The following is a 56394-nucleotide window of genomic DNA, read 5'->3' as shown; positions in this document are numbered from 1 at the left end:
GCATCACCCACAACACCTCGAACCGAAAGTCTCGGAGATTATGTGCGAGTATTGGATTTTTTCTATACTCTCACATAATCTTGCATACATGGACCGTGAACGCTGAGCGGCGCAAGCGGACTTCGCGACTCCACCATCGCCAAAGGCCTGGTCTGGGCGCCCGAGCACGGCCGGATCGCATTCTCCGTCCCGGGCATGGCCGACTTCATCAGGCGCCAGCCGAAGGGCTGATCCCGGATCAGGTCAGCTGGGCGCGGACCAGCTCGGCGAAGGCGCGGACATCATCCTCGGTGGTGTCCCAGGCGCACATCCAGCGCACCTCGCCGCGGATCTCGTCCCAGAAGTAGAACGGGACCTGCTCCATCAGCACCTCGGCGGCGGCGTGCGGGAGCTCGGCGAACACGGCGTTGGACTGCACCGGCTGGGTGAGCCGCACGCCGTCGATCCCGCCCACCTGCTCGGCGAGCAGCCGGGCCATCGCGTTGGCGTGCCCGGCCACCCGGAGGTAGCGGTCACCGTCGAACAGGGCCAGGAACTGCGCGGCCAGGAAGCGCTGCTTGGACGCCAGCTGCATCGACAGCTTGCGCACGTACTCGGTGCCGCCGGCCCGCTCGGTGTTCAGAACCAGCACCAGCTCGGCGCCCAGGAGGCCGCTCTTGGTACCGCCGACGCTCACGATGTCGGCGCCGATGTCAGTGGTGATGGCGCGCAGCGGAACGCCGAGGCTCGCGGCGGCATTGGCGAGCCGGGAGCCGTCGATGTGCAGCAGCCAGTCGCGCTCGTGCGCGTAGTCGGCCAGGGCGCGCAGCTCGTCGGGGGTGTAGACGGTGCCGAGCTCGGTGGACTGCGCCACCGACAGCACGCGCGGCTGCGCCCAGTGCACGTCGCCCGCGCGGTCGGGGACGGCGGCGGTGATCGCCTCGGGCGTCACCTTCCCACCCGCGGTGGGGACGACGAACAGCTTGAGCCCCGCCACCTTCTCCGGGGCGCCGCCCTCGTCGACGTGGATGTGCCCCGAATCTGCGCACACCACGGCGGACCAGCGATCGCTCACCGCCGACAGCGCGACGACGTTCGCACCGGTGCCGTTGAACACCGGGAACGCCTGCGCGCCTGCGCCGAACAGCTCGACGATCCGCTCGCCGAGAGCAGCGGTGTACACGTCCGCGCCGTACGCGCCCTGGTGTCCCAGGTTGGCCTCGGCCACGGCCTCGAGCACCTCCGGCAGCACGCCGGCGTAGTTGTCGCTCGCGAAGCCCCGCTTCGCGGGGTCGTGCAGTCGCGTCATGCCTTCGCCTCCGGAACCAGGGTCTCGACGGTGCCGTTCGCCTCGGCCGGAGGGATGTCCCACAGCGCCACCAGAGCATCGGCGACATCGCCGATCGGCGTGTAGCGCGGGAACTTCCGCTCGGGCGCATCGGCCCTCATCTGCGGGGTGAGCAGCGCCATGACGCGCACGATCACCGCCGCGGCGGCGGTGCCGGTGAAGGCATCCGCGAGCGCCGAGGTCCACGCCTCGGACGCCGCCTTCGCGGCGGCGTACGCCGCGTTCTTCGCGGTCGGCTTGGCGACGGAGGTCGACGAGATGATCGCCACCCGCGCATCGGAACTCGCGATCAGCGCCGGGTACAGCGCCTGCGTGACGTTCTGCAGGCTCCGGATCAGCCCGGCCTCCAGGAAGTCCCAGTCCGCCGGGTCCGCCTCGTCGATCGGCACGCCGCCGCGCCAGCCGCCCACCAGGTGCAGCAGCCCGTCGACACCGGCGTGCGCCGCGCGGATCTCCTCCACCGCAGCGCGGACCGCCGCACGATCGGCGAGGTCCGCGCGGTACGCGGAAACACCCTCCAGGGAGGCGATCTCCGCGGCGGGCGCGCCCCGGGTGATCACGACGACCTTCGACCCGGCATTCACCAGCGCACGCACGACCTCCTGGCCGAGCGCACCGTTCGCGCCCGTCACCACGACGGTGCGTCCCGTCACGCCGCTCATGCCGGCACCTCGATCGGGGCCGATGCCGTGATGCCCCGAGCGCTCTCGATCACGGCGCTCATCTTACGGCGCAGGGCCTCGTAGAACACGTTGAGCGGGAACTCGTCCGGAAGCACCAGGTCCACCAGACCGCGCGGCTCACCGTCGAGCGGCAACGCCTCCGGGCCCTTCGCCCACACGGAACCCGGGCCGGGTGCCACGTAGGACGAGACGAACTGATAGCTCGCCAGCCACTGCCCCACCTTGGACCGGTCGATGCCGGTGCGGTAGAGCTCCTCGATCTCCTCCCCGAGGCGGATCACCTGGAGCGGCAGCTCCTTCCAGTCGAAGGAGAGGCGATTATCGCGCCAGCGCAGCGCGCCGTGGCGGTGCAGATAAGCGAACAGCAGCTGGCCGCCGAGGCCGTCGTAGTTGCGCACCCGGTCACCCGTGATCGGGAACCGGAAGAGCCGGTCGCACAGAATCGCCAACTGCACCGGCAATCCGTAGGGGTGCCCCTCCTGCTCGAGGCGGTACGCCTCACGGAAGGTGGTCAGGTCGCAGCGCAGCTCCTCGAGGGCGTACTGCCAGTACGGCATCCGCTGCTTGATCATGAACGGATCGAAGGGCAGATCACCGCGGCTGTGGGTGCGGTCGTGGATCAGGTCCCACATGGCGAAGGTCGACTGCGCCAGCGCCTGCGAGGCGACCAGACGCTCACCGTCGGGCGGCAGCTGCAGCGAGAGAAGCTCACCGGCGGCACTCGTGACGCGGCGGAACCGGGCGGCCTCGCGGTCGCAGAAGATGGCGCCCCAGTGGAACTCGGGCGTCTGCGCCACCGTCACGGTCTCCGGGAAGAGGACCGCGGAGTGGGTGTCGTAGCCCGGGGTGAAATCCTCGAAGGCGACGGACAGGAACTTCTCGTTCCCGTAGCGGCGCTCCACGTCGGCCAGCCACTCGGGCCAGACCACGCGCAGCAGCACGGCCTCGAAGACCTTGCCGGCGTTGCCGTTCTGCGTGTACATGGGGAAGACGACGAGGTGCTCCGCGCCGTCGGCGCGATCCAGGTCCGGCCGGAAAGCGGCAAGGGAATCGTCGAACTCCGGGCGGGCGAAACCGCTCTCGACCCACCGCCGGAAGTCACGCGGGAGAGCGGCGAGGTACTCCGCATCGTGCGCGAACAGCGGTGCGAGCGCGGCGATGCGGGCGACGATCTCGTCGACCAGCTCCCCGGCCCGCGCGTGGTCTGCGGGCTCGGCGACGGCACCGTCGGCGCCCTGGAGCCCCCGCAGGTCCTCGACGGCGGATTTGAGCGCGATCCAGTCGGCGCTGCGGGCGACGGCGGAGGAACCGTCGGCGGCGGCGTCCTCGTGCGTGCCCGCGGCCCAGGTGACCGTGTTGGCCCACAGCGTGCGCTGATCGAGGTCGTCGATGCAGTCGTCGCCGAACAGGTCCGAGTCCGAGAACACGACGACCCGACCGCGGCCCACCTGCAGCGCCGCCGCGAGGGGGCGATCCGCGGGCGAGGCGGTGGGGCTCGTGCGCGCGAGCACGACCGCGTCGGCGGGAACGTCGAGCACGCCGGTCCGGTAGAAGACCGCACCCTCGACCGCGGCGACGATGCCCTGACCGCCCAGCTCGGGGGCGATGTCCGAGCGCACCCACGTGGCGTTGCCGCCGTGCCGGCGGTCGCCGGCGGACTCCTGGACGACCACGGATTCGACGTGCACACCGAACCGGCCCAGCAGCTCGTCGAGGTTGTTGCCGGACGTGGCGGTGTCGCACTCGGCGAGCACGACGAGCCCGCCGCCGGCGCGCACGTACTGCTCGATCGCGTCGAGCTCGCCGGGGGCGTAGACGGGTGGCAGATCGCCGGTGGTCCGCTCGACGCCCTGCCGGGCGAGGTGCGGGATCACGTACACGTCCGTCTCACGAAGCGCCTCGACGGTGACCTGCGGGAACAGCCCGTCCGAGACGGACATCCCGCGGCGGCGCAGGGTCTGCACCGCCTGCGCGAGGCTGACATCGCCGGGGTTCACGGGTACCAGCTCGCGGGCGCGGTCCAGGGTGGTCGCCCAGGCGCAGCTGCGGGCCTGTTCGACCACCACGCGCGGGAACACGGAATTATCAGACATAACCGTTCCGATCATTTGCCTCTTACATCTCTTAACGCGATCTTAGCGGTCGGAGACCTTGATTTCGAGCGGAACGGCACAGGTCGTGGGGAGCGGACACACATGAGAACGGCCGACCGGGTGATGAACCCGGTCGGCCGTATGCGAGGGAACGATTCGGTCAGCCCACCCGGTCGGGATCGTGGTGCGCCGACGCAGCGGCGACCGGCGACAGGTCCGCGGCCGCGGGATCGACGGTCGGCGACCTCGTGACCAGCTTGTGCCCCCACCACAGGCCGAGGAACAGGATCAGCGCGGCGTAGGTGGTGAGCAACAGGCTGACACTGCCGCCCGTGTCGGAATCGTTGACAGCGACGTAGTACTGGCCCGCGACGACCGCGACGCACATGAGGAGCGCCACGATCGGCCCCGCAGGGTACAGCCAGGCCTTGTAGGGCAGGACGTCGAGCGAGCGCCCCTGCGCGTTCCACGCCTTGCGGAAGCGGTAGTGCGCCCACGCGATCCCGATCCAGGTCACGAACCCGGCCACCGACGATGCGGCGACCAGCACCGTGTACGCGGCACCGTCGCCCTTCGGGCCGGCGAGGAAGCACAGGCAGCCGATCACGGTGGTCGCCGCCGTGGCCGCGATGGGAACGCCGGCCTTGGTCACCTTGGCGAAGATCTTCGGCGCGTTGCCCTCCACCCCCAGGCCGTACAGCGCGCGCGTGGCGGCGAACAGGCTGGCGTTGCCGGCCGAGAGGATGGCGATGAGGATGACCGCGTTCATGATCGACGCCGCGGCATCGATCCCCGCGAGCTTGAACACCAGGGTGAACGGCGCCACCGCGACGTTCTCCGCGGAGGCGTCGAGCAACTCGGGGCTGGTGTACGGGATGAGGAAGGCGATGATCGTCAGCGTGCCGATGTAGAAGACCAGGATCCGGATGAACACGGTCCGCACAGCGCGCGGGATCGCGCTCTTGGGTTCGATCGCCTCCCCCGCGGCGACCGCGATCATCTCCGTGCCCTGGAAGGCGAAGCCGGCGATGAGGAACACCGAGAGCATGCCGAGCGGGAAGTCCACGAAGGGCGCGTCGCCGACGGTCCAGTTCTTCACGCCCGGAGCAGGTCCGTCACCGACCACGCCCACCACCATGAGCACGCCGACGATCAGGAAGACCACCACGGCGATCACCTTGATCGACGCGAACCAGAACTCGGCCTCACCGAACGCCTTCACCGCGAACAGGTTCAACGCCAACAGCCCGACGAGGAAGACGACCGACCAGACCCAGGTGGGGACGTCGGGCAGCCAGAACTTCATGATCAACCCGCCTGCGACCACCTCCGCGGCCAGCGTGATCGACCAGTTGAACCAGTAGTTCCATCCGGCGGCGAAGCCGAAGGACTTGCTGACGAACCGGGTGCCGTACTCCTCGAACGGGTTGCTGCACGGCAGGTACGCCGACATCTCGCCGAGGCTCTGCATGAGGAAGAAGACCATGACGCCCATGAGCGCGTAGGCGGCGAGGGCACCGCCGGGGCCGGCCTGGCTGATCGTGGCGCCGGACGCCACGAACAGGCCCGTGCCGATCGCGCCGCCGAGAGCGAGCATGCTGATGTGGCGGCTCTGCAGGCCCTTGCGCAGGGTCTCGTCAGGGGTGATTCCGAGGGGACTGGACACCCGATGAGAGTAGCGACCGCGACGCTGCACCGGATACCATTCGCAACGACATGTTCTCGTACGACACCCGTTCCGCTCTGGCCAGCGCCGCCGACCTGGTGAACACCGCCCCCGACGCGCGCACCGGCCGGTACGAACGACTCCGCGACGTCGCCGCACTGCGCTCCTTCGTCGAGCGCTGGGGCTGGACGGGGCCCATCCCGCTGCGCGAGGACGAGCTCGACCGGGTGCACGCCGTCCGCCGCGTCCTGCGCGGCCTGTGGGACCTCTCCGGTGACGAGGCCGGCACCGTCGACCTGGTGAACCGCATGCTGCGCGACGCGGCCGTACTGCCCCAGCTCGTCCGGCACGACGACTGGCCCTACCACCTGCACGGTTGGAACGACGGGACGCCGATCGCCGAACGATTCCTCGCCGAGCCCGCGATGGGCATGGTCGACGTGGTGCGCGCCGACGCGCTGGACCGCCTGCGGCACTGCGCCGCTCCCGACTGCGCCGGGGTGTTCGTGGACTTCTCCCGCAACTCCTCGCGCCGGTTCTGCGACGACGGCTGCAACAACCGCCTCAACGTGGCCGCGTACCGCGCGCGCCGCGCCTGACCTCTAGGATCAACGGCGTGGCGGAATCGACGGGTGCGGGCGGAACGATCAGGGGCGTTCCGGGGCCCGATCACCTGGTCGCCGGGCGGTACCGCCTGACCTCGAAGATCGGCGGCGGCGGCATGGGCGCCGTCTGGCTGGCCCGGGACGAGCGGCTCGAGCGCGACGTGGCCGCCAAGCAGGTGATCTCCACCGAGGGGCTCACCGAGGAACAGGCGGACGAGCTGCGCAAGCGGGCGCTGCACGAGGGCCGCCTCGCGGCGCGGCTGCAACACCGCAACGCCGTCGCGATGTACGACGTGGCCCTCGACCGCGGCGAACCCTGGCTGGTCATGGAGTACCTCCCGTCGCGGTCGCTCGCGCAGGTGCTGCACATGACGGGGACGATGCCCGAGCGTCAGGTCGCCCAGATCGGCGCACAGGTGGCCGACGCGCTGATCGAGGCGCACCAGTCGGGGATCATCCACCGCGACATCAAGCCCGGCAACATCCTCATCGCGAACCGCGGCCGCGCGTCGGGCACCGTCAAGCTCTCCGACTTCGGCATCGCGCGGGCCGAGGGCGACGAAGCCGGCCCGGCAGGCATCATCACCGGCACGCCCGCCTACTTCGCCCCCGAGGTGGCCCGCGGCACCGAACCGTCCGAGGCCTCGGACCTGTACTCGCTGGGCGCCACGCTGTACACCGCGCTGGAGGGGGCACCGCCCTTCGGCGTCGACGAGGACTCGATCCGGTTGCTGCACAAGGTCGCTCTGGGGCAGATCGATCCGCCCCAGCACGACGGCGCGCTGACCCGCGTGATCCTCGACATGCTGCAGCCGAGTCCCAAACGCCGCCCCTCGCTCACCGAGGCGCGGGACCGACTCGCCTCGGTGGCCGCGGCCGGCGGCAGCCCGTCGGCGATCCTCGCCGCGCCACTCCAGGCCGCGGAGGGCGCGCCGGCGGTCTGGCTGCGCCGCGCCGCGGGTGAACGCGCCGCCGGTGATCGAAGCGGTACGAGCCGTACGGCGTCGTCGGGACCCGTTGAACGCAAGCGGCCCGTCCCGCCAGCGCCGCGACCGAGCGCCTACGTCCCGCCGCCCGTGGCGCCGCCGTCGAAGATGTCGAACACGGTTCTCGCCGCGTGGATCATCGGCGGGTTCATCGTGCTCGCCGCGATCATCGCGGGGATCATCGTCGCCCTGGGCTGACGCGAGACCGGCAGCGCGCGGCCGGACCTCAGTCCGCCAGGTGGCGGGTGTGGGCCCAGCGGGTGAGCGCGTTCCGGTTGCTCTGCTGGGTCTTGCGGAGCACGTTCGAGGCGTGGGTCTCGACCGTCTTCACCGAGATGAACAGGTCCTCGGCGATCTCCTTGTAGGTGTAGCCGCGGGCGAGCAGGCGCAGCACCTCGAGCTCGCGCGGGGTGAGCGAATCCAGCTCCGGGTCGAGAGCGGGCTCCGGGACCGGGGAGCGGCCGGTGAACGAGTCGAGCACGAAACCGGCGAGCCGCGGCGAGAACACGGCGTCGCCCTCCGCGACGCGACGCACCGCATCGGCCAGCTCCTGCCCCGAAATCGTCTTCGTGACATAGCCGCGCGCGCCCGCGCGGATCGTGGCGATCACGTCCTCCGCGGCGTCGGAGACGCTCAGTGCCAGGAAGACCGGCATCGTCGCGAGCTTGGCGCGGGGGGCACCGTCGGCCACGCCCCGCAGAACGGCGACGCCGCCACCGTCGGGCATGTGGACGTCGAGGAGCACCACGTCCGGTGCGACGGAGAGGATCCCGGCCACGGACTCCGCGACCGTACCCGCCTCCCCCACCACCTCGATGGCGTCCTCGCGGGCCAGCTCGGCGCGCACGCCGGACCGGAACACCCCGTGATCGTCGACCAGGAACACCCGGTAGCTCACGCGTTCTCCTCCGCCTTCTCGTGTGCGATCTCGTCGCCGTCGGCGGGCCTGGTGATCGTCAGTCGCACCTCGGTGCCGCGGCCCGGGGTGGACCGGACCGCGACGGTGCCGCCGCGCCGCTCCACCCGCGACCGGATCGACTTCGCCAGACCCTGCCTGTCCGACGGTACCGTCTCCGGGTCGAATCCGACGCCGCGGTCCCGCACGAACACCGCCACCGAGTCCTCGTCGACCTCGGCGTACGTGTCGATACTCTCGCAGCCGGAGTGCTTGGCGGCGTTGACCATAGCCTCCTTCGCCGCACCGAGCAGCGCGGCGAACCGGTCGTCGACGCCCAGCTCCGGCCCCTCGACATCGCCGACCGTGATGACGTCCACTGCCACCGAATGCGCGTCCTCCACGTCCGCGGCCGCCGCCTTCAGCGCCGCGGCAAGGGACCGCGCGGGCGCCTCCGCCCCGCCGAACAGCCACTCGCGCAGCTCACGCTCCTGGCTGCGGGCGAGGCGCTTGACAGCGGCACCGTCGGCGGACTGCTTCTGGATGAGAGCGAGCGTCTGCAGCACCGAATCGTGCAGGTGCGAGGCGATCTCCTCCCGCTCGATGGTGCGCACCCGGGCCGCACGCTCGGCGCCGAGATCGCGCCACATCCGCACCCAGATCGGCACCGTCAGCAGTGCCACGCCCACCAGCGTCAGGACGACCGCGGCGAGCGCCGTCGGGATCGCCGCCACGTCCACGCGGCCGAGGAAGACCACCGCGAGACCGACGATCACGAGCGTGACGCCGCCCAGCATGCGCAGCCAGGTGATCAGGCGCGAGCCGCCCAGCGCGGTCGACGGGGTGCGCGCGGAATCGGCCTCGCGCCAGACCAGCGCGGCGCCGACGCCGATGACGATCACCGGCACCACGAATCCCGCGCTGGTGCTGCTCGCCACCGACGCGAGGGTCGCCGCACCGACGACACCGAGCACCGCCAGGGCCAGGCCCTGCCGGCGCTCGGCCGGATCCGGTCGCTCCGTGTCCGTGCCCGGGCGGCACATGAACCACAGCAGCGCGTACATCACCACACCCGCACCGAGGAGCGCGAGCAGGGTGAAGGCGATGCGGACCCTGGTGACGTCGACACCCAGGTGATCGGCGATGCCGCCGCACACCCCGCCGATCACCGCACCGCCACTGCGACGGTGCATCCGGGGGTACGACGGTGCCGGCGCCGGCCGCCCGGGCGGGGGCACGACCGCGGACGCCGGCGGGCGGACAGCGGCGGACGGCGCGGGGTGCCCGTTCTGCTGCCAGGCCTGCCAGGACTGGTGCCAGCCCTGCTGCCAGGCCTGCCTGCGGGCCTCCTGCCGCGCCCAGCGGCGCTGTGCTCGTCTGCTCATCGTGCCCTCGATAGTGGCACGAACGGTACTCGACGACTATCGGGGAAGCCCCTGAATTCCCGCGCACACCCCGACCTGTGGCGTGCGCGAATTCAGGGGCTTCCCCGATGGTGCCGCCGCGCCCCTACCCGCAGGATCGACAGCATGGACACGACAACCCTCTCCAGCCAGCTCCGGCAGATGTGGGAGACCAGGCCACTCCGGGCCCGGCAGGCGCCGATCGCCGGCGTCTGCACGGGTTTCGCCCGCCGCTACCAGGTGGACGTCGCGCTCGTGCGCGCCGCCTTCATCGGGGCGACGGTGCTCGGCGGACTCGGCTTCGTCGCCTACATCGTCGGGATCTTCTTCCTCCCCAAGGAATCCGAGTACGCGTACGGCACGCCCGTACAGCGCTCGGGGCCGCCCACCTTCGTCCTGATCATCGCGGCGGTCCTCGCCGTGACCTTCGGCAGCAACTTCAGCTCGTCGTGGCCCGGCGCCGGACTGATCAGCCTCGCCCTGCTGCTGGCCGGCTGGTACGCGCTGCACCAGCGTCTCCCCGTCCCCGCGCCCGGCACCGCCGTCACGACCCGGTTCGCTCCCGCCCCGGTCGGCGCCTGGCAGCCGCCCGCCGCGGCGTTCCCGTGGCAGCCGGTATGGACCCCACCCACCACCGGCCAGGCACCGTCGGAACCGGCCCGGCCCACCGACGCACCCGCGCCGGAGGCGGCGCCCGAACCGACCTCGGCACCGTCGGGCACGGCACCGTCGACCCCCGTGAACCTGCGCAAGGCACCCGAGGACGGCTCGCGGGTCCAGACGCACGCGACGGAGGAGATCCACCCGCCGCGCTGGGATCCGTTGGGCGCCGCTCCCTTCGCCTGGGACCTGCCCGAGCCCGCCGCCGCCGTGGCGCCGGTCCCGGTCGGCCCGAAGCGACGCACGCGCGTGACGCCGGTGACGCTCGGCATCGCCCTGTTGACGGCTGCGGCGATCGCCACCGTGAACCTCGTTCTCGGCGTGCCGATCTCACCCGTGGTCGGCGCCGCCATCGTACTGGCCGTGGTGGGCGGCGGCCTCGTCATCGGCGCGTTCCGGCGCTCCGGGTACGGGCTGCTCGCCGTCGCCATCCCACTCGCGGGATTCGTCGTGATCGGCACCATGGCGCAGAACGTGATGTCGGGCTACGCCGACGCCCCGCGCGGCGACCAGAACTTCACGGTCACCGACCCGAGCACACTCCAGGAGAAGTACACCGTGCAGGCGGGCTCCCTGAACCTCGACCTGCGCGGGCTCGCCCTCGACCAGGATCGCACGGTCTACACCAAGGTCGCGGTCGGCGAGACGCGGATCAGTGTGCCCGAGAAGATGAACGTGATCGTGCACTGCTCGGTGGGCGTGGGCGACACGCACTGTCCCGACGGGCTGGTCCGCGGCGCCGCGGCCGCCCCGGGCTCGCCGACCTTGACGATCGTGGCCCGCGGCAACGTCGGAGACGTGGAGGTGACCCGTGTCCGCTGACCGCACCAGCACGGAGAACGGCGCCGCACCGCGCCACGGTTTCTCGCCCGCACTGCTCATCGCCGGCATCGCCGCCGTCGTGATCGCCGTCTGGGGCGCCGTCGGCGGCCCGAACCTGATCAGCGCGGGCACCCTCGTCGGAGGCCTCGCCATCGCCGCCGTCGCGGCGGCCGGGGTGCTGCTGATCAGGCCCCGAACACGGCCCGATGCTCCGAAGCCCACTGCGCCAGACCCGTCGCCGGACGGCCACTGAGCTCTTCGACCAGCGAGTTCGCCTCCTGCCGGTACCAGCGGGAGGCGTCTTGCAGGTCCAGATACCAGCCGGCCATGTCGCCCATCTGCGCCGTGAGCGCGGCCTCGGCCTCCTCGCGGCTGATCTGCTCGAACCGCACCTCGCGGCCGATGCCCTCGGCGATCCGTGCGACGGCGTCGACGCGGGTGAGGAACTCGGGGCCGGTGAGGTCGTACATCCGCCCCACGTGCGGGCCGCGGTCCTCCGCGGCGAGCAGTGCCGCCGCGACGGCGGCGATGTCGGCCATCGCGATCGGCGCGCCGCCCGCATCCGGGTAGGGCTCCCGAACGACGCCGTCGGCCACCTGGCCCGCCCAGCCCGCGAAGTTCTCCAGGAACTCCCCCGGGCCGAGCTGGGTGACGTCGAGGCCCGCGGCGAAGACCTCGTCGGCCAACGCCTGCCAATGCGCCCCACCGGACAGCGCCACCACGTACTGCACGCCGGCCGCCTTCGCACGCCGCAGCACCTCGGCCGCCGTGGGCTCGTACGGCGCGAGGTACATCGCGGTCACGCCCTCGAAGGCACCGTCGAGCGTCTCCGGCTTCCCGATGAAGCCGCTGAAGGCGTGCACCCCGCTCGGCAGCGCCGCCTTCGCGGGGTTCGTGGTGAGCGCGCGGATGTCGGTGACACCCCGTCCCACCAGTTCGTCGACCACTTTCCGCCCGATGTTGCCCGTCGCACCCGTCACCAGAATCGTCATGGCATCGACGGTACCGAGGGCACCGGTCAGAAGCTGACCGCTACGTCACGCCCCTACTCCCACTCGATCGTCCCCGGCGGCTTGCTCGTCACGTCGAGCACCACCCGGTTGACGTCCTCCACCTCGTTGGTGATGCGGGTCGAGATGATCTCAAGGGTCTCATAGGGCACGCGCGTCCAGTCCGCGGTCATCGCGTCCTCGGAGCTGACCGGGCGCAGCACGATCGGGTGGCCGTAGGTGCGGCCGTCGCCCTGCACGCCCACGCTGCGGACGTCGGCGAGCAGCACCACGGGGCACTGCCAGATGGTGCCGTCGAGGCCCGCGGCGGTGAGCTCCTCGCGGGCGATCGCGTCGGCCTTGCGGAGCAGGTCCAGCCGGTCCTTGGTGACCTCGCCGACGATCCGGATCGCCAGGCCCGGCCCCGGGAAGGGCTGCCGGCCGACGATCTCCTCCGGCAGGCCGAGCTCGCGGCCCACGGCGCGGACCTCGTCCTTGAACAGCAGCCGGAGCGGCTCGACGAGGGTGAACTCCAGGTCCTCCGGGAGGCCGCCCACGTTGTGGTGGCTCTTGATGTTCGCGGTGCCCGCGCCGCCGCCGGACTCGACGACGTCCGGGTACAGCGTGCCCTGCACGAGGAAGTCGACCGTGGTGTCCGCGTTCCCCACGACCTCGCTGACCGCACCCTCGAACGAGCGGATGAACAACTCGCCGATGGTCTTGCGCTTGGTCTCCGGATCACTGACTCCGGCCAGACGATCCAGGAAGGTCTTCTCGGCGTCGACGGTGACCAGGCGCGCGCCCGTGGCGGCGACGAAGTCGGTCTGCACCTGCTCGCGCTCGCCCTGCCGCAGCAGGCCGTGGTCGACGAAGACACAGGTCAGACGATCGCCGATGGCCTTCTGCACCAGCGCCGCCGCGACGGCCGAGTCGACACCGCCGGACAGGCCGCAGATCGCGAGGCCGTTCTCCCCGACCTGTGCGCGCACGTCCTCGATCAGCTGCTCCGCGATGTTCGCGGCGGTCCAGGTGGGCTTCAGCCCGGCGACCTCGTACAGGAAGCGCGTGAGAACCTCCTGGCCGTGCGGGCTGTGCAGCACCTCCGGGTGGTACTGGACACCGGCCATCCGCTTCTCGACGTTCTCGAACGCGGCCACGGGCGCGCCGGGCGTGGAGGCCACCGTCGAGAAGCCCTCCGGGGCGACCTGCACGGCGTCGTTGTGGCTCATCCACACCGGCTGCTCGGCGGGCAGCCCGACGTGCAGCACACCGTCGCCCGTGGGCGTCAGGGTGGTCCGGCCGAACTCGCGCCCACCCGTGTTGGCGACGGTGCCGCCGAGGGTCCGGGCCATCATCTGGAAGCCGTAGCAGATGCCGAACACCGGGACGCCGAGATCGAAGACCGCGGGGTCGAGGTTCGGCGCGTCCTCCGCGTACACCGACGCGGGACCGCCGGACAGCACGATCGCGGCCGGGTTCTTCTCCCGCACCTCCTCGGCGGTGATGGTGTGCGGCACCACCTCCGAGTAGATCCGCGCCTCGCGGACACGGCGCGCGATCAACTGCGCGTACTGCGCGCCGAAGTCGACGACCAGAACCGGGTTGGGTGAGGAGTCCGTCACCCGCAACAGTCTAGTTGCCGCCCGCCTCCGGTCAGGACACCAGGGCGCGCACGATTCCCACCCGCCTGCCGCAGAATAGGAATGGACGGCGTCAGCCTTCGCGGCGCCGGACCATCTCGGTGATCCAGATCGGCGCGAAGGGCGAGACGCAGCCCTTCGAGACCGGGTAGTCCGCCAGCACCTGCAGGTCCTCCCCTATCGCCAGAGCGCGCGCCCGGCGGGACGGGTCCTCGATGCCGATGGTCGCGAGGGTCTCGTTCATCGCCCACTGCAGTTTCGACGGGGCGTCGCGCATCTCGCGTTCGATGGTGTCGAGCAGGGCGTCGCGGTCGAGGTCTGCCGTGGTCACAGCGTGCGTCGTGAGCGCCCAGCCCGCCGCCCGCACCTGCGGATCGGCATCGCCCCACCACCGGACCAGGAGCTCCCCGGCGTGCGGCGACTTCTTCACCAGGTAGTTCAGCAGCCAGTCGTGCGCCTTGTCGCTGCGGGCGGACCGGAGCATCGCGTCGAACTCGTCCGCGGTGTACTGCTTCGGCCGGCTGATCAGCAGCGCCACGAGCTGGCCCGCGACGTCATCCGCGTCCCACAGCTCGCCGGCGAGTTCCCGGTCCGTGCCGAGCGCCTTCGCCACCGCCCGCAGCTTCGTGAGGTTCACCCCGTGCGGATCGCCGTGCCGCTCGTTGACGGCACGGGCCTTCGGATCCTCCAGCGCCGCCAGCTCGGCCAGTACCTCCTCGACGCGTGTCATGGCACCGAGCGTAACGACGGCGGACCGTCAGGCCTGCGGGGCCTGCGCCTCCTGTGCCGGGCGAACCTTCGGCAGGGGCAGGAGCAGCTGGCCGGGCGCGCCGGCGGGCACGGCGGGCGCCTTCGGCGCGGTCGGAGCGATGCGCTGGTAGCCGGCACCCTGCGCGGGACGCGGGTCCTGCTCGCCCTTGTTCGGCCAGAGCGACGCGGCGCGCTCGGCCTGCGCGGCGATCGACAGCGACGGGTTGACGCCGAGGTTGGCCGAGATGGCGGCACCGTCGACGACGAACAGCGACGGGTAGCCGTGGATGCGGTGGTACGGGTCGATGACGCCCGTCTCCGCCGTCTCCGAAATCGCTGCGCCACCGAGGAAGTGGGCGGTCATCGGGACGTTGAAGATGTCACCCCAGGTACCGCCGGCCACGCCGTTCAGCTTCTCCGCGCCGATCCGCGCCGCCTCGTTGCCCTTCGGAATCCACGTGGGGTTCGGTGCACCGTGGCCCTGCTTGGAGACCATGCGGCGCTTGCTGCTGCCCGGGATCTTCTTGGTGTAGGTGGTGATCGAGTTGTCCAGGCTCTGCATCACGAGCAGGATCAACACGCGCTGGCCCCAGTCCTTCTGCGTGAGCAACAGTTTCAGATCGCTCGGCTTCTTCGCCAGGTCGCGGACGAATCCCTTGAGCCGGGTGCGGCCCGGGCCGCCGTCGACCAGGAGCGACTGCAGCAGTCCCATCGCGTTGCGGCCCGGCCCGTACCGCACGGGCTCGATGTGCGTGTCCGGCGTCGGGTAGAAGGAGCTGGTGATCGCGACGCCCTTGGAGAGATCCTCGGCCGGGTCGACGACGGTGCGCGCGGAGCCGAGGATCGATTCCGAGTTGGTCCGGGTCAGCACGCCCAGGCGGTCCGAGAGCTTCGGCAGCGCGCCCGTGTCCTTGAGCGAGTGCAGCAGCGTCTGCGTGCCCCAGGTGCCGGCGGCGAAGACCACGTTGTCGGCGGTGTACACGGTGCGGTTCTTGCGCACCTTCGAGCCCGTACGCCGGGTGTCGACCTCCCACACGCCCTTGCGGCCCTCTCGGAGCCCCGTCACCGTCGTCATCGGGATGAACCGCGCCCCACCGGCCTCGGCGAGGTGGATGTAGTTCTTCATCAGCGTGTTCTTCGCGCCGACCCGGCAGCCCGACATGCACTGGCCGCACTCGGTGCATCCGGTACGCGCGGGGCCCGCACCGCCGAAGAACGGGTCCGCGTCGGTGCGGCCCGGCTGGTTGAAGTACACGCCCACCGGGGTCTCGGTGTACGTGTCCGCGACGCCCATCTCCTCGGCGATCTGCTTGATCACCCGGTCCGACGGGGTCTCGTGCGGGTTCTTCACCACACCCAGCATCCGCCGGGCCTGGTCGTAGAACGGCGACAGCTCGTCGTCCCAGTCGGTGATGTGCTTCCACTGCGGGTCGTTGAAGAACGGCGCCGGAGGCTTGTACAGCGTGTTCGCGTAGTTCAGCGACCCACCGCCCACGCCGGCGCCGGCGAGGACCACGGCGTCGCTGAGCAGGTGGATGCGCTGGATGCCGTACAGGCCCATCGACGGCGCCCACACGAACTTCTTGAGGTTCCAGGTGCTCTCGGCGAAGTCCTCGTCCTCGAAGCGCCGGCCGGCCTCGAGCACACCGACGCGGTAGCCCTTCTCGGTCAGACGCAGCGCCGTGACGCTGCCACCGAACCCGGAGCCGATCACGAGCACGTCGAAATGATCGCCCGTGTTCTGCTTGACTGCCTTGGCCATCTGGCACCCCTCACCCGTCCGCGGAAGGACATGTGTCGTCACCGGGCCGCGGCTGAAACGGCCCTACTGACGGGTAACGGTACTACTAAACTCCACTCAATAACAGTGGTTCGTGCTCAGTACGCGACGTTGAGCCCGACCTTCTGGAACTCCTTGAGCTCGCTGTAGCCGGACTTGGCCATCGACCGGCGCAGACCGCCGACCAGGTTCAACTGGCCGTTCGGCTCCGTCGACGGGCCGTTGAGGATCGTCGCGAGCGACGGTGCGGCACCCACTGCCGCGTCGTCGCCGGCGTCCAGCCCGCCCAGCTGCGCGGGCGCGACCGCGCCGCGCGGGATCGACGGGTGAGCGGCCACCGACGGCCAGTACCAGCCCTTGCCGGGCGCCTCGGCCGCGAGGGCGAGCGGAGCGCCCAGCATGGTGGCGTCGGCGCCGCAGGCGATCGCCCGCGCGACATCGCCGGCGCTGTAGATGTCGCCGTCGGCGATCACGTGCACGTACCGGCCACCGGTCTCGTCCAGGTAATCCCGGCGGGCCGCAGCGGCGTCGGCGATGGCCGTGGCCATCGGGACGCCGATGCCGAGCACCTCACGGGTCGTGGTCGCGCCCTCCGCGGAGCCGTACCCGACGATGACGCCGGCCGCGCCGGTGCGCATCAGGTGCAACGCGGTGCGGTGATCGCTCACGCCGCCCGCGACCACCGGCACATCGAGATCGCCGATGAAGGTCTTGAGATTCAGCGCCGAGCCCTCGTTCGAGACGTGCTCCGCCGAGATGATCGTGCCGTGGATGACCAGCAGGTCGATCCCGGCCTTGACCAGGACCGGGGTCAGCTCCTGGGCGCGCTGCGGCGAGACGCGCACGGCCACCGTCACCCCCGCGTCGCGCACCCGGCCGACGGCCGCCGCGAGCAGCTCGGGATCCAGCGGCGCGGCGTGCAACTCCTGCAGGCGGCGGATCGCGGCGATGCCGGTGATGTCGGAGGCGGCGAGCGCCACGACCTCCTCGAGCTTCGCCTCCGCATCGCGGTGTCGCGAGTACAGACCCTCGGCGTTGAGCACGCCCAGGCCGCCCAGCCTGCCGAGCTCGATCGCGAACTCCGGCGAGCCGATCGCGTCCGTGGGGTGCGAGAGGATCGGGGTGTCGAAGCGGTACGCGTCGAGCTGCCAGGCGGTGGACACCTCCTTCGAGGAACGCGTGCGGCGCGACGGGACGATGTTCACGTCCTGCAGCTCGTAGGTGCGTCGGGCCGTGCGGCCCATGCCGATCTCAACCATGTCGCGCAACGCGCTCAGTCCTTTCCGGACGGGAGCGGGGCATCGTCGGCCCCGGGGAACGTGTGAGGACTGCCGGACTACCGCGTGGTGTAGTTCGGCGCCTCGACCGTCATCGTGATGTCGTGCGGGTGCGATTCTTTCAGACCGGCCGCCGTGATCTGCACGAACTGGGCGCGCTGCAGGTCCTCGATGGTCTGGCTGCCGGTGTACCCCATCGCCGCGCGGAGGCCGCCGGTGAGCTGGTGGATCACCGAGCTCAGCGGGCCGCGGAAGGGCACCCGGCCCTCGATGCCCTCGGGCACCAGCTTGTCCTCGGAGAGCACGTCGTCCTGGAAGTAGCGGTCCTTGGAGTAGGACTTCCCCTGGCCGCGGCCCTGCATGGCGCCGAGGCTGCCCATGCCGCGGTAGCTCTTGAACTGCTTGCCGCCCACGAGGATCAGCTCGCCCGGCGACTCCCCCGTGCCCGCGAGCAGCGAACCGAGCATCGCCGTGGACGCGCCGGCCGCGAGGGCCTTCGCCACGTCACCGGAGAACTGCAGGCCGCCGTCGGCGATGACGGGGACGCCCGCGGGCGCGCACGCGGCATTGGCCTCGAGGATCGCGGTGATCTGTGGTGCACCGACGCCGGCGACGACGCGGGTGGTGCAGATCGAGCCGGGGCCCACGCCGACCTTCACGCCGTCGACGCCGGCAGCGACCAACGCCGCCGCGCCGCTGCGGGTGGCCACGTTGCCGCCGATGATCTGCACGTCGTCACCGAGCTCGTGCTTGAGCTTCTCGATCATGTTGAGCACGCCGCTCGAGTGGCCGTGCGCCGAGTCCACCACCAGCACGTCGACACCGGCGTCGCGCAGCGCCATGGCCCGCTCCCACGCCTCGTCGCCCGCGCCGACGGCCGCACCGACCAGCAGCCGACCGTCCGAGTCCTTGGTCGCGTTGGGGTGCTGCTCGGTCTTGACGAAATCCTTGACGGTGATCAGGCCGGTGAGCCGGCCACTGCCGTCCACGATGGGCAGCTTCTCGATCTTGTGCCGGCGCAGCAGGCCCAGCGCCGCCTCGGCGGTCACGCCCTCCTGCGCGGTGATCAGCGGCGCCTTGGTCATGACCTCGGCGACGGGACGGTCGAAGTCGACCTCGAAACGCATGTCGCGGTTGGTGATGATCCCGACCAGCGTGCCCTTCTCGTCCGTCACCGGTAGGCCGGAGATGCGGAACCGGGCGCACATCTCGTCGACCTCGCGGAGCGTGTTCGACGGGCTGCACGTGACCGGGTTGGTGACCATGCCGGCCTCGGACCGCTTGACGGTCTCGACCTGCCCCGCCTGCGCCTCGATCGACAGGTTGCGATGCAGCACGCCCATGCCGCCGTTGCGGGCCATGGCGATGGCCATCCGCGCCTCGGTGACGGTGTCCATCGCGGAGCTGATCAGCGGGACCCGCAGCGTGATCTCGCGCGTGAGCCTGGTGGAGATGTCCACCCCCGACGGAATCACATCGGAGGCGGCGGGAACGAGGAGCACATCGTCGAAGGTGAGGCCGAGCATGGCGACCTTGGACGGATCGTCACCACCGATGCGAACAGAGCCGGGAGCGGGCGCGGAAGAGGCGGAACGCGTCATGTATCCATGGTACGCGGCGGATACTTCTGCTCGTGCAGCGCGTGTGACTGGCCAGAACAGGGCATTTCTGCGTACCGTGGGGGCGTGCGCAACAATCTTCCCCCCGGCCTTCCGCCGGACCCGTTCGCCGACGATCCGAGCGACCCCACGGCCGCTCTGGACTCGCTCGACCCCGGCCAGCCCCTCGATCCCGCCGAGCGGCTCGCCGTCGAGGAGGACCTGGCCGACCTGTCCGTCTACGAGGCGCTCCTGGCCCATCGCGGTGTCCGCGGCCTGGTGATCTGCTGCGACGACTGCCAGGAGGATCATTACCACGACTGGGACATGCTGCGCGCGAACCTGCTGCAACTGCTGGTGGACGGCACCGTCCGGCCCCACGAGCCCGCGTACGATCCGGCGCCCGACGCGTACGTCACCTGGGACTACTGCCGCGGCTACGCCGACGCCGCGATGAACCTCGCGAACGAGGAATAGGCGCCCGAATCCACGAAGGCCCCCACCGACGGTGGGGGCCTTCGTGGTCGTCACGGCTACCGCGGGAACAGCTCCGGCGGGAGCACCGTGGTCGTCTCGGTCGCCGCGGCCGTCGACGTGCTGGTGGTCCTCGGCGGTGGCGTGGTGGTGGTCGTCGCCGGCGGTGTCGTGGTGCTCACCGTCGTGGCCGTCGTCGTCGGTGCCGTGGTCGTCGGTTCGATGGTCGTCGGCTCGGTCGTCGTCGGGCGCGTCGTCGTCGGTGTCGGCCGCGGAGTGGTCGGACGCGTGGTCGGCACCGGCGTATCGAGGATCGTCGGGTACGGCACCGTCGTCGGCGGCCTGGTCGGCACCGTCGAGGGCGAGGTCGGTGACGTCGGCGGCGCCGAGGGCGTCGACGGTGCGGACGTGGGCAGGTCGGTCGACCCGACCGGCAGCCCGGCACGCGCCTCCGCGGCCCGGATCCGCTCCTCGAGCGCGGCGCGGTCCTTCGCGTTCTTCACCTTCGCGGCCTGCTGCCGGGCACTCACGAGCGCCGTCTGCGCCGCCGCCTGATTGCTGCCGCTGATCTCCTCGTCGGCCTTCGCGATCTGCGCCTTCGCCTCCGACGTGGCGACCGTCTGCGAGGCGGCGTCCGAGAACACGACCTCCTTGACGCTCCACAGAGCCCCGTCACCCGGGTCGGCGGAGTTCACGAGTACGCCACCGCCGCCGATGATCGCCACGGCGGCCGCGGCCGAACCGGCGATCAGGCCGAACCGGCGACCCCGCCGCGAGGGCGCGTTCGCGATGTCGGTCACGTCACCGTCGGCCGACGGTGCGTCCGGCGTCCCGCCCACGAGCGGCGCCGGGGGCGGTGCCACGGGACGGGCGGGCCGCAGGCCCCGGCCCCGTCGGCCACCACCGGTGGCGGCGACGATCTCGTCGATCGACGGACCCGAGGGCACCGGCGTGGTGACGATCTCGTCCCGCCAATCGGCGAGCAGCGATGCGAGGGTGAACTCCGTCTGATCCGCGGTGGTGACGGCGCCGCCGGCGGCGAGCGCCTCGATCAGGTCGTCGTCCCGCCGGACCGCGGCCACGTCGACGGGCGCACCGTCGTCGGTGACGCGGTCGACGAAGCCGGTGTCGCCGTCGCGGAAGTCGCGCGGAACACCGGGGCGCATCGGGCGCATCGGCGGCCCCAGACGGTGAGTGGCCGTGCGCTCAGGATCCTGGGGATCGAAACGCCCCTGGTTGTTCCCGGGCTTGTTCGTATCGTCGGCCATGTCAGTTCTCACCTTCTTTCGCGATCTGGTTCTTCAGCTTGGACAGCGCGCGATGCTGGGCGACGCGGACGGCACCCGCTGTGCCACCCACCGCCTCCGCGGTCTCCTCGGCCGACAGGCCGACGACCACGCGGAGGATCAGGATCTCGCGCTGTTTCTCGGGGAGCGTGCTGAGCAGGCGGGCCATGTCGCGGCTCGCCTCGGTGGCGAGCGCTCGACCCTCGGGTCCGCCGTCCAGCGACGCTCTCTCTGGGATCTCGCTGACAGGGTCGGATTTGTTACGTGCTGCGCCACGGAAGCCGTCCGCGACCTTGTGCGCGGCGATGCCGTACACGAACGCCATGAACGGGCGTCCCTGGTCCTCGTACCGGGGCAGAGCCGTCATCACAGCCATGCACACCTCCTGCGCGATGTCTTCAGCGGACAGCGAGTGACGCTCGCCACCACCGACCCGCGCGCGGCAGTACCGCACGACGAGGGGTCGGATGGTGTCGAGAACATCTGCGAGCGCGGACCTGTCGCCGCGCGCTGCCTCGCGCACGGCCCGGTCGAGCTCCTCACCTGTCAGATTCATCGCCAGCCTGCATCCTGCCGTTACAACCGTGCCAATCCCGCGCCATGACGAATCCAGACCGCCTCCACGGCCGCGGCGTCGCGCGCGAACGCCTCCCCATGCCCCTCCTCCGACAACGCGACCAACATCTTCGCTCCGGCCCACCTTAGAGGATCGAGCCCTTGCGAGGTGGCGACGCCGTACGCCGTCATCGTGAGTTCCCGCGCCCGGTCCGGGGAGCCCGACGCCATCGCCGCAGAACCCGCGATGAGCAGCGTCTTCGCGTGGTGCCGTGGCGCGGTCGGCCCCGGATCGGCCGACAGCAGGGGAGCTATCGCCGCAGCCGCGGCGGCGGCGTCCCCGGTGTAGACGGCGAGCTCCGCAGCCACCCAATCGCGGCGCAGTCGGGCGCGCGGCACCGTCCACCACGGGATGTCGTACGCCGGGACCGCATCGGACCGGTGCGCATCCGTGGCCCCACCCGCTCGGAGATGCTCGTCCGCGCGCGCGAGCAGGCGGGCGCTCAGTGCGTGCCGACCGGTACCCAGAGCGTCCGCGGCGAGACCCACCGTCGCATCGACCGTCAGCGCCACCGACAAACCGTACCCCGGTTGCTCTCCGATTGAATCCGCAAGGCTCAGCGCGGCACCGTCGGGCAGCGCGGCGGCGCGGTGGGCGCCGGACTGACGGAGCATCGAGCCCTCCAGGCAGCGCGCCGCGGCGGCGAACGGTCCCCCGGTCACGCCCGCGGCGAGCGCCCGGGCGGCCGCGAACCGTCCCGCCCCGGCGAGCGCGACGGCGCGCAACCACAGCCGCCCACCGGCGCAGTCAGCGGGCCCCGTGACACCCGCAGCCGCACCGAAGGCGGCGGCGAGAAGCTCCTCCGTACCGTCGGACGCCGGATCCGCATGTCCAGTTTCCAAAGATTTAACCTTCCACAATTTGCAGCAACGACAATGGTGTCGAACGGCCCCGCACGGGCGTCAATGTTACCGGTATGTAAAGCGATCGCCGGGCGTGTTCCATGCCGCTGCGACCGAAGGTCACGACGCGTTCGACCGCGTCATGGACGTTCACCTGCGACGATCGCCGTCGAGCCCCGGAGGTCACGGACGCACCACCGGCCCATATCTCCGCGAATAAATGAACGCAACGTTAATTCTCACGGCGACCGAAGGAGCCCCGCAATCGCCCGCAGCGGGTTGACCTTCGTCTGGCGAACTGCCTACGGTGAACGAGCGAGAGGAACAACGACGTTTCCACGCCAGCGAGATCGCCGAGTGTTTGGAGAATGCGCATGCCTCAACCCAACGAGCTCCCCGGTCCCAACGCGGATTTCTGGGACTGGCAGATGCACGGCGTGTGTCGCGGCGTCGACAGCTCGGTGTTCTTCCATCCCGACGGCGAGCGGGGCCGGGCACGCGCTCAGCGCGAACGGCGGGCCAAGGAGCTGTGCCGCACGTGTCCCGTGCTGACGCAGTGCCGCGCGCACGCGATCGCCGTCGCGGAGCCCTACGGCATCTGGGGCGGCCTGTCCGAGTCCGAGCGTGCCGCGCTGGCATCCAAGAGCCGGGTCAAGACCACCCGCATCGCCGGTTAGCCGTACCCGGCCCCGACGACGAAGCGCCCCCGGCCCGAAGGCCGGGGGCGCTCGTCGTGTGAGCCGCGCTCGGGAGGATCTCCTAGTGGGAGTGTCCCGCGTGCGCGTCCTCGGGCTCCTCCGCCGGCTTGTCGACGACGGTGGCCTCGGTGGTGAGGATCATCCGGGCGACCGACGCGGCGTTCACCACGGCGCTGCGGGTGACCTTCACCGGGTCGATGACGCCGTCGGCGATGAGGTCGCCGAACTGCAGGGTCGCGGCGTTGAAGCCCTCCCCCGTCTCGGTCACCCGGTTGACGATGACGGCACCGTCCGCGCCCGCGTTGGTGGCGATCCAGAACAGCGGGGACGTCAGCGCGCGGCGGAACGCGCGCACGCCCAGCTGGAAGTCGCCCTCGCTGCCGTCCTCGAGGTCGGCCAGCTGCGCGCTGACCTTGACCAGCGCGGTGCCACCGCCGGACACGATGCCCTCCTCGACCGCGGCACGAGCGGCGGACACGGCGTCCTCGACGCGGTGCTTGCGCTCCTTGAGCTCGGTCTCGGTGTGCGCGCCGACGCGGATCACCGCGACGCCACCGGCCAGCTTCGCGAGGCGCTCGGAGAGCTTCTCGCGGTCCCAGTCGGAGTCGCTGTTCTCGATCTCCGCCTTGATCTGCGCGGTCCGCTGCTGCACGTCCTCCTTGGCCCCGGCACCGTCGACGATGGTGGTCGAGTCCTTGGTCACCTCGACGCGCCGGGCGCTGCCCAGAAGGTCGACGCCGGCCGTGGCCAGAGAGAGGCCCAGGTCGGTGTTGATGACCGTGCCGCCCGTGACGATGGCGAGGTCCTCGAGGAACGCCTTGCGGCGATCACCGAAGAACGGCGCCTTCACGGCGACGGCGCGGATGGTCTTGCGGAGGGTGTTGAGGACCAGCGTCGAGAGCGGCTCGCCCTCGACGTCCTCGGCGACGATGAGCACCGGCTTGCCGGTCTCGAGGATCTTCTCGAGCAGTGGCAGGAAGTCGGGCAGCGACGCGATCTTGTCGCGGTAGAGCAGCACGAGGGCGTCGTCGAAGACGACCTTGCGCTCCTCGAGGTCCGTGACGAAGTTCGGGGAGATGTAGCCCTTGTCGAACTGCACGCCCTCGGTGACGACCACGTCGGTCTCCACGCCCGAGCTCTCCTCGACGGTGACGACGCCGTCGGCGCCGACCTTGCCCATCGCCGAGCCGATCATCGCGCCCAGCTCCTCATCGCGCGAGCTGACGGTCGCGACCTGCGCGATCGCCTTCTCGCCGTCCACCGGGGTGGCCTGCGAGACGAGGATGTCGGCGGCCTTGTCCGCGGCCGCGCCGATGCCCTTGCCGAACTCGATCGGGTTGGCGCCGGCCGCGACGTTGCGCAGGCCCTCCTTGACGATCGCCTGGGCGAGCACGGTGGCGGTCGTGGTGCCGTCGCCGGCGATGTCGTTGGTCTTGGTCGCGACGGACTTGACCAGCTGGGCGCCCAGGTTCTCGACCGGGTCCTCCAGCTCGATCTCCTTGGCGATGGTCACACCGTCGTTGGTGACGACAGGGCCGCCGAAGGCCTTGGCCAGCACGACGTGCCGGCCACGCGGTCCGAGGGTCACCTTCACTGCGTCGGCCAGCTCATCGATGCCGGCTTCCAGGCTGCGGCGTGCGCTCTCGTCGAATGCGATCTGCTTAGCCATGTTTCAAAGCTCCTAAGGCTCTGGTGAGAAAGACGAACCGCCCCGCCTCAGCTTCGGGCGGGGCGGTCCGGACTTCGCACGTGTGCGGCCGACTACTTGCCGATGACGGCGAGGACGTCGCGCGAGCTGAGCACGAGGTACTCCTCGCCGTTGTAGTTGAACTCGGTGCCGCCGTACTTGCTGAACAGCACGGTGTCACCCTCGTTGATGCCGGTCGGGACCCGGTTGCCCTGCTCGGTCACGCGGCCCTCGCCCACGGCGACGACGGTGCCGGTCTGCGGCTTCTCCTTGGCGGTGTCCGGAATGACCAGGCCCGACGCGGTGGTGGTCTCGGCCTCGGTGGCCTTGACCAGGATCTTGTCGTCAAGCGGCTTGATGTTCACGCTTGCCACAGTTCGCCTCCATGTATGGATGTTCGGTGTCATGTTGTCTGGCCCGAAAGTCACAGCCGTCGTCGCGGGTGCCGGCGTCACCTTGTGTGTACGGGGTGTCCCGCACACACGAACCACTTAGCACTCTACCCACGGGAGTGCTAGCACTTCAAGGGCGGGACTGACTGCGCGCGGCGTGGACCGCGCCGACCGCGAGCAGGCCCACTCCGACCACGAGGAACGCGACGACGCGGACGGCACCGTCGAGGGCTGCGAGGTCGAAGAGGAACAGTTTGGCGACAGCCCCGCCGATCATCGCCAGTCCCGCCACGGTCGACACCGTTCCGCGCGGCGAGCGGCGCTGCAGCAGCAGGTGGGCGCCCGTCGCCATCCAGACGACGGTCGCGACGCCGTGGCCCCACAGCATCCCCTGGTCGCCGCCGAGCGCGGAGCCGAGGTTCGCCAGCAGGGCGGTCGCGGCTCCGAGGGCCGCGCCGCCGCCGAGCACGCCGATCAGGGCCCGGACCTGCGTGGGCACCACCGGCAGCAGACGCCACAGGGCCGCGGCGGCGAAGACCACCGCGAGGGCCGCCGTCGCGATCGCCGCCGGGCTCCCCGAGGCCTGCGCGACGGGATCGAGGCGGAACACCGTCGACCCGAACCGGCCGAGCGCCACGAGCAGTCCCACGCCGCCCAGCGACGCTCCCGCCCAGCAGGCCGACGGTTCGCGGCGGGCCACCACGAGCGCGCCGGTGCCGAGAGCCAGGACGACGGTGGCGAGCCACGGGTCCGGCACCGCGACGACCGAGCCGATGAGGGCGGAGAACGCCGCGACTGCGAACCACGCCCCGCGCACCGATGGCGCCGTGCCGGGCAGGAGGCCGAGGGCCGTCGTCGCCGCGACGAGCGCGAGGGCCGCACCGGCTGCCGCCCAGTCGGGCGCGCCGATCCCGGCGACGAGCACCGGCAGCACCGCGACGATGCCCGCGGAGACGAGTGGCCAGCACCGCCCGGCCCGCGCAGCGGGATCGGCGGCGGCGAGCAGCCCGACGACCGCGGCGAGTACTGCGCCGCCGAGGACGGGCAGGGAGTCGGCCGCACCGGCCGCCAGTGCGAGGACCGCGAACGTGCCGGACGTCCCGACCGCGCGCACGACGTGCAGCCACGGCCATGCCGCGGGTCGGGCGACGCCGATCGAAGCGATGGCGAGAATGAGGACGAATCCGGCGAGCAGGTAGGCGTTGTGGGCGAGGGCCGGCGCGAGCAGGTAGATCGGGGCGAACAGCGCGATCCCGAGCCACTGACTGCGCCAGCGGGAGGCCAGCGCGAGCCCGGCGAGCGCGATCAGGCCGGAGCCCGCGAGGCCGGCGGCGGGGTGGACCCAGTGGTAGATCCCGGTGACGGCGACGACGTCGAGATGGGCCGCGGCGATGCCGGTGGCCGCGAGCGCGGTGGCTCCGACGCGGCCGCCGGGACGGGCGTGCACCCGGAGTGCCGAGCCGATCAGCCCTGCCGCGAGGGCGGTCCCGAGGCCGACGCGAACGGCGGGTCCGAGGAGCCCCGCTTGTGCGGCGAGCGCGAGGAGCAGGGCGACGCCGATCAGGGTGACCAGCACGCCCGCCCCGGCGAGCACTCGGGCCACCGTGAAGACCGACGTCCGCACCGGTCGGGCGGGCGCCGGTAGCGGACCGAGGAGCGCGGAGGAGAAGGGCGTCGGCGCCGGCGGCGCAGGCCGGGGATGCGGCGCGGGCATCGGCGGCATCGGACGCGACGGAACCGATCCGGGCGCGGCCGGTCGGCGCGCCTGCGAGATGAGCACGGGCCCGGCGGCCGACCGCTGCAGCGCGCCCAGCTGGCCCTGCATCCACTGCAGCCGCTTGACGGTGATGTCGAGTTCGATGGCGAGCCGATCGATCCGGGGATCGGTCTGCGCGAGGATCTGAGGCATACCCCTACGCTGCCGCGCCGGGACGCGGCGCGGCAGCGTAGGACTACTCAGTCCCGGGCGGTACTTCCCACCTCGGGGCCTCGAACGTCGGCCGGGGCCTCCGGGCCGGGGACCGGCGCACCGTCGGACCTGCCCGGGCGGGCCAGGGCGAGGACCGACACCGTGCCCGCGAGGCCGACCAGGGTGAGCCCGACGACCACGGCGATCGCGGTGGTCATGCCCGGCAACAGGTGGCCGGGGAGCGCGTCGGAGCCGGCGCTGGTGGTGATCGCGGTGACGACGGCCATCATCACGGCGCCGCCCACCTGGATGAAGGTGTTGAGCAGACCGGAGGCGAGGCCCTGCTCGTCGTCGTCGACGCCCTCGGTGGCCTGCGAGTTGACCGCCGGGAAGGTCAGGGCGAAGCCGACGCCGAGCAGCAGGATCGTCGGGAACAGGAACAGCCAGTAGCTGGCCCCGGCCTCGGCCCTGAGGAACCAGACATAGGCGCCGAGGAAGGCGGTCAGACCGACCGCGACGAGGACGGTGCTGTTCACGCGGTCGAGCACGGCGTCGATCTTGGTCGCCGACGCGACCACGAGCAGGCCCGCGGGCAGGAAGGCCAACGACATGGCGACGGGGCTCCAGCCCAGCGAGTCCTGGACGTACAGTGTGACCAGGAACTGGAAGGCCGCGTAGCCGCCGAACATGACGAATCCGGCGAGGTTGGCGTGCACGAGGCGAACGGACCTCAGAATGGCGAGCCGAACCAGCGGGTGCGGGTGCTTGACCTCGGTCACGACGAAGGCCACGGCGAGCAGCGCGGACACCGCGAACAGGATGAGCACCGTCGGCGAGGCCCAGCCCAGGTGCGGCGCCTGCACCACCGTGTACACGAGGATGAGGAGCGCGCCAGTCGAGGTGAGGGCTCCGGCCACGTCGAACCGCTTGAGCGAGAAGGTCTCCGACGGTGCCGTGTGCGGGATGACCTTCCAACCCAGGACGAGCAGGGCAAGGGCGATCGGGCCGGGGAACAGCAGGGTCAGGCGGTAGGAGACCTCGGTGAGCAGGCCGCCGAAGACGAGGCCCAGCGAGAAACCCGAAGCGCCGCAGACGGTGTAGATCGAGAAGGCCTTGTTGCGCGCGGGCCCCTCGGCGAAGGTCGTGGTGATGATCGACAGGCCGGCCGGAACGGTGAAGGCCGCGGCGACGCCCTTGATGAAGCGCAGCGCGATGAGCGCGGCGGGCAGGTCGACGAAGGCGGTGGCGACGGACGCGACGCCGAAGACGAGGACAGCGCCGAGGAAGACGGGGCGCCGGCCGATCAGGTCGGCGGCGCGGCCGCCGAGGAGCAGCAGGCCGCCGTAGCCGAGGACGTAGCCGGAGACGATCCATTGCAGGGACGACGGGTCCATGCCGAGTGCGGCCTTGATGGAGGGCAGTGCCACGCCCACCATCGAGATGTCGAGGGCGTCGAGGAACAGGGCGCCGCAGAGGACGAGCAGGAGCAGCCAGGTGCGGGAGGCCCAGCCGGAGGCGGTGGTGACGTGGAGTTCTTCCCTCCCGGGGTTCGGGTTCGACGGTGCTGTCGGGGGTTCGTGTGTCGTGGTCACCACCAGAACTCTATGCGCATGCATTGAATGTGTCTACATATATTTCCGAGGAATATTTTGCGGGCGTCCGGTGTAGACTGCGGACATGAGCGTCAAAGGCGACGTCGCGACACTCCACGCGAACACCTGCACCCCCGCGGACGATGCGCTGGCGGAGCAGTGGCACCGGCTCATGCGGGACTACTCGCGCATGACCTGCGCGCTGGACCGAGCGCTGGCCGCACACGAGCTGACCTCGTCGGAGTTCGAGGTCCTGGAGCAGTTGGTCCGTGCCCGCGCCGCCGACAGCGGCGAGGTCCGCATGTCGGATCTGGCCGAGCACGTGCACCTGTCGCAGTCGGCATTGTCACGGCTGGTGGCACGCCTGGAGAAGGACGGGCTGGCCGTGCGCAGCATGTGCGAGAGCGACCGGCGGTCCGTGTTCACCACGATCACCGACAGGGGCCGCGAGCGCTACGACGCGGCTCGGCCGACCCAGCGCGCCGTTCTGCGCGCCGAGTCGGCCGAGTGCGAGATGCGCGAGTACCTGTGCGGCGACGAGGCCTGATCAGCCGGCCAGAGCGTCGACCGCCCGGTCGATGAGGTCCGCGATCTCCCGAGGATGCGAGGCCAGCGAGGCGTGGCTCGCGTCGAGCTCGATGACCTCGCGAGCGCCGATGCGCTCCGCCATCCGGCGCTCGTTGTCCGGGTGGATCATCCGGTCCTGCGTGGACACCTGGTACCAGCTGGGCTTGTGCCGCCACGCCGGATCCGTCACCGTGTCGCCGAAGGTCGAGCCCAGCGGCGCCTTCTGCGTGACGGCCATGACGAGCGCCGCGTCCTCGTCGAGGTCCTGAGCGAAGCTCTCGCGGAAGCGGTCCTGCGCGATCCACAGGTAGCCGTCGGAGTCGGGTGCGATCGCGTCGAACGCCGCGGGCGGGTGCTGCTCGGTGATCGCGCCGGGACTCTCGCCCGCGTCGGGCGCGAAGGCCGCGACGTAGACCAGGCCCACGACGTTGGGCTGGTTCCCGGCCTCGGTGATCACCGCGCCGCCGTAGGAATGTCCGACGAGCAGGACCGGTCCCTGCACCTGGGCCACCATCTTCCGGGTGCGTTCCGCGTCGTCGGCGAGCGAGGTGAGCGGGTTCTCCACCGCTCGCAGCTCGGGGTAACCGCGCCGCCGCAATTCGACGACGAGCTCGCCCCAGTGGGCCGCACCGCCCCAGAATCCGTGAACCAGGACGATCGTGGGCTTCTCCGTCATCGCTCGTGACCTTTCGTGTGCTGTGACCTACCCTTACCCTGTCCACGCTAGAAGGATGCGGAGTCAATTCCCATGCCTGATTCACCCTCTTTCTTTGCCGATCGTCTCGATGAAGGGCCGGACGCGCTGAGCGCGCTCCTTCGCGCGGCGCGCCTGCGCGGCGGCCGGGTGCGCCGAGGGAGGGCGACCGGACCGGTCGCGCTGCGCGTTGCGGACCGGCGGGTCGCGCACCTCGCCGTCTCCCCCGGGGTGACCGTGCAGGTCGGCGGGACGACGGTGCCGCTCGCCCCGTCCGACATGGCCCTCCTAGCGCGCGGCGACGAGCACGTACTGTCCGGGCCGGACGGCGCCGAATGGGTGACCGGCGAGTTCACGGCGGATCACGCGATCGCCGACCCCGTGCTCGCCGTTCTCCCGCCCGTCATCCACTGCACTGGAGCCGCACCGGACGCACTGTGGCTGCGCACCAGCCTGGAACTGTTGCTCCGCGAGACCGATTCGCCGAGCCCGGGGAGCCATGTGATGGCGGCGCGGATCCTCGACCTGCTGTTCATCCATGCCCTGCGCCGATGGGCGGCCGAGGCCGAGGTCACGCCCGGCTGGCTCACCGCGGCGATGGATCCGCGGCTCGGCCCCGTGCTGACCGCGGTGCACGCCCACCCCGAACATCCGTGGAGTATCGACGAACTCGCGCGCATCGCCGCACTGTCGCGGTCCGCGCTGGCGGCGCGGTTCACGCGGTTGCTCGGCATGCCCCCGGCGGCGTACGTCACCGCGCAGCGGCTCGATCGGGCGGCGGAGCTGTTGCGCGATACCGATTCCCCCGTAGGCGAGGTCGGAACCGCCGTCGGCTACGCCTCCGAGGCCGGGTTCAGCCGCGCCTTCCACCGACGGTTCGGAGCACCGCCATTGCGGTGGCGCGGCACCGTCGGGTGAGCGGGGACGCCCGACTGCCTGCGGCACCGGGGAATCAGGTCACGGGTCCGTGGAAGTACCAGAGGTGTCCTTCGGGGTCGCGCACGCCGTACTCGCGCACGCCGTAGGGCTGCGTCGTGGGTTCCTCGACGATGTCGGCGCCGCGCGCGACCGTCCGCGCGTGGTGCGGATCGGCGTCGTCCACCGAGATCACCGTCATGCTGCTCACGCCGCCGAGGTGACGGGGTGAGCTGTACCCCTCCCCCGTCGGATGCAGCCAGATCGCGTGATCACCGGCCAAGAGCTCGCCGTGCACCGCAACGCCGTCCGGCAGCCGAACCAGCGGCCCCGGGGTCAGCCCGAAGGTCTCGGCGAGGTAGGTGTGTGCCGCGGCCAGGTCCTCGTAGACCAGCAGCGTGGTCGTGTTCCGGGCGATCGGTTCCATCCGGGTCATCTCCTCGATGATCTCCAGCAGTGCCTGCGGGTGGACCTCGCCGCGTCCCAGTTGCCCCGTGATCGCCCGCAGCTCCGCAGCGAGCCGGGTGGCGGCCGCGACGGTCCTGTCGGTATCCGCGAGGTGCCTGGTCAGCATGGCCCCGAGGTCCCAGGTCGGGGCGTCGAGGAGAGAGCCGATCTCGGCGAGCCGGAAGCCCAACCGCCGCAGCGCGAGGATCCGGTAGAGGCGCTCGATGTTCTCGACGCCGTACACCCGATGTCCGCCACGCGTCTGGCCGTCCGGGATCAGCAGTCCGGTCTGGTCGTAGTACCGCAGAGTGCGGACCGTGACGCCGGTCCGCTCCGCGAGATCGCCGATCTTCCACCCGCCGCCGTGGGATTCCGCGTGGTCGTCCATGCCTCCGACGGTAGGACCTGACGTCGCGTCCGATGCAAGGGTCGGCGACTAATGCGCGGCTTCGGCGACCTTCGGCTTCGGGATCATCAGCGCGATGACGCCGGCCACCACCGCGGCCACAGCGGCGACCACGAAGATCGTCTCGAAGGCGCCCTGCGTGGGGACCACGTGCCCGGCCACGGTCGCCGACTTGGCGGAGATGATCGCTGCAGCCAGTGCCGAGCAGATCGTGGTACCCACGGCCCGCATGAGCGCATTCAGCCCGATCGCCGCGCCGGTCTCGTTCTCCGGGACGGAGGACATGATGATGGTCGGCATCGACGCATAGGCGATGGCCACGCCGATCGTCCCTATCCCGTAGGCGATCGCCAATTGCCACACGGATCCCATCAGCGCGTACGCCAGAACGTAGCCGCCCGCCAGCACGAAGGCACCGATCGCCAGCGCCGTCGTGGCGCCGAACCTACGAATCAGCACCGTCGACGTGGGCGCGAACACCATCATCATCAGTCCGCCGGGCAGCATCCACAGGCCGGCCTCGAGCATCGTCTTACCGAGCCCGAAGCCGGTCGACGCGGGGAACTCCATGATCTGCGGCACGCAGAGCATCAGCGACATCATTCCGAAACCGACGGTGACCGTCGCCAGGTTGGTGATCAGCACGCGCGGGCGAGCCGACGTGCGCAGGTCGATCAGCGGCGCGGGATGCCGCAGCTCGTAGGCGCCCCACGCCAGCAGGACCACCAGGCCGCCGACGAACAGGCCGATCGTCTCCGCCGAGGCCCAGCCCCACTCGTTGCCCTTGGTCACCGCGACGAGGGCGGCCACGAGGCCGACGGCGAGCCCGAGCGACCCGATCACGTCGATCCGACCGCCGGCGCCCGGGGCACCGTCGGGAAGAACGAAGACGACGGCCGCGAGGATGAGGACCGCGAGAACGGTCGAGACCCAGAAGAGCATGTGCCAGTCGAAGGTCTGGGCGATCCACGCCGACAACGGGAGGCCGACGGCCCCGCCGACGCCGAGGGTCGCGCTCATGGCGGCGACGGCCGTCGCCGTCATCGCGGGGGGCGTGACCTCCCGCATCATCGAGATACCGACCGGGATGAATGCCATCGCCAAGCCCTGCAGGACGCGGCCGGTGAGCATCAGCAGGAGGCCGGAGGACAGAGCCGTGGCGAGCGATCCCGCGACCAGGAGCACGGAGCTGAGGATCAGCACGCGACGCTTGCCGATCATGTCGGCGAGGCGTCCGCCGAAGGGCATCGCCACGGCTGCCGCGAGCAGCGTGGAGGTGATCACCCAGGACGCGTTGGCCGACGAGGTGTTCAGCAGCTGCGGCAGTTCGGGCTGGATCGGGATCACGAGCGACTGCATGAGAGCCGCGACCATGCCACCGAAGCACATGATCGCGACGGTGACGAGTGGATGGTTCCGGCGGGAACCGCGGGCCGCGGCGGGGACGCCCTGCCCTGCGGCGGTGATGGAGGTGGTCACGTCGGCGACCTTTCAGCGGAAGTATGTAACATGCATATCGATGTCGCTCGCAACTGTAGGCACGGGGCGCGACGACTCGCAACACGGACATTCGACGCGCCGCGCGAAACGAGGGACCACATGGACGATTCAGCGCTGCGCTTCGAGCGCGAGATCATCGCTCTGGGCCAGCACCTCCGGGCGCGGCCCCGATCGACGGACCTGGCGCTCGACAAGTCGGCCTACCACATCCTGCTGCTGTTGGATAACACCGAATCCTGCACGCTGCGCGAGATCGCGGACGCGCTCGAGCTCGAGCAGTCGACCGTGAACCGCCAGGTCAACAAGGCCATAGGCGCGGGCCTACTCGAGGCCACCGGAACCACGTGCCCGAAACCGATTCGCCCGACGGACGCCGGCAGGGCTGCGTTCGCCCACGATCGTGCACACAAGCTGCGCACTATCGCGTCCTCGCTGGGTCAGTTGCCGCCCGCCGAACGCGAGTCCCTCATCTCCGGCCTGGAGGCGCTCAACACCGCACTCGAGGCCGACCCGCAGCCCTGACCTCGCACCCGCCGGCTACAGCTTGGTGACGCGCACCGACAGACCCGGATCGGTCGCGGAGCCGAGGTCGGTGGGCGTCGGGTCCGCGTCGATGACGTGTGCGCCGAGGGTCGCGATCATCACGCCGTTGTCGGTGCACAGCCGCGGCTTCGGGACGCGCAGCGCGATTCCCGCCGCGTCGCACCGCTCCTGGGCCAGCGACCGGATGCGGGAATTCGCGGTGGCGCCGCCGCCGAGCACCATCGTCTCCACGCCGATGTCCTGCACCGCGCGGATCGCCTTGAAGGTCAACACGTCCGCGACCGCCTCCTGGAAGGAGGCGGCGATGTCCGGCACGTTGAGCGCCCGCCCCGCGGCCTTCTCCGCCTCGACGTGCCGCGCGACGGCCGTCTTGAGGCCGCTGAACGAGAAGTCGTACCGCGCATCCTGCTGCCGGGTCATGGCGCGCGGGAAGCGAATGGCGTTCGGATCCCCCTGCCGCGCGAGCTCGTCGATGACGGGCCCGCCCGGGTAGCCGAGCCCCAACAGCCGCGCGACCTTGTCGAACGCCTCCCCTGCCGCATCGTCGACGGTGGTCCCCAGCTCGGCGATCGGGGCGCCCAGGTCGGTCACGTGCAGGAGATGGGTGTGGCCGCCCGACACGAGCAGCGCCACGCACGGCGGCATCGGGCCGTGTTCGAGGGTGTCGACGGCCACGTGCCCGCCGAGGTGGTTGAGACCGTAGAAGGGGATGTCCCACGCCGCCGCATAGGCTTTCGCGGCGGCGACGCCCACGAGCAGCGCGCCCGCGAGGCCCGGGCCGATCGTGACGGCGAGGGCGTCCGGACGGTCGACCCCCGCGGTGGCGAGGGCCCGGTGCATCGTCGGGACGATCGCCTCGAGGTGGGCGCGCGAGGCGACCTCGGGTACTACTCCCCCGTATCGGGCGTGCTCGTCCTGCGAGGACGCGACCTCGTCGGCGAGCAGTCGCGCCGTCTTCGACTCCGGATCCCAGTCGACGATGCCGACGCCCGTCTCGTCGCACGAGCTCTCGATGCCCATGACGATCATCGCTGTTCCTGCGCTTCCCGCTTCATCGTGTACGCATCCGCCCCGGAGGGACGGTAGTAGTTCTTCCGCACCCCGACGGTGACGAATCCGTTGCGCTCGTACAGGGTCCGGGCCGGATCGTTGTCCGTGCGGACCTCGAGGAAGACCGCGCCGCCGTGCCTGTCCGCCTCGTCGAGCAGGGTGCGCAGCAGCGCGTAACCCACCCGGCGACCCTGGTACGCCGGGTCGACGCCGATGGTGAGGACCTCGGACTCCGGGAAGAAGCTGTTGCCCAGCAGCCCGATCCCGGCGTAGCCGACCAGATGCCCCCCGTCCCGGGCGGCGAAGAACCGGGTGTGCCGCTCGGGCGCGAACGCCGAAGCCGGCCACGGGCTGTCACCGTCGAACAGGATCGTCTCCAGCTCGGCGCACCGCTCGGCCTCGTCGGGACGTAGGGCCCCGATCGCGATGTCACGCACGCGCTGCCGTTTCGACGGCGTCGGGGCGGCGCAGGTACAGCGGTATCAAGGCCCGCGGTTCAGTGCCGAACAGGGGCTCCGCGACGGCGACGAGGCTCGCCGGGTCGGGCGATCCCTCGACGATGCGGGCCCCGTCGGTGTTCAGCTCGGCGGGCTTAACGACCCCGGGACCATCGACGCGGGCACCGTCGGCGTACCGGGCCCAGTAGACCTCTTTCCGGCGGGCGTCGGTCACGACGACCACGTCGCCCTCCTCGCCGTGCGCGATCGCGTCGAGGCTGCAGACACCGTGCACCGGGACGCCGAGGGCATCGCCGAACGCGGCGCCGGTGGCCATGCCCACGCGCAGGCCGGTGAACGGGCCGGGACCGCAGCCCACGACGACCGCGCCCAGGTCCTCCCGGCGGAGCCCCGCCTCCGCCAGACATTCGAGCAGGTAGGGCACGAGGACCTCGGCGTGGCCACGGGCGTGCACGCGATCGCGGCGGGCGAGGACGATGCCGGAATCGGAGTCGACGATGCCCACCGTGAGCGCCGGCGTGGCGGTGTCCAGGGCGAGCACGTACATACCTGCAGGTTACCGCCTCGGCACGGTGCGCCTCGAATCCGCGGGCACACAGCGGTGATGCCGAGCCCGACGAATTCCGTGAACCTGTCGGAGGCCTGGCGCACTATGAAGGGCATGAGCGAAGACACCGATCCCCTTCCCGACTGGGCGCCGCTCGTCCGCGGCCTGCACGCCCGGTTCCGTACCCGCGACTTCACCGCCGGGCTCGAGCTGGTGACGGCGTTCGCCGCCGCGGCGGAGACCGCGAATCACCATCCGGACCTCACGCTGCGGTACGGCACCGTCGACGTGCTGCTGTACAGCCACGATGCGGGCGGCGTCACCGACCGCGATCATCGACTCGCCGCGCGATTCTCGGAGATCGCCCGCGATCGCTCGATCAGCGCGAGCCCCGGGGAGCTGTCGGTGGTCGAACTCGGCCTCGACACGGCGGACGCCGCCGAGATCGCACCGTTCTGGTCGGCGATCCTGGGCGCCGAGACCCAGGACGACGACGGCGATCTCGAGGTGCGCGTCCATGGCGCGGACGCGATCCTGTGGTTCCAACGCACCGAGCCGCACGAGGCACCGCGCCAGCGCTTCCACCTCGACGTGTGGGTCGACCCCCGCGAGGCCCGCGGCCGCATCGACGCCGCCCTCGCGGCCGGCGGCCGGCTGGTTTCCGAGGACCGTGCACCGTCGTTCTGGGTTCTCGCCGACGCCCAGGGCAACCACGCCTGCATCTGCACCGTGGCCGGCCGCACCTGACCGGAGTACCTTGGTACCAAGAACTCCATCGGAGGTACCAATGGCTCTGAACATCAAGGACCCGCGGGTCCACGACATGGTGAAGCAGATCACCGCGATCACCGGCCAGTCCCAGGCGGCGGCGGTGGAGTCTGCCGTGGAGCAGCGGCTTCGAGAGCTCCTCGCCGAGGACAAGGCTGCCCGAATACTGGCCATCGGACGGGACATCGCGAGTCGACTCACACCCGAACAGAGAGCGCGCATGCGCGAGCACGCGGCAGAGTTGTACGACGAGGAAACAGGTCTTCCCCGATGATCGTCGACACATCCGCACTGATCTCGATCGCACTCGACGAGCCGGAGGCGCCGGAGTTCGCTCTCGCACTCGCACGGAACCCCGGCCGTATCTCCGCTGCGACGCTGCTGGAGACCAGCATCGTCGCGGACCGCGCGGGCGACCCCGTCGTTACGCGCAAATTCGATGATCTCCTCGACCGATCGTCGATCGAGGTCATGGCGTTCACGCACAGGCAGGCAATGATCGCGCGGCAGGCGTACCGGGACTTCGGCAAGGGCAGCGGACACCCGGCCAAGCTGAACCTCGGCGATTGCTTCGCCTACGCCCTCGCGATCGACACCGGCGAGCCACTGCTGTGGAAGGGCGACGACTTCGGCCACACCGGCATCGCGTCGGCGCTACCGTGCGAGGGCTAAGCCGCGTCGCGCTCGACCCCGGCGCCGCCCGACGGTGCCCCGCTGCCGCCCGTCACGACGCCGCCCGCCTCGCCGTTGCCACCACCTGAGCCGGGGGCGGCACCGTCGCCCTGCCGCGAAGCCGAATCGGCCCCGCCGCTCGGGAGCGACGCCGGCGCGGGTGCCTGGCCCACGGGGTTGCCGACGGCGCCCAGCACGGAGCCCGCGCCGGACTGCGTCGTATCGATGCCGTTTCCGACGGCCTCGACAGCCGGCTCGATCGTCACGTCATCGAGCGCCGAGGGCGGAGCCGCAGGGACGACCGGCTCGATCTTCTCGGCCGTGTCGGCCACCGAGCCGGACACCCGCTCGATGATCTCGGCGACGTTGCCCGAGCCCTCCGCGGCGTGCTTGCCGGCGGAGTTGATCACCTGACCGCCCACGTCGAAGCCGGCCTGGGTGAGCGGCTCCGCGATCGGCGTGACGACGCCCTGGTACAGGCCGGTCAGCAGCGTGCCTGCGGTACCGAACGGATCGGTGAGCCCGAGCCCGGTCGGGTCGGTGATGCCCGCCAGCCCGAGCAGTACCTTCGGGTCGAGCGAGATCAGCGTGGTCGGGAGCTGGAATCCACCGACGGCGTTGCCGATCGGACCGGTTCCGCCGCCGCTCGCGGGCGTGGTGCCGACCTGGAAGTTCGGCAGGCCGATGCCGAACAACGACGGACTCGTGAACCCGAAGCCCTTCGGCCCTGCGTTGTACGACCCCAGCGAGAAGACCAGCGGGATCGGCGGGATGCCGGTGGTGCCGGTCTGCGGAAGGAGCACCGTCCAGCCCGTGTTGACATTCACCCCGTCCGGCCCGACGTGCCAGGACTCGAGGAACGACGTGGTCTGCACGCCCAGTCCGGCGCGCGGGATCGCGAGGCCGAAGGAGCGACTCCCCAGCGCGGCGTCGAGGCTCTGGCCGGACTGCGTGAGGATGCCGGGCGTGTACAGGCCGCCCGCGGTGAGCAGGCCGAACGGTGCGGCGACGCCGCCGGCGACGATCGGGACGGTCGCGACCTTCGCGGGAGTGCCACCGTGCGCGGGGACGATGACCTGCGTCGTCTGGCCGAGCCAGCCGATCCGACCGTCGCCGGGCAGGAAGTACGTCCCGCCCGCGCCCTTCTTGATCACCGAGAAGCCCGGGATGTCGATGCCGTCCGCGTTCGCGAGCGCGCCGGGGATGGACGTCGACGGGTCGTAGCGGGTCTCGCGGACCGGGTCACCGTGCTCGTCAAGGGTGGGCGTCCACACCGGTGGCCCATCCGGCACCTGAATCGTGGGACAGAACGAGCACGCCTTCCACGGTTTCGTCTTCTGGACCATCGTCCCCTTCTCGACGACGAGGCCGTCCGGGTCGTTGAGGTCCTTGCCCAGCGCGTCCTTGACCTGCTGACTGGTGAGGCCGGAGAGGTCGAGGCGATCATTGAGCAGCCAGGTGGTACCGCCGGTCTGCAGCAGCGGCCAGGCGACGGTATTGCTCCAGTTCGTGGTGGTACGGGTTCCGCTGGGGAGCAGGGCGATCGTGTCCGCCACGCTGGGGATACCCGTGAGCGTGCCCGCGTTGTGGATCACCTTGATGGTCCCGCCGAGGGCCTCGAGGTTCACGCTCGAGTTCTTGAGGAGGGTGTCGCCGTTGATGAGGTTCAGTGCGCCCCAAGCCGCGCCGATCTTCGTCGCCGCACCGGCACCGTCCGCCGCGGCGGCGAGGATCGGCTCGCCGAGGAGGACCTGCGCGGGCAGTGTCCCTGCCTGGGCGAGGCCGGGGATGCCCGGGACGCCGGAGGTGTCCGCGGGAGAGATGACCATCGTCCCGGCCTGGGTGAGCGCGGTGAGGTAGGGCACCTGCGTCACCGAGGTGGGCGGCGCGGTGGTCGTCGACGTGGGCGCCCAGCCCGTGGGCAACGGCTTTGCCGCGACGCCGAGGACCGCGTCCCGCGCCGCGCTGTTCGCGGATGCGATGCGGATCACGTTCCCCCAGGTGGCGTAGCCGTTCTCGGCCGCCCCAACGGGGTCGACCGCGGTCGCAGCACCCGCTGCGGCGACCGGCGCGAGGGCGATGCCGGCCGATGCGACGACGGCCCCGGCGGCGAGAGTGGCGCGCCGACGGGCGACGCCTCGCGTGGAAGTGCGATGCGAACCGGACATGAGCGGATCCCCCAATCGGGCCCGGCGAGCGCCGAGCTATCGGGTGAATCATGCCGGATTGTGCAATTGCACCGCTACTTACCGATCGGTATTGGTTCGATCGGATGACATCGCCTCTACTGCTGCGCAACAGAGGTTTTCATCGTTCGGAAGGCTCGATAGGCACTCTGCGGAAAGCTACGTCCCGTCGACCCATTCCCAGGTCACAGTGCGGACGTCGGTGCCCTCGGCCCGGCGCAGCCGGACCATGAGATGGCGGTCCGCGAGCCGCTCCGCCACACCCTCGCCCCACTCCACGACGACGACGCAGTCCTCCAGATCGGTGTCGAGGTCGAGGGCGTCCAGCTCGTCGAGCCCGCCGAGGCGATAGGCGTCCACGTGGACCAGGCCGGGACCGCCGGACTCTCCGGGACGGTGCTCGCGGGCGATGATGAAGGTGGGCGAGGAGACGCGACCGACGACGCCGAGGCCGGCGGCGATCCCGCGGGTCAGCGCCGTCTTACCGGCCCCGAGCGGACCGTCGAGGATGACGAGGTCGCCGGCGGCGAGCTCCCCCGCCAGCTCCCGGCCGAGTGCCTCGGTGTCCTCGACCTCGGGCAGCACGCGCTCGGAGGAACTCACGATCCACTCACCCGCGCAACCAGGTCCGCAATCGCGCGCGCGACCCGCGGAGCGGATTCGAGGATCAGCATGTGCCCGGTATCGGCGAGCACGACGAGCTCGCAGTCGAGTTCCTCGGCGAGCGCCTTCGACTTGCGCAGCGGCGTCATCCAGTCGTGGTCGCCGCAGACCACGGATGTCTCGACCCGGCGCAGCACGGGCACGGCGCCGCGCTCGTCGTACTCCTCCAGTGCCGGCATGAACCCCGCGTACGTCCCGAGCGGCGCGGACAGGCTCATCGTCGACGAGAATTCCGTCATCGTCGCGCTCCGGTCGCCCGGGGCGTACGCCCCGGCCGTGACGAAAGGGGTCGCGAAGGGCTTGATCACATCTCGCCCCCGGCCGACCATCGTGGGCAGGAACCGGATCGCGGCGCGGACCACGTCCAGTACGGGATTGCGCAGCGCCGCGGCCAATCCCACGTCGGTGAGCGCGTGCGACGCGGTGCCGAGCAGGGACGCGCCCACCACCCGCGACCCGATCAGCTCGGGATGCCCGGTGGCCAACGCGCAGATCGCCATGCCGCCCATGGAATGTCCGGCGAGCACGACCGGCCCCTCGGGGACCAGAGTCCTGATGACGGTGGCGATGTCGTCGCCGAGCAGCCCGACGGTGCTCTGCTCGGGCGTACAGGCCCCGGAATCGCCGTGGCCGCGACAATCGGGGAAGACCATGCGCACGTCGTCACCCCAACGGGCCTGAAGTTCGTTGCGCACCAACACCCACGACCCGGTCCGCAAGGTGAAGCCGTGCACGAACAGCACCGTCATCGGCGCGGACCGCGGGCCGACCTCCCGGACGTGCAGCGGCACACCGTCGGAGCTCATGACGATCGACTCCCGATCCGACCGGAACGCGAGATCGTCGGGCCCGACCGGATCCTCGCCGCCACCGCGCACACCGAGTACCCTTGCGGCGGCGGCGATCCCGGCGAGGGCGGCAACAGCGACGCCCGTACTCAGCCCGGCGAGCAGTGGGGGCCCGGGCAGGTGGATGCGCGCGGGGATGTGCACCCGCCCGCGGTCGTCGTCGTTCACAGCTCTCCCGTGTACATCCGGACGGCGCGCCCACGCACGCCGGTGAGGACCTCGTAGTCGATGGTGCCCAACTTCTCCGCCCAATCGGCGGCGCGGTCGGCGCCCGGCGCGTCACCGAACAGGATCGCGGTGTCGCCCTCCGCCACCCCGCCGCCGTCGGGCCCGAGGTCGATCACGCACTGATCCATGCAGACCCGACCCACCTGCGGGAAGCGCCGACTGCCGATCGCGACCTCGATGCGACCGCTCAGCGGGCGCCAGACACCGTCCGCGTAGCCCGCGGGGATCAGCCCGACCACCGTGTCGCGCGGCGCGACCCACCTGTGCCCGTAGCTGACCCCGTCGCCCTTGCGGATCCGCTTGATCAGGATCACCGGCGCGGCGAAGGTCATGACGGGCCGCAGGCCGAAGTCCCTGCCGGGCACCGGCACCCCGCCGTACAGGGCGATGCCGGGGCGGACCAGGTCGAAGTGGAGGTCGGGACGGGTGAGAGCGGCCGCCGAGTTCGCGGCGTGCACCAGCTCGGGCGTCAGGCCGTGCGCCCGGGCATCGGCGACGGTGGCCGCCAGCGCGTCGCGCTGCACGTCCAGGAACGGGTGCTCGGGTTCGTCGCCGTGCGCGAGGTGTGTGAACACGCCCTGCAGCCGGACGAGACCCGCGCGCTCCGCGTCGACGAGGGCGTCCCGGGTCGCCACCCACTCGTCCGGGGCCACGCCGTTGCGGTTCAAGCCCGTGTCGACCTTGACGTGCACCACCGCCGGGCGGCCCACCGCCCGCGCCGCCGCGACCACGTTCGCCAGCTGCCGCGGCGAGCTCACGCCCAGCCGCACGTCGGCGTCGATCGCCCGCTCGTAGCCGCTGGTGCTGAGCCAGCTCAGGATCGGCACCGTGACGCCGCCCTCGCGCAGGGCCACCGCCTCGTCGATGGTGGTCACGCCCAGCTCCGTGGCGCCGCCCGCCAGCGCCGCCCCCGCCACGGGCAGCGCGCCGTGACCGTACGCGTCGCCCTTGAGCACCGCCATCACGGCGGCGCCCGGCGCGCGCTCCGCGACGACCCGCGTGTTGTGCGCGAGCGCGCCCAGGTCGATCTGCGCGGTGAGTCGGTCCAGTCCGGACGCCGGGATCTGTGTGTTCATGGCGCTGTCAGCCTAGTCGCGCAGGACATCGCGCAGCACGTCCGGCACGGCGGCGCTGATGGCGGACGCGTGGGTGGGGGCACCGTCGGCGGCGCGCGCGGCGGCGAGGCCGTGAACCCGCGCGGCGCAGGCGGCCGCGTCGAGCGGCCCGAGGCCGGACGCGAGGAGCTTGCCGATGATCCCGGTGAGCACATCACCGGAGCCGGGCGTCGCGGCCCAGGACGACCCCGCGGTGTCGACGACCACCCGGCCGTCGGGGTCCGCGACGACGGTGACGTGCCCCTTGAGCAGCACCGTCGCGTCGAACTCCCGGGCCGCCTCGCGCGCGGCCGCGACCCGGTCGTTGCCCACCGGGCCGGCGAGCCGGGCGAACTCCCCCGCGTGCGGGGTGAGCACCGTCGGCGCGGTCCGCCCCGCGAGCAGTCCCGGATGCTCCGCGAGCAGGGTCAGGGCGTCGGCGTCGAGCACCGTCGGGAGGTCCTGGTCCAGGACCCGGGCCAGACGGTCCGCCGCGGCATCGTCGACGCCCATCCCGGGGCCGACCGCCCAGGCCTGCACCCGACCCGCGGCGGAGAGGTCGTCGCTCGCGACCGCCTCGGGCCAGGCGGCCAGCACCGCATCCCGGGCGGTGCCCGCGTACCGGACCATGCCGGAGGTGGCACGGATCGCCGAGCCCGTCGCGAGCACCGCGGCCCCGGGGTAGTCCGCACCACCCGCGACGACGCCGAGCACGCCGAGGCTGTACTTGTCGTCGTCTGCGCCCGGCACCGGCCACAGCGCGGCGACATCGGCGTCGTCGAGGGACCGCAGGGCGCCCGGGCCGAGAAGCAGGCCGATGTCGATCAGCTCGACCCGGCCGCACCGCGCCGGCGCCAGCGCGTGCACCGACTTGAGCGCCCCGAAGGCGACGGTGACCGCCGCCGCGACGGCCGGGCCGTGGACGGTCCCCGTGCGCACGTCCACGCCGGACGGCGTGTCGGCCGCGACGATCGGTGCGTCGATCGCCTCGACGATCCGCGCGGCGCCCGGGCGGAGCGACCCGCGGCCGCTGATCCCGACGATGCCGTCGACCACCAGGTCCGGACGGTCCGGCGCCGTCACGACGCGGCCTCCGGCGCGCCGGAACGCGGCCAGGCCGGCGGGGTGCGCGCGGTCCGGCGCGAGCAGGACCGCCTCGACGGCGACGCCCCGTCGGCGCAGGGCCGCGCCCGCGAACAGTGCGTCACCACCGTTGTCGCCGGAGCCGACGAGCAGGGCCACCCGCCGGCCCGCGACACCGCCGGTGCGGGCCGCCAGCTCGGCCGCGCAGACCCGCGCCAGGCCGTACGCGGCGCGCCGCATCAGCGCACCGTCGGGCAGCGAGGCGAGCAGGGGCGCCTCGGCGGCCCGGACCGCGTCCGGGAGGTGATAGTGCCGCACGCCGCCACGGTACGGCAGATCGACTAACGTGAGGGCCGTGACGGATCCGAACAAGCTGGTGAAGCAGTTGCAGCGCCGCGGCCCCCACCGCGTGCTCCGGGGCGACCTCGGCGTGGCGGGCCTCCCCGGCGTGATCTACACGCCCGAGAGCGGCTCGAACCTGCCGGCGGTGGCGCTCGCACACGACTGGGTGACGCCGGCGAAGCGGTACCGCAAGACGCTCGAGCACCTGGCCTCCTGGGGCGTCGTGGTCGCGGCCCCCGACACCGAGCGCGGCGTGCTCGGTGCCGACGGACGGCTCGCGCTGGACCTGGGCACCGCGCTCGACGTGATCACCGAGGTGCGCCTGGGCACCGGCGACATCACGGTGAATCGCGCCAAGCGGGGCGTCGTGGGCCACGGCTGGGGCACCGGCGCCGCGCTCATCGCCGCGGCCGCGGACGACCGCGTCGAATCGGTGGCCGCGCTGTTCCCGGCCCCCACCTCGCCGCAGGCCGAGAAGGCCGCGCTGGGCACGAGCGCGAGCGCGCTGATCCTGGCCGCCGCCGGCGACGAGCATTCGATGACCTCCAACGCCGGCGTGCTGTCCCTGCGCTACTCCGGCCCCACGGAGCTCCGCATCGTCCCCGATGCGCAGGCCGGGGGCCTCGCCGAGGGCATCTCGCTGCGCGGAGCGCTCGGCGCGGGTGGGTCCGATAAGACGACGCAGCGGATCGTCCGCGCCCTGCTCACGGGTTTCCTGCTCGGCGGCCTCGCCGAGGTCAAGGAGTTCAAGGCCTTCGCCGAGCCCGGCGCGGACCTCGGCGACACCTCGTTCGTCTGGGACCCCGACGCGGAGCCCACGGAGCCGAGCGCGCTGCAGCGCCTGCGCAGCCTGGTCTGAGATCAGCCGCCGCGCAGCCACGACGTGGGCAGGTCCGTCCGGGCGACCACCGCGATCGGCTCGGTGATCGCCGCCGGCTCCGGCGCGACGCCCACGGCCCGCATCAGGTCCGACAACAGGCTCTCGCGCGCCGCGATCCGCTGCGCGCGGGCATGGTCCTCGGCGTTCCACGCGGGTGTGCTCACGACGGCCTCCTAGGGGACGGTGACGGCGAACTCGGCTCCGCTGCCCTGCTGTTCGCCCGGCGGGCAGGGCTCTTCGGCGGCGCCGGACGGCGCCGGCTCCGGTTTCGCGGGATCCGGCTGCGCGGTCACCTTCGGATTCGCCGGGGCAGGGACGGGACTCGGTGTCGGCGACGCGGTCGCTCCCGTGCCGGAGCCCTCCCCGGATCCGGTGCCGGTGCTCTGGGCGCCATTCGGATTCGACGGTGCGCCACCGGTCTGCGGCGCGGCGACGGGCGGAGCGGCGACGTTCGTGGTGGGGTTCGCCGTGGGGTTCGGTGTCGGTGTCGCGGAGGACTTCTGGGCCGTACCCGACGTGTCCGCGCCCGGCGTCTCCTCCGCCAGCGTCAGCGTGCCGTCCGCGCCGACCTTCACCGTGACCTTCTGCTCGGTACCGTCCGGACGCTTGGCCGTGATCTCGACGGTCTTCCCGTCCGGGCTCACGGTGGCGGTCACGGTGCGGCCCAACACATCCGTGCCGATCACCTTCGCACCGCCCTTCTCCTCGGCGCCCTTGGCGGACCTGTCCTCGTCCTGCCCCTTGCCGCCGGTCTTGTCGTTCGTGGCACCGTCGTTCTTGTCGAGGCCCAGCTTCTCGGTGAGCGAGGGCAGGAGCTTCGACAGCCAGGACGGCATGCCGGTGTCGCCCGCCGACGGCGTACCGGCGCTCGGCGTCGCGCCCGACGGCGTGGTCGCGGACGGGGTTCCCGCGCCGCTCGTCGTCGGGCCCGAGGGGCTGCCCGCCGACGGGGCCGCCGTCGCCGCGGTCGGCGTGGCGGTCGGCCCAGCGGTAGCGGGTGCGCCCGTGGTCGGACCAGTCGTCGACGGAGCCGTCGAGGTGGGCGACGCTGACGTCGGGGACGTGGTGCTCGGGCTCGAGCCCGACGGCGCGCCTCCCCCTCCGCGACCGCCTCCGGTGCCGGTCACCGGGGCCGCCGTGGTGGGCGAGCCCGGCGTCGGAGTGGGCGTCGCGGAGATCGCGGTGAAGACCGGTGCGGGGAAGGCCGAGGAGTCCGCCCCTGTCGCCGCCGCGGGGACCGCGGCGTACGCCGCCCGGATGGACGTGCCCGCCGTGTCGTTGATGGCGAAGAACCGGGTGAGGTCCGCCTGCAGCTGCTGTTCGAAGGCGGCGACGACGGCGCGGTCCAGGTCGTTCGTGCCGCCGGGCAGGATCTCGCGGCCCAATACTCCGCGGGTGAGCGCGTCCGCGTCGATGGACGAGACCGAGAACTCGGTGAGCGCCTTGATCTTGGTCGCGACCGCGGCGACCACCGCGTCCGGGATCGCCTCCGCAGCCTTCGCAGTGGCCTCGATCACGGCGGCCGCGCTCGCGCTGCGGGTGTTCTGCGCGCCGAGGGTCGTGACCGCCGCCCTGCCCGCATTGTCGGGCCAGGCCGCGGTCACGGAGTCCTTGGCGCCGTTCTGGTCGGTGATCGCCTGCGCGGCGGAGGTGGCCTGCGCGCGCAGCATCACCGCGTCCCCGCGCAGGGCAGCGAGATCGATACCGCGCTCGTGGTCGTAGGTCCGGCACACGTCGCGGATCCAGTGCGGCCAGCGCCGGGTGGAGATGCGTCGCGCGATCTCGAGCATCAACTTGAAGTACTGGAGGGGCTCCGCGCCCGCGTCGAGCATCTGGTCGACGGTCTGGTCAGCCACCGGCGCCGGCCCCCGTGACCGCGGCGGCGGCACCGTCGTCCGTGCGGACGTGGGCGCTCGCCGAGTTCGTGAGCCCGGTCCCGCACGCCTTGGCGCCCGTCTGCCAAGCGGTCGCGACCGTGGCGACCGTCCCCAGCGCCGCAGCGTAGGCCGCACCGTCGGACTGATAGTCGCGACCGAAGTCCCCCGCCTCCGCGGCGAACCCGCGGATTCTGCCGGCGATCGTCCCGAGCGTCTCGCCCACCGCCAGATACTTCGCGCCCGCGGTGCGGACCGCCGCCGCATCGATCTTCGTGCCCATCCCGGTCCCCCATCGCCCGCGCAACCCCGTCATACATTGGACGCACCAGCGGCTGGATCGGTTCCGCCCGGTCGGTCAGATCACGCCGGCCTGCCGCACGGCATCGAGCAACCCGGAGGGACGCCGATCCACGGGCAGCGGATCCACCTGCGCGAAGCCGCACCCGATCGCGCGGGAGGCGCCGTCCGCCTCGTGGCTGTCGCCGACCATGAGAACCCGTTCCGGCGGCAGCCCCAGCGCCGCGGCGGCGATGCGGAAGACCTCGAGGTCGGGCTTGGCGTGCCCCGCCTCGAAGGAGAGTACGAACTCGTCGACGAGGCCGTCGATGCCCTCGCGCTCGAAGGCCGGGCGGATGTCGTAACCGATGTTGGACAGTACGCCGACCGCGAGCCCGGCGGCCCGGACCGCGCGCAGGACATCGGCGGTGTCGGGGTAGATCGTCCAGTTCAGCGGGTTCGAGAACTCGCCGTAGAGGCGCTCGCGGTCGGCCTCCTCAGCGACGCCCGAGTGCTCGAGCACGTGCAGGTAGGCGCCCCGATGGTCCGCGGTCGAGAGGTCGCGGGCGTGCCAGGTGCGCAGCGCCTCGCCCGCCATCGGCACCGGGAGCCCGACGGGGACAGTCATCCGATGCAGGAGCTCGCGCTGGGCGGCGTCGTCGAGCGGACGCCCGTCGGCGGCGGCGAGGCCCGCGAACCACGCCGGGTCCGGCTCCAGCCGGAACAGGGTTCCCGAGAAGTCGAACAGCACACCCTCATAACCGGTCATACCCACACGGTACCGGTTATGAAAACGTTTCGACAGGCCCCGTCAGGAGATGAGACCGGCGAGGCGCTCGGCAGTGCCCCGCGCGACCTCCTCGGTAGGGGCCTCGACCATGACCCGGACCAGCGGCTCCGTGCCCGACGGACGCAGCAGGATGCGGCCGGCCTCGCCCAGCGCGGCCTCCTCCGCGGCGAGTGCCGCGACCAGGTCCGACGAGGACATCGCCGCCGCCTTGTCGATCACCTTCACGTTCACCAGTACCTGCGGCAGGACGGTGAGCACCGACGCCAGCTCGGCCAAGGACGAACCGGTCTGCGCCATCCGCTCCATGAGCTTGAGCCCGGTGAGCACACCGTCTCCCGTGGTGCCGAGCGCCGGGAGCACGACGTGCCCCGACTGCTCCCCGCCCAGGGCGTAACCGCCGGTGCGCAGCTCCTCGAGCACGTACCGGTCGCCCACCGCGGTGGTCCGCAGGGTGATACCCGCGGCCTTCATCGCCAGATGCAGGCCGAGGTTGCTCATCACCGTCGCGACCAACGTGTGGTCGGTGAGCTCGCCGGCCTCGTCCATCGCGATGGCGAGGATCGCCATGATGGCGTCGCCGTCGATGGTCCGGCCGGCGGCGTCGATCGCGAGGCAGCGGTCCGCGTCGCCGTCGTGGCCGAGCCCCAGGTCGGCTTCGTGCGCGAGGACCGCCGCGCGCAGGCTCTCCAAGTGCGTGGAGCCGCAATCGCGGTTGATGTTGAGCCCGTCCGGTACGTCGTGGATGGCGATCACCTCGGCCCCCGCATCCCGGTAGGCCTTGGCGGCCACCGTCGAGGCGGCGCCGTTGGCCGCGTCGACGACCACCTTCAGTCCGGCGAGCGGGACGTGCACCGCCGACTCCAGGTGCGCGACGTACCGGTCGACGGCGTCGAAGGCGCGCTTGACCCGGCCGATGGCGGCGCCCGTGGGACGGGGCGGCGCGGGATCGTCGAGCGCCGCCTCGATGGCGTCCTCCTGCGCATCCTCCAGCTTGTGCCCGCCGCGCGCGAAGAACTTGATGCCGTTGTCCGGCATGGGGTTGTGCGAGGCGGAGATCATCACGCCGAGCGCGGCGTCGTACTCGGCCACCAGGTGCGCGACCGCCGGCGTGGGCAGAACGCCCACCAGCAGGACGTCGACGCCGGCGCTGGTCAGGCCCGCGGAGACCGCCGCGGACAGCATCTCCGACGATGCCCTCGGGTCCCAGCCGACGACCGCGAAGGGCCTGTCCCGGCCATCGAGGTCATGCGCGCCGAGCACCGAGGCCGCTGCCGCGGACAGGCGCAGCGCCAGGTCGGCGGTCAGATCCTTGTTGGCCAGGCCGCGCACACCGTCGGTCCCGAACAGACGCCCCATGGGTCACCTCACACGAGTAGGGATGAAACGAAACCAGGGCAGGCGCCCGCACGGATGCGGGTGCCTGCCCTGGGATGAGCCTGCAATCAGCGCTTGCTGTACTGCGAAGCCTTGCGGGCCTTCTTCAGGCCGTACTTCTTGCGCTCGACGGCACGCGGGTCACGCGTGAGGAAGCCGGCGCGCTTGAGCGCGGGGCGATCCTCGGGCGAGACCTCGATCAGGGCGCGGGCGATGGCGAGGCGCAGCGCGCCCGCCTGGCCCGACGGGCCGCCGCCGGTGAGGTTCGCGGCGATGTCGAAGGACTCGAGGCGCTCGACGGTGACCAGCGGCGACTTCACCAGCTGCTGGTGCAGCTTGTTGGGGAAGTAGTCCTCGATGGTGCGGCCGTTCAGCACGAAGTTGCCGGTGCCGGCGGTCAGGCGCACGCGGACGACGGCCTCCTTGCGGCGGCCGACGGTCTGGACGGGACGCTCGACGACCACGGGGCCACGGGGGGCGCGGGTCTCGGCAGCGGCCTCGGGGGTCTCGGAGGTGTACTCGTTCAGCACGACCTCGGCGTCGCCCTCGAAGTTCTCGATGGTCTCGCTCACTGGGCCACCTGCTTGATCTCGTAGGGAACCGGCTGCTGCGCGGTGTGGGGGTGGTTCGGGCCGGCGTAGACCTTCAGCTTGCCGCCGATGGCGTTGCCCAGCTTGTTCTTGGGGATCATCCCCAGAACGGCCTTCTCCACCACGCGCTCCGGGTTCTTGGAGCCGAGGACCTCGCTGATGGTGCGCGAGCTCAGGCCACCGGGGAAGCCCGAGTGGCGGTAGTGCCGCTTGTCGGTGAGCTTGGCGCCCGACAGGGCGACCTTCTCGGCGTTGATGATGATGACGTAGTCGCCGCTGTCCACGTTGGGGGCGTAGGTCGGCTTGTGCTTGCCGCGCAGCAGGTTGGCAGCTGCGACGGCGAGGCGGCCGAGCACCACGTCGGATGCGTCGATGACGTGCCACTGCCGGGTCACGTCACCCGCCTTCGGGGTGTAAGTAGGCACAGGAGATCCTCTGCTCGATGGTTCGGTGCCGGTCCATGCGCGACGAGAGCACCCCCGGCGACCAACGGAGACCCGGGACCCGACTCCGCGCAGCCATGAACTGCGGCGCGGCGTCGCACACCAGCGGACCAGAGTACGCGGGCACAAGGGCGCAGGTCAAAACGTCCGACGGTCCGCCGCACCCCGGCCCGGAATCAGGGTGCGGCCCAGGGACGTCCCGGATGTGGCAGGGCACCGTCGGGACATAGATTTCGGGCCATGACCTCCCAGACCGTGGAGGCGGCACCGTCGGCGCCCGAGAACGCGCCCGTGCCCGCCTGGACCACCGCCCAGAAGATCGGCTTCCGCCTGCTGTTCACCCTCGGCGGCGGGCTGACCCTGCTCGCCGTCTTCGGCAGCCTGCAGCTGGGAATGATCATGCCCGCCGTGCAGGACCCGTTCGCGCGCCTCGGGGCGCTCGTCACGGGCACCGAGCCGCAGCTCCTGGCGCTGCGCGGCGCCGGCGACTCGCTGGGGATCTGGCAGTACCACATCGGCTGGGCGGTCGCCGCGGTCGTGCTCACGACCGTGTGGACGCTGCTCGACCGCGGGCGACGCGACTACCGCGGCCTCGGTGGCCTGCTCTGGCAGGTGGGGCGCATCGCGCTGGCGAGCGGCATGATCTTCTACGGCCTGGGCAAGGCGATCCCCACCCAGATGGCGTACATGCAGCTGCCGACCCACGCGCTGCAGCCGGCGGGCGACATCAGCCGGATGAACATGCTGTGGGGCTTCATGGGCGCGTCCGACGGCTATTCGATCGCGACCGGCCTCGTCGAGCTGATCTCGGGCCTGCTGCTGCTCTCGCGGCGCACCTGGGTGCTGGGCGCGCTCGGCTCGATCATCTCGATGGTCCAGGTGGTACTGATGGACACCTTCTACAACGTGCCGGTGAAATTCCTCTGCTTCGAGTTCCTCCTCATCGCCATCGCCCTCCTCGCGCCGCAGTGGATCAACCTGGTGCGCGTCGGGTTCGGCCGCGCCGCCGGGCCGATGCCGGCCATCTGGCGCGCCACCGGCGCCGACCGGACCCGGCTGCGGCGCACCGGCAAGGTCCTCGCCGTGCTGGCGATCGCGTCGATCTCCGCGCTGGGGGTGTTCTCCGGGGTCAGCGCCAAGGCGGCACTGGCCGAGACCCGCAGCGACATCGACGGCGTCTGGCACGCCACCTCGTTCCGGGTGGACGGCACCGAGGCGACCCTCGCGCGCGATCCGGCGTGGATCAACCTCGCGATCACCTACCGCGGCCGCGGGATGTGGGAGTCCGCCGGCGACGGCTACACCGCGTTCGTCACCCAGGACCCGTCTGCGCGCGCGACGCCGTGGGTGCTCGAGGTGGACGGCAGCGCGCTCAGGATCAAGGCGCGCAGGTCCGGCCCGGAGACGGTGCTGCGGTACACCCAGCCCGACCGCGACCACCTCACCCTGGCGGGGCGCGTCGACGGCCGGGAGATCACCGCGGTCTACGAGCGGCGGCCGATGCAGCGGGCGTCGGAGGAGCTGCGGTTCACCCACCCGGTACCCGACGAGGACGCGCCGAGCCTCGACTTCCCCTGACAACCGGTTACATCTGTCACTAGGAGAGCCTCGTGAGTGAGCCATACGATTCGGGCATGAGCGCACCGCAGAGTCCCGTCGGCCCGCCCGTGACCCCACCGCCCGGACCCGTTCCACCACCGGTCCCGCCCGCACCTGCGGTCCGGTGGTCGGGTGCGCAGAAGCTGGCGTTCCGGTTCCTGTTCGTGATCGGCGGCGGCATCCTGTTGCTCTCGCTCTACGGCAACGTCGGGCTGGCGATCATCTGGAAGTTCAGCGGGATCTGGTGGCTCTTCGCCCAGATCGGCAGCTACGCCGCGCGGGGGAAGGGCGTCGACATCGTCCTCACCGGCGGTGGCGACAACCTGTGGCAGTGGTGCATGCACCTCGGCTGGATCATCGTCGGCGTCGTGATCGTCGCGGCGTGGACCGTGCTGGACCGGAAGCGGCCGAACTACCGCTCGCTGCTGGGGCTGCTCGGGGTACTCGCCCGGTTCTGCCTCGCCCTGTCGATGATCGTCTACGGCCTCGCCAAGGTGATCCCCACGCAGATGGGTTTCATGGCGCTGCCCTCGCAGCAGCTGCAGCTCACCGGCGACGCCAGCCTGTTCACCACACTGTGGGGCTTCATGGGCGCATCCGTCCCGTACATGGTGGCCACGGGCCTGGTCGAACTCGTCGCCGGCGTCCTGCTGCTGTGGCGGCGCACGGCGCTGCTGGGTTCGCTGCTCGCAATCGTGGCGATGGGCCAGGTGTTCCTGCTCAACCTGTTCTACGACGTCCCGGTGAAGATCGTGTCGGGCGAGCTGCTCGTCGTGGCCGTCGCGCTCACGGCGCCCTACCTGCCGAACCTGCTGCGGGTGGTGTTCAACCGCCCCGCACCGACTCCGGTGCCGCCGCTACCCGTCGCGGGTGCGAGCCGGGCGTGGTCGCGGATCACCGGCGTCGTACTCAAGTTCGCGGCGGCCGCGCTCATGATCGTCTCGCTGGTCGCCACCGGGGCGATGACGGTCTACGTGATCCATACCCCGCGGTCGGACCTCGACGGGATCTGGCGCACGACCTCGTTCACGATCGACGGCGTGCCGGCCACACTCGCGCAACGCGATCCGGCGCCCTGGTCCAACGTGGCGATCACCCTGCGCGGCAACGACAGCAATGCCGTGCTCACGTCCCTGGGCGAGGGCTACGACAGCGTCGTGACCCAGGAACCGTCGGGGAAGACGATCGCGTGGCAGCTCGTGAAGAAGGGCGACGTCCTCGAGATGCGCAAGCACGAGGACGACGCTCCGCTGCTCGTCACCGCCCGACTCGACGGCGACCGGCTGCACCTGTCCGCGACGGTCGACGGCAAGCGGATCGAGGGCGTCTACGAGCGCCGGTTCATGGAGCGCGCCCGCTCGCACTTCCGCCTCGTTCAGCCCGACGGCGGTTCCAGCCCCGACCAAGGAGGTTCCTGACATGACCCGACCATTCCGATTCGCGGTCACGGCGCTGCCCGTGCCGCAGCTCGGCGACTGGGCGACCTATGCGCGGTCGATCGAGTCCGACGGCTTCGACGTCCTCGCACTCCCCGAGAACTACCCGCTCCCCGACGGTTTCACCTCCGCGGCGGTGGCGCTGGGCGCCACGTCGATTCTGGAGGTGGCGAACTACGTGGTCGCCGCGCCACTGCACGACCCGAAGCACGCGGCGTGGCAGGCCCATTCGCTGGCGACCATCAGCGGCGGACGGTTCCGGTTCGGCATCGGCACGGGCCGCCCCGACGTGGCCGGCGACGCCGCCGCCCTCGGCGTGCCCTTCGGCACGGGCGCCGAGCGCCTGGCCCGGGTGGTGGAGACCCTTGACGCCCTGGCAGCGCTCGACGGTGCCGGCCACACCCCGGTGCTCATGGCCGCCGGCGGACCGCGCGCGTTGGCGGTGGCGCGGGAGCGGGCGGACACCGTCGCCGTGGCGACGGCCCCGACCACCTCGGCGGAGCGGCTCGCGGAACTCACCGCGCCGCTGCGGGACCGGGTGGAGCTGGCCTGCTCGATCTTCGCGGTCAACGGCTTCGCCCCCGACTACGTGAGCGCCTTCATCGGCAGCGATCTCGACGCGCTGCGCGCGGTAGACTCCCCCACGCTGGTCGACGGCTCTGTGGACGAGATCTGCGACACGCTGATCCGCCGTCGCGAGCAGTACGGCATCTCCCTCATCGCGCTCGGCGGCCACACCGTGGCCGCGATGCGGCCGGTGGTCGAGCGGCTTTCGGGGGCGTGATCCGCCGACGGTCCTCCCTCCGAGCAGGGCAGGCGCATGATGGACCCATGCGCCCCGTGCTGAAGCTTCTGCCCGACCCCGGCCGCTCGTCGATGGAGTTCGGCGAGCCGCACGTGACCGGCGACGGTGCCACGGTGCGGTGTCGCGGATCCTGCGGCGCGCCGGTACCGAACGCGTGTCCGCGGTGGGCCTCTACGTGATCCGCGACGGGAACGCCGTGTGGGTGCGCGCGGTGGACGCTGACCGCATCGCACTGATCGGTGTGACGACGGGGTTCGTCGCCGCGACACTGGGCTGCCTCGCGGTGCTTCGCAAGCCGCCGTGGCCGGCTCTCACCGGCACGATCACCTCGAGCCGCACCCGCTAAGCGCCCTCCCGCGGCGGCGCCGCCGATCCACCGGCCTCGGGCGCCGGACCGATGAACGCGACCCGCGCGCCGGGCTATTCCGCGGCGATGGCATCGCTCGTGGGGCACGGCGCGTCGGGATCCTCAGGATCGTGCACCAGTAGCAGCGGCAGGAACCCGGCGTGCGGGGCGGATCGGATCACGTCCGTGTCGAATCGAATAGGGGATGCCGAGCTTGTGGTCAAGCGGCGCATGCAAGCGGCGGCGGATCCGGGGGGCCGAAGCCGTGACGCCGCAACGAGGCGACGACTGCACGGCGAGACCGCCACCTTAGTGTGGATGCCGCAAGCAAGCGTACGGCAGCAGCCACTGCCAATCCGACCAGCTATGCCGGATTGTAAACTTCCATACACACGATGTGCTTAACGGATTTCCCACGGACTTGCAATACGTACTCGAATCTACTCCCGTAACTACCACTATGCCGCCCATCGGATATTCCGGAGAAGCCACCGCCATTGTTGTCCCACGCAGTGACCATCCGAGTCTGACGACCGTCTGCATTTATCCCGCGATAGCTACCGGACGAGAAAACGTCACCTGACGGGCTAGACACCACCGCGCTAATCGTCCGCCTACCAAAGCTACCGGTGCCATACGGTTCACCGTCCTGGTACGCCTTCAGATTCCTCAGCACTTCGGGATAAGCTTTCGAGGTCGGCGAGAATATACACGAAACCCGATTCATTTCAATATCCGCGCTCGAGTCCGATATGCTCATCATCTCGATATCAAGCAGAGCGACAAGCTGTTCCGGACTCATTCCATCTATCGTTTCCGTGGTTCCGATATCGACACCATGCGCAGTCGCCCAATTTCGAGCGTCTTTCGAGACAACCGATGCGCAGGCGTCCACCTGGTCATCCAATGGAAGTTTGATAAATTCGCTGTGCGCTAACTCAAGACGACCATCGCGACCACCCCCTGGCACTATGGTAGCGCCACCGGCGGTTCCCAGACTGGAACCGCTATCCCCGCAGCCACTGGCAAACGCCAGCAGCGACACCAAGAAGATTGACGCGCCGCTTAGATACCTCTGCATATGATCAGTGTCTACCGCGCCGAACGCGCTCGACAATCGTCCGAACAGATGACATTGGCGGCCCTGTGCTCGCGTACCAGAAGCAACGAAGCCAGGTTCATGGGCCTCGGAAGGGGTCACGATGGCGGCGATCGCGGAGCAGTTGTCGATCTCGAAGCCGACGGTGACCTTGTGGTGTCAGCAGTTTCGCGAGCGGGGGCCGGAGGGGTTGGCTGATCAGCCGCGGTCGGGGCGGCCGGCGACGGTGGATCGGGAGAAGGTGATCGCAGCGACGTTGACGCCTCCGCCGGCGAGTTTGGGTGTGACGCATTGGTCCTCGCGGTTGCTCGCCAAGCGTTTGAAGCTCGATCACGGGCAGGTCGCGAAGGTCTCGCGGGAGATGGGCATCAAGCCGTGGGGTGAGGCCACGTTCAAGTTCTCCACCGACCCGGAGCTCGAGGCGAAGGTCGTCGATGTCGTCGGCTTGTACCTGGCGCCGCCCGAGGGTGCGGAAGTCATCTGCATCAAATGAGAAGACGCAGATCCAGGCCCTCGATCACACGCAGCCTACCTTGCCGATGGCCCCCAATCACCCGGCCGAGTGCACACACGACTACATCCGGCATGGCACGACCAGCCTGTTCGCCGGGTTCGAGATCGGAACCGCCAAGGTCACCGGGCAGTGCTACGACCAGCACACCCACAAGGAGTTCCTCTCCTTCCTCAAGAAGGTCGCCAAGACCTACCCCGAGGTCGAGCTGCACCTGGTGATGGACAACTACGCCACCCACAAGAAGAAGGAAGTTCGAGACTGGCTCACCGAGATCCTCGGATCACAGTTCACTTCACCCCGACATCGGCGTCGTGGATGAACATGGTTGAGATCTGGTTCTCGATCATCGAACGTCAAGCGATCCACCGCGGCACCTTCCGATCGGTCCGCGAGCTGAAGGCAGCGATCCGGGCGTTCATCAACGGCTGGAACCCACGCTCACAGCCCTTCGTCTGGACCAAGCCCGCCGATGAGATCCTCACCAAAATCGACCGGAAGAAGACTTCAGCCACGGGCCACTAGTGGCTCGTGTTGAAAGTCTGTTGCCGATGGGTGTCGTGGGAGACTGGAGGGGTGCGAGCTGAACCCGTTCTGATTTCCGAGGCCGATCGAGCATTGCTGGAGTCGTGGCTGCGGATGCCGTCGATGCCGGCGGGGTTGGTGACGCGAGCTCGGATTGTGCTG

Annotated in this window: 54 protein-coding genes and 2 pseudogenes; 19 read left to right on the top strand and 37 right to left on the bottom strand. The window is 71.0% G+C overall.

Going from position 1 to position 56394, the window contains the following annotated elements:
- Nucleotides 1-238 precede the first annotated feature (238 nt).
- The 4 genes from ABZX10_RS15360 to ABZX10_RS15345 form a co-directional block, all read right to left on the bottom strand.
- Complete coding sequence (locus ABZX10_RS15360) at nt 239-1288, bottom strand: beta-eliminating lyase-related protein (RefSeq protein ID WP_355541287.1); 1050 nt, start codon at nt 1286-1288, stop codon at nt 239-241.
- The gene (locus ABZX10_RS15355; protein WP_355541284.1) at nt 1285-1989 is read right to left on the bottom strand and encodes an SDR family NAD(P)-dependent oxidoreductase; all 705 of its coding nucleotides are present in this window, start codon (nt 1987-1989) and stop codon (nt 1285-1287) included. The genes ABZX10_RS15360 and ABZX10_RS15355 overlap by 4 nt, the downstream gene beginning before the upstream one ends.
- On the bottom strand, nt 1986-4103 hold the full coding sequence (locus ABZX10_RS15350) for a DUF6421 family protein (RefSeq protein ID WP_355541281.1): 2118 nt from the start codon (nt 4101-4103) through the stop codon (nt 1986-1988). The genes ABZX10_RS15355 and ABZX10_RS15350 overlap by 4 nt, the downstream gene beginning before the upstream one ends.
- A 160-nt stretch (nt 4104-4263) precedes the next feature.
- Nucleotides 4264-5769 carry an amino acid permease gene (locus ABZX10_RS15345; protein WP_355541278.1) on the bottom strand — a complete coding sequence of 502 codons (1506 nt, stop codon included), beginning with the start codon at nt 5767-5769 and terminating at the stop codon, nt 4264-4266.
- A 50-nt stretch (nt 5770-5819) separates the two neighbouring features.
- On the opposite strand from ABZX10_RS15345, the gene ABZX10_RS15340 reads away from it, so the two are divergent.
- Nucleotides 5820-6368, top strand: coding sequence for a CGNR zinc finger domain-containing protein (locus ABZX10_RS15340; protein WP_355541275.1), 549 nt, complete (start codon nt 5820-5822; stop codon nt 6366-6368).
- Between the two features lie 17 nt (nt 6369-6385).
- On the top strand, nt 6386-7558 hold the full coding sequence (locus ABZX10_RS15335; protein WP_355541272.1) for a serine/threonine-protein kinase: 1173 nt from the start codon (nt 6386-6388) through the stop codon (nt 7556-7558).
- Nucleotides 7559-7586: 28 nt separating this feature from the next.
- Here ABZX10_RS15335 and ABZX10_RS15330 read toward each other — a convergent pair whose 3' ends face one another.
- Together ABZX10_RS15330 and ABZX10_RS15325 are read right to left on the bottom strand one after the other, a co-directional pair.
- Nucleotides 7587-8258, bottom strand: coding sequence for a response regulator transcription factor (locus ABZX10_RS15330; RefSeq protein ID WP_355541269.1), 672 nt, complete (start codon nt 8256-8258; stop codon nt 7587-7589).
- On the bottom strand, nt 8255-9640 hold the full coding sequence (locus ABZX10_RS15325; protein ID WP_355541266.1) for a PspC domain-containing protein: 1386 nt from the start codon (nt 9638-9640) through the stop codon (nt 8255-8257). The genes ABZX10_RS15330 and ABZX10_RS15325 overlap by 4 nt, the downstream gene beginning before the upstream one ends.
- Before the next feature lie 144 nt (nt 9641-9784).
- Between ABZX10_RS15325 and ABZX10_RS15320 the strand changes: the two genes are divergently transcribed.
- Both ABZX10_RS15320 and ABZX10_RS15315 read left to right on the top strand, forming a co-directional pair.
- Nucleotides 9785-11140 carry a PspC domain-containing protein gene (locus tag ABZX10_RS15320; RefSeq protein ID WP_355541263.1) on the top strand — a complete coding sequence of 452 codons (1356 nt, stop codon included), beginning with the start codon at nt 9785-9787 and terminating at the stop codon, nt 11138-11140.
- Nucleotides 11130-11393 carry a hypothetical protein gene (locus ABZX10_RS15315; RefSeq protein ID WP_355541260.1) on the top strand — a complete coding sequence of 88 codons (264 nt, stop codon included), beginning with the start codon at nt 11130-11132 and terminating at the stop codon, nt 11391-11393. The genes ABZX10_RS15320 and ABZX10_RS15315 overlap by 11 nt, the downstream gene beginning before the upstream one ends.
- On the opposite strand, the gene ABZX10_RS15310 is transcribed toward ABZX10_RS15315, so the two are convergent.
- From ABZX10_RS15310 to guaB, 6 genes are all read right to left on the bottom strand, one after another.
- Entirely contained in the window at nt 11326-12132 is an 807-nt protein-coding gene (locus ABZX10_RS15310) for an NAD(P)H-binding protein (RefSeq protein WP_355541257.1), read from the bottom strand. The genes ABZX10_RS15315 and ABZX10_RS15310 overlap by 68 nt on opposite strands.
- A 53-nt stretch (nt 12133-12185) precedes the next feature.
- Nucleotides 12186-13751: a glutamine-hydrolyzing GMP synthase gene (gene guaA / locus ABZX10_RS15305; RefSeq protein ID WP_355541254.1), complete on the bottom strand. Its 1566-nt coding sequence runs from the start codon at nt 13749-13751 to the stop codon at nt 12186-12188.
- A 91-nt stretch (nt 13752-13842) separates the two neighbouring features.
- The gene (locus ABZX10_RS15300; protein WP_355541251.1) at nt 13843-14499 is read right to left on the bottom strand and encodes a DNA alkylation repair protein; all 657 of its coding nucleotides are present in this window, start codon (nt 14497-14499) and stop codon (nt 13843-13845) included.
- A gap of 27 nt (nt 14500-14526) precedes the next feature.
- On the bottom strand, nt 14527-16281 hold the full coding sequence (locus tag ABZX10_RS15295) for a GMC family oxidoreductase (RefSeq protein ID WP_355541248.1): 1755 nt from the start codon (nt 16279-16281) through the stop codon (nt 14527-14529).
- 116 nt (nt 16282-16397) lie between these two features.
- Nucleotides 16398-17567, bottom strand: a complete 1170-nt coding sequence (locus ABZX10_RS15290) for a GuaB3 family IMP dehydrogenase-related protein (protein WP_355541245.1) — start codon at nt 17565-17567, stop codon at nt 16398-16400.
- A gap of 68 nt (nt 17568-17635) precedes the next feature.
- Complete coding sequence (guaB, locus tag ABZX10_RS15285) at nt 17636-19177, bottom strand: IMP dehydrogenase (RefSeq protein ID WP_355541242.1); 1542 nt, start codon at nt 19175-19177, stop codon at nt 17636-17638.
- Nucleotides 19178-19261: 84 nt separating this feature from the next.
- On the opposite strand from guaB, the gene ABZX10_RS15280 reads away from it, so the two are divergent.
- Entirely contained in the window at nt 19262-19651 is a 390-nt protein-coding gene (locus ABZX10_RS15280; RefSeq protein ID WP_068522523.1) for a DUF5319 domain-containing protein, read from the top strand.
- A 56-nt stretch (nt 19652-19707) separates the two neighbouring features.
- Here ABZX10_RS15280 and ABZX10_RS15275 read toward each other — a convergent pair whose 3' ends face one another.
- Genes ABZX10_RS15275 through ABZX10_RS15265 form a run of 3 tightly spaced genes read right to left on the bottom strand, consistent with a single transcriptional unit; the run spans nt 19708 to nt 22392 of the window.
- Nucleotides 19708-20916: an anti-sigma-D factor RsdA gene (locus ABZX10_RS15275; RefSeq protein WP_355541237.1), complete on the bottom strand. Its 1209-nt coding sequence runs from the start codon at nt 20914-20916 to the stop codon at nt 19708-19710.
- A gap of 1 nt (nt 20917) precedes the next feature.
- Nucleotides 20918-21490, bottom strand: a complete 573-nt coding sequence (locus ABZX10_RS15270) for a sigma-70 family RNA polymerase sigma factor (RefSeq protein ID WP_355541234.1) — start codon at nt 21488-21490, stop codon at nt 20918-20920.
- Nucleotides 21491-21510: 20 nt separating this feature from the next.
- Nucleotides 21511-22392: a hypothetical protein gene (locus tag ABZX10_RS15265; RefSeq protein WP_355541231.1), complete on the bottom strand. Its 882-nt coding sequence runs from the start codon at nt 22390-22392 to the stop codon at nt 21511-21513.
- Nucleotides 22393-22766: 374 nt separating this feature from the next.
- Here ABZX10_RS15265 and ABZX10_RS15260 point away from each other — a divergent pair, with 374 nt between their 5' ends.
- Nucleotides 22767-23069 carry a WhiB family transcriptional regulator gene (locus ABZX10_RS15260; RefSeq protein ID WP_355541228.1) on the top strand — a complete coding sequence of 101 codons (303 nt, stop codon included), beginning with the start codon at nt 22767-22769 and terminating at the stop codon, nt 23067-23069.
- Between the two features lie 82 nt (nt 23070-23151).
- On the opposite strand, the gene groL is transcribed toward ABZX10_RS15260, so the two are convergent.
- The 4 genes from groL to ABZX10_RS15240 all read right to left on the bottom strand — a co-directional run bounded on the left by groL (nt 23152) and on the right by ABZX10_RS15240 (nt 28694).
- Complete coding sequence (groL, locus tag ABZX10_RS15255) at nt 23152-24759, bottom strand: chaperonin GroEL (protein WP_355541225.1); 1608 nt, start codon at nt 24757-24759, stop codon at nt 23152-23154.
- Nucleotides 24760-24851: 92 nt separating this feature from the next.
- On the bottom strand, nt 24852-25151 hold the full coding sequence (groES, locus tag ABZX10_RS15250; RefSeq protein ID WP_068573370.1) for a co-chaperone GroES: 300 nt from the start codon (nt 25149-25151) through the stop codon (nt 24852-24854).
- 148 nt (nt 25152-25299) lie between these two features.
- Nucleotides 25300-27078 carry a hypothetical protein gene (locus tag ABZX10_RS15245; RefSeq protein ID WP_355541221.1) on the bottom strand — a complete coding sequence of 593 codons (1779 nt, stop codon included), beginning with the start codon at nt 27076-27078 and terminating at the stop codon, nt 25300-25302.
- Between the two features lie 47 nt (nt 27079-27125).
- Nucleotides 27126-28694 (bottom strand): MFS transporter, encoded by a 1569-nt coding sequence (locus tag ABZX10_RS15240; RefSeq protein ID WP_355541218.1) that lies wholly within the window; start codon nt 28692-28694, stop codon nt 27126-27128.
- Between the two features lie 148 nt (nt 28695-28842).
- Between ABZX10_RS15240 and ABZX10_RS15235 the strand changes: the two genes are divergently transcribed.
- Entirely contained in the window at nt 28843-29217 is a 375-nt protein-coding gene (locus ABZX10_RS15235) for a MarR family transcriptional regulator (RefSeq protein WP_355541507.1), read from the top strand.
- On the opposite strand, the gene ABZX10_RS15230 is transcribed toward ABZX10_RS15235, so the two are convergent.
- Entirely contained in the window at nt 29218-29913 is a 696-nt protein-coding gene (locus ABZX10_RS15230; protein ID WP_355541215.1) for an alpha/beta hydrolase, read from the bottom strand.
- A gap of 72 nt (nt 29914-29985) precedes the next feature.
- On the opposite strand from ABZX10_RS15230, the gene ABZX10_RS15225 reads away from it, so the two are divergent.
- Complete coding sequence (locus ABZX10_RS15225) at nt 29986-30849, top strand: AraC family transcriptional regulator (RefSeq protein WP_355541212.1); 864 nt, start codon at nt 29986-29988, stop codon at nt 30847-30849.
- 34 nt (nt 30850-30883) lie between these two features.
- Here ABZX10_RS15225 and ABZX10_RS15220 read toward each other — a convergent pair whose 3' ends face one another.
- Both ABZX10_RS15220 and ABZX10_RS15215 read right to left on the bottom strand, forming a co-directional pair.
- Nucleotides 30884-31681: a MerR family transcriptional regulator gene (locus ABZX10_RS15220; protein WP_355541209.1), complete on the bottom strand. Its 798-nt coding sequence runs from the start codon at nt 31679-31681 to the stop codon at nt 30884-30886.
- Nucleotides 31682-31729: 48 nt separating this feature from the next.
- Nucleotides 31730-33178 carry an MFS transporter gene (locus tag ABZX10_RS15215; protein ID WP_355541206.1) on the bottom strand — a complete coding sequence of 483 codons (1449 nt, stop codon included), beginning with the start codon at nt 33176-33178 and terminating at the stop codon, nt 31730-31732.
- Between the two features lie 120 nt (nt 33179-33298).
- On the opposite strand from ABZX10_RS15215, the gene ABZX10_RS15210 reads away from it, so the two are divergent.
- Complete coding sequence (locus tag ABZX10_RS15210; protein WP_355541203.1) at nt 33299-33721, top strand: MarR family transcriptional regulator; 423 nt, start codon at nt 33299-33301, stop codon at nt 33719-33721.
- Nucleotides 33722-33736: 15 nt separating this feature from the next.
- Here the strand turns inward: ABZX10_RS15210 and tsaD are convergent, their stop codons facing one another.
- Genes tsaD through tsaB form a run of 3 tightly spaced genes read right to left on the bottom strand, consistent with a single transcriptional unit; the run spans nt 33737 to nt 35797 of the window.
- Nucleotides 33737-34771, bottom strand: a complete 1035-nt coding sequence (gene tsaD, locus ABZX10_RS15205; RefSeq protein WP_355541200.1) for a tRNA (adenosine(37)-N6)-threonylcarbamoyltransferase complex transferase subunit TsaD — start codon at nt 34769-34771, stop codon at nt 33737-33739.
- Nucleotides 34768-35229, bottom strand: a complete 462-nt coding sequence (gene rimI / locus ABZX10_RS15200) for a ribosomal protein S18-alanine N-acetyltransferase (RefSeq protein ID WP_355541197.1) — start codon at nt 35227-35229, stop codon at nt 34768-34770. The genes tsaD and rimI overlap by 4 nt, the downstream gene beginning before the upstream one ends.
- Nucleotides 35222-35797, bottom strand: a complete 576-nt coding sequence (tsaB, locus tag ABZX10_RS15195; protein WP_355541193.1) for a tRNA (adenosine(37)-N6)-threonylcarbamoyltransferase complex dimerization subunit type 1 TsaB — start codon at nt 35795-35797, stop codon at nt 35222-35224. Before tsaB ends, rimI begins: the two co-directional genes overlap by 8 nt.
- A 114-nt stretch (nt 35798-35911) precedes the next feature.
- On the opposite strand from tsaB, the gene ABZX10_RS15190 reads away from it, so the two are divergent.
- Genes ABZX10_RS15190 through ABZX10_RS15180 form a run of 3 tightly spaced genes read left to right on the top strand, consistent with a single transcriptional unit; the run spans nt 35912 to nt 37237 of the window.
- On the top strand, nt 35912-36544 hold the full coding sequence (locus ABZX10_RS15190; protein ID WP_355541189.1) for a 4a-hydroxytetrahydrobiopterin dehydratase: 633 nt from the start codon (nt 35912-35914) through the stop codon (nt 36542-36544).
- A 40-nt stretch (nt 36545-36584) separates the two neighbouring features.
- Nucleotides 36585-36839, top strand: a complete 255-nt coding sequence (locus tag ABZX10_RS15185) for a type II toxin-antitoxin system VapB family antitoxin (RefSeq protein ID WP_355541187.1) — start codon at nt 36585-36587, stop codon at nt 36837-36839.
- On the top strand, nt 36836-37237 hold the full coding sequence (locus ABZX10_RS15180) for a type II toxin-antitoxin system VapC family toxin (RefSeq protein WP_355541184.1): 402 nt from the start codon (nt 36836-36838) through the stop codon (nt 37235-37237). Before ABZX10_RS15185 ends, ABZX10_RS15180 begins: the two co-directional genes overlap by 4 nt.
- On the opposite strand, the gene ABZX10_RS15175 is transcribed toward ABZX10_RS15180, so the two are convergent.
- The 5 genes from ABZX10_RS15175 to ABZX10_RS15155 all read right to left on the bottom strand — a co-directional run bounded on the left by ABZX10_RS15175 (nt 37234) and on the right by ABZX10_RS15155 (nt 43657).
- Complete coding sequence (locus ABZX10_RS15175; RefSeq protein ID WP_355541181.1) at nt 37234-39405, bottom strand: hypothetical protein; 2172 nt, start codon at nt 39403-39405, stop codon at nt 37234-37236. The two genes, ABZX10_RS15180 and ABZX10_RS15175, sit on opposite strands and share 4 nt — an antisense overlap.
- 177 nt (nt 39406-39582) lie before the next feature.
- Complete coding sequence (gene tsaE, locus ABZX10_RS15170; protein ID WP_355541504.1) at nt 39583-40029, bottom strand: tRNA (adenosine(37)-N6)-threonylcarbamoyltransferase complex ATPase subunit type 1 TsaE; 447 nt, start codon at nt 40027-40029, stop codon at nt 39583-39585.
- Complete coding sequence (locus tag ABZX10_RS15165) at nt 40023-41102, bottom strand: alpha/beta hydrolase (RefSeq protein WP_355541178.1); 1080 nt, start codon at nt 41100-41102, stop codon at nt 40023-40025. Before ABZX10_RS15165 ends, tsaE begins: the two co-directional genes overlap by 7 nt.
- Nucleotides 41099-42238 carry an alanine racemase gene (alr, locus tag ABZX10_RS15160; RefSeq protein WP_355541175.1) on the bottom strand — a complete coding sequence of 380 codons (1140 nt, stop codon included), beginning with the start codon at nt 42236-42238 and terminating at the stop codon, nt 41099-41101. Before alr ends, ABZX10_RS15165 begins: the two co-directional genes overlap by 4 nt.
- 12 nt (nt 42239-42250) lie before the next feature.
- Nucleotides 42251-43657, bottom strand: a complete 1407-nt coding sequence (locus ABZX10_RS15155; RefSeq protein WP_355541172.1) for an NAD(P)H-hydrate dehydratase — start codon at nt 43655-43657, stop codon at nt 42251-42253.
- 28 nt (nt 43658-43685) lie between these two features.
- On the opposite strand from ABZX10_RS15155, the gene ABZX10_RS15150 reads away from it, so the two are divergent.
- A complete protein-coding gene (locus ABZX10_RS15150) occupies nt 43686-44540 on the top strand; it encodes a dienelactone hydrolase family protein (protein ID WP_355541169.1) in 855 nt (284 codons plus the stop codon).
- A 2-nt stretch (nt 44541-44542) separates the two neighbouring features.
- Here the strand turns inward: ABZX10_RS15150 and ABZX10_RS15145 are convergent, their stop codons facing one another.
- The 7 genes from ABZX10_RS15145 to rplM all read right to left on the bottom strand — a co-directional run bounded on the left by ABZX10_RS15145 (nt 44543) and on the right by rplM (nt 49893).
- Nucleotides 44543-44725, bottom strand: a complete 183-nt coding sequence (locus tag ABZX10_RS15145; RefSeq protein WP_355541166.1) for a hypothetical protein — start codon at nt 44723-44725, stop codon at nt 44543-44545.
- Between the two features lie 9 nt (nt 44726-44734).
- Nucleotides 44735-46417: a hypothetical protein gene (locus ABZX10_RS15140; protein WP_355541163.1), complete on the bottom strand. Its 1683-nt coding sequence runs from the start codon at nt 46415-46417 to the stop codon at nt 44735-44737.
- Nucleotides 46410-46718: a hypothetical protein gene (locus ABZX10_RS15135; RefSeq protein ID WP_355541160.1), complete on the bottom strand. Its 309-nt coding sequence runs from the start codon at nt 46716-46718 to the stop codon at nt 46410-46412. Before ABZX10_RS15135 ends, ABZX10_RS15140 begins: the two co-directional genes overlap by 8 nt.
- Nucleotides 46719-46793: 75 nt before the next feature.
- The gene (locus ABZX10_RS15130; RefSeq protein WP_355541157.1) at nt 46794-47483 is read right to left on the bottom strand and encodes an HAD-IA family hydrolase; all 690 of its coding nucleotides are present in this window, start codon (nt 47481-47483) and stop codon (nt 46794-46796) included.
- Between the two features lie 42 nt (nt 47484-47525).
- Nucleotides 47526-48860, bottom strand: a complete 1335-nt coding sequence (gene glmM, locus ABZX10_RS15125) for a phosphoglucosamine mutase (protein ID WP_355541154.1) — start codon at nt 48858-48860, stop codon at nt 47526-47528.
- An 86-nt stretch (nt 48861-48946) separates the two neighbouring features.
- Nucleotides 48947-49405 carry a 30S ribosomal protein S9 gene (rpsI, locus tag ABZX10_RS15120; protein ID WP_355541501.1) on the bottom strand — a complete coding sequence of 153 codons (459 nt, stop codon included), beginning with the start codon at nt 49403-49405 and terminating at the stop codon, nt 48947-48949.
- A 41-nt stretch (nt 49406-49446) separates the two neighbouring features.
- Complete coding sequence (rplM, locus tag ABZX10_RS15115) at nt 49447-49893, bottom strand: 50S ribosomal protein L13 (RefSeq protein ID WP_355541151.1); 447 nt, start codon at nt 49891-49893, stop codon at nt 49447-49449.
- Between the two features lie 258 nt (nt 49894-50151).
- Here rplM and ABZX10_RS15110 point away from each other — a divergent pair, with 258 nt between their 5' ends.
- The 6 genes and pseudogenes from ABZX10_RS15110 to ABZX10_RS15085 all read left to right on the top strand — a co-directional run bounded on the left by ABZX10_RS15110 (nt 50152) and on the right by ABZX10_RS15085 (nt 56232).
- Entirely contained in the window at nt 50152-51489 is a 1338-nt protein-coding gene (locus ABZX10_RS15110) for a hypothetical protein (RefSeq protein WP_355541148.1), read from the top strand.
- Between the two features lie 56 nt (nt 51490-51545).
- Nucleotides 51546-52928 carry a hypothetical protein gene (locus tag ABZX10_RS15105; RefSeq protein WP_355541145.1) on the top strand — a complete coding sequence of 461 codons (1383 nt, stop codon included), beginning with the start codon at nt 51546-51548 and terminating at the stop codon, nt 52926-52928.
- A gap of 1 nt (nt 52929) precedes the next feature.
- On the top strand, nt 52930-53730 hold the full coding sequence (locus ABZX10_RS15100; protein WP_355541142.1) for an LLM class flavin-dependent oxidoreductase: 801 nt from the start codon (nt 52930-52932) through the stop codon (nt 53728-53730).
- 139 nt (nt 53731-53869) lie between these two features.
- Nucleotides 53870-54097 carry a hypothetical protein gene (locus ABZX10_RS15095; RefSeq protein ID WP_355541139.1) on the top strand — a complete coding sequence of 76 codons (228 nt, stop codon included), beginning with the start codon at nt 53870-53872 and terminating at the stop codon, nt 54095-54097.
- A gap of 1193 nt (nt 54098-55290) precedes the next feature.
- A pseudogene (locus ABZX10_RS15090) lies at nt 55291-55689 on the top strand (helix-turn-helix domain-containing protein); the annotation flags it as partial.
- Nucleotides 55631-56232: pseudogene (locus ABZX10_RS15085) on the top strand (IS630 family transposase). The pseudogenes ABZX10_RS15090 and ABZX10_RS15085, both read left to right, overlap by 59 nt.
- Nucleotides 56233-56394 lie beyond the last annotated feature (162 nt).

This window comes from Tsukamurella sp. NPDC003166, assembly GCF_040611135.1.
In the GTDB taxonomy this organism is placed as follows: Bacteria; Actinomycetota; Actinomycetes; order Mycobacteriales; family Mycobacteriaceae; genus Tsukamurella.
Note: the sequence above shows the minus strand (reverse complement) of the source record. Positions and strands in the feature narration are given on the sequence as shown.

Bases quoted from the DNA above. Each gene is read 5' to 3' on its own strand.
- ABZX10_RS15360 (WP_355541287.1), bottom strand. From the start codon at position 1,288: ATGACGCGACTGCACGACCCCGCGAAGCGGGGCTTCGCGAGCGACAAC.
- ABZX10_RS15355 (WP_355541284.1), bottom strand. From the start codon at position 1,989: ATGAGCGGCGTGACGGGACGCACCGTCGTGGTGACGGGCGCGAACGGT.
- ABZX10_RS15350 (WP_355541281.1), bottom strand. From the start codon at position 4,103: ATGTCTGATAATTCCGTGTTCCCGCGCGTGGTGGTCGAACAGGCCCGC.
- ABZX10_RS15340 (WP_355541275.1), top strand. From the start codon at position 5,820: ATGTTCTCGTACGACACCCGTTCCGCTCTGGCCAGCGCCGCCGACCTG.
- ABZX10_RS15325 (WP_355541266.1), bottom strand. From the start codon at position 9,640: ATGAGCAGACGAGCACAGCGCCGCTGGGCGCGGCAGGAGGCCCGCAGG.
- ABZX10_RS15320 (WP_355541263.1), top strand. From the start codon at position 9,785: ATGGACACGACAACCCTCTCCAGCCAGCTCCGGCAGATGTGGGAGACC.
- ABZX10_RS15310 (WP_355541257.1), bottom strand. From the start codon at position 12,132: ATGACGATTCTGGTGACGGGTGCGACGGGCAACATCGGGCGGAAAGTG.
- ABZX10_RS15300 (WP_355541251.1), bottom strand. From the start codon at position 14,499: ATGACACGCGTCGAGGAGGTACTGGCCGAGCTGGCGGCGCTGGAGGAT.
- ABZX10_RS15295 (WP_355541248.1), bottom strand. From the start codon at position 16,281: ATGGCCAAGGCAGTCAAGCAGAACACGGGCGATCATTTCGACGTGCTC.
- guaB (WP_355541242.1), bottom strand. From the start codon at position 19,177: ATGACGCGTTCCGCCTCTTCCGCGCCCGCTCCCGGCTCTGTTCGCATC.
- ABZX10_RS15275 (WP_355541237.1), bottom strand. From the start codon at position 20,916: ATGGCCGACGATACGAACAAGCCCGGGAACAACCAGGGGCGTTTCGAT.
- ABZX10_RS15270 (WP_355541234.1), bottom strand. From the start codon at position 21,490: ATGAATCTGACAGGTGAGGAGCTCGACCGGGCCGTGCGCGAGGCAGCG.
- ABZX10_RS15260 (WP_355541228.1), top strand. From the start codon at position 22,767: ATGCCTCAACCCAACGAGCTCCCCGGTCCCAACGCGGATTTCTGGGAC.
- groL (WP_355541225.1), bottom strand. From the start codon at position 24,759: ATGGCTAAGCAGATCGCATTCGACGAGAGCGCACGCCGCAGCCTGGAA.
- ABZX10_RS15245 (WP_355541221.1), bottom strand. From the start codon at position 27,078: ATGCCTCAGATCCTCGCGCAGACCGATCCCCGGATCGATCGGCTCGCC.
- ABZX10_RS15240 (WP_355541218.1), bottom strand. From the start codon at position 28,694: ATGCATGCGCATAGAGTTCTGGTGGTGACCACGACACACGAACCCCCG.
- ABZX10_RS15235 (WP_355541507.1), top strand. From the start codon at position 28,843: ATGCGGGACTACTCGCGCATGACCTGCGCGCTGGACCGAGCGCTGGCC.
- ABZX10_RS15230 (WP_355541215.1), bottom strand. From the start codon at position 29,913: ATGACGGAGAAGCCCACGATCGTCCTGGTTCACGGATTCTGGGGCGGT.
- ABZX10_RS15225 (WP_355541212.1), top strand. From the start codon at position 29,986: ATGCCTGATTCACCCTCTTTCTTTGCCGATCGTCTCGATGAAGGGCCG.
- ABZX10_RS15220 (WP_355541209.1), bottom strand. From the start codon at position 31,681: ATGGACGACCACGCGGAATCCCACGGCGGCGGGTGGAAGATCGGCGAT.
- ABZX10_RS15210 (WP_355541203.1), top strand. From the start codon at position 33,299: ATGGACGATTCAGCGCTGCGCTTCGAGCGCGAGATCATCGCTCTGGGC.
- tsaD (WP_355541200.1), bottom strand. From the start codon at position 34,771: ATGATCGTCATGGGCATCGAGAGCTCGTGCGACGAGACGGGCGTCGGC.
- tsaB (WP_355541193.1), bottom strand. From the start codon at position 35,797: ATGTACGTGCTCGCCCTGGACACCGCCACGCCGGCGCTCACGGTGGGC.
- ABZX10_RS15190 (WP_355541189.1), top strand. From the start codon at position 35,912: ATGAGCGAAGACACCGATCCCCTTCCCGACTGGGCGCCGCTCGTCCGC.
- ABZX10_RS15185 (WP_355541187.1), top strand. From the start codon at position 36,585: ATGGCTCTGAACATCAAGGACCCGCGGGTCCACGACATGGTGAAGCAG.
- ABZX10_RS15180 (WP_355541184.1), top strand. From the start codon at position 36,836: ATGATCGTCGACACATCCGCACTGATCTCGATCGCACTCGACGAGCCG.
- ABZX10_RS15175 (WP_355541181.1), bottom strand. From the start codon at position 39,405: ATGTCCGGTTCGCATCGCACTTCCACGCGAGGCGTCGCCCGTCGGCGC.
- alr (WP_355541175.1), bottom strand. From the start codon at position 42,238: ATGAACACACAGATCCCGGCGTCCGGACTGGACCGACTCACCGCGCAG.
- ABZX10_RS15135 (WP_355541160.1), bottom strand. From the start codon at position 46,718: ATGGGCACGAAGATCGATGCGGCGGCGGTCCGCACCGCGGGCGCGAAG.
- ABZX10_RS15130 (WP_355541157.1), bottom strand. From the start codon at position 47,483: ATGACCGGTTATGAGGGTGTGCTGTTCGACTTCTCGGGAACCCTGTTC.
- glmM (WP_355541154.1), bottom strand. From the start codon at position 48,860: ATGGGGCGTCTGTTCGGGACCGACGGTGTGCGCGGCCTGGCCAACAAG.
- ABZX10_RS15110 (WP_355541148.1), top strand. From the start codon at position 50,152: ATGACCTCCCAGACCGTGGAGGCGGCACCGTCGGCGCCCGAGAACGCG.
- ABZX10_RS15105 (WP_355541145.1), top strand. From the start codon at position 51,546: ATGAGCGCACCGCAGAGTCCCGTCGGCCCGCCCGTGACCCCACCGCCC.
- ABZX10_RS15100 (WP_355541142.1), top strand. From the start codon at position 52,930: ATGACCCGACCATTCCGATTCGCGGTCACGGCGCTGCCCGTGCCGCAG.